The sequence below is a fragment of the Streptomyces sp. NPDC006552 genome, assembly GCF_040611655.1.
GTDB lineage: Bacteria > Actinomycetota > Actinomycetes > Streptomycetales > Streptomycetaceae > Streptomyces.
This window is the reverse complement of sequence record NZ_JBEXOS010000045.1, coordinates 1-55397: the sequence shown is the minus strand read 5'-3', so window position 1 is coordinate 55397 and position 55397 is coordinate 1. Positions and strand designations below refer to the sequence as shown.

Below are 55397 nucleotides of genomic sequence, written 5' to 3'. Positions count from 1 at the left end.
ACACGGACAGCGTCGTGCACTGGGAGCTGGCCGGCACCGCGCACGGCGACCGGTGGGCCTACGACCTCGGCGACCCCACCGTACGGAAGTCGGCGGGCGACGCCGCGCCCTCGGCCGACTGCGCCGCCGGATCGGCCCCCTTCAACGACGGGCCCGGGCACTGGGCGATGAACACGGCGCTGCGGCACCTGGCGGGCTGGGCCCGGGGCGGCGCACGGCCGCCGAGCGGTCAGCTCCTGAGCACCGTCCTGCGTGACCCGGCCACCGGCCTGGCCACCGGCGGGATCCGGCTGCCGGACGTCACGGTGCCCACCCGGACACTGACCGGCTTGCGGGACACCAGCGGCAGCGGCGTCTTCTGCGGCCTGTACGGCGCGACCGACCCGTGGAACGGCGACGCCGACGCCTGGGACCGGCACGACGCCGGCGATCCGTCCGACCCGTCCTTCCCCACCACCCCCGAGCCGGTGCTCAGCCGCCTCTACCCGACCCACGCCGACTACGTGAGCAAGGTGCGCGCGGCCGCACAGAGGTCCGTGGACGCCGGGTACCTGCTGGCGCAGGACGCGACGGCGATCGTCGCGGCCGCACAGGACTCGGAGATCGGCGGCTGAGTCCCTGGCCGCTCGCGGCCCCGCGCCGACGCCATCGCGGCGCGGGGCCGTGACCGACGGTGCCGGTCACGCGCCGGTCGGAGGTACGGAGCGGAACCGTTGTGGCACGAGCGCAGAGCGGCGTCAGCGGGATGGATACACTCCGCGTGACGACGCGGTGCCGACAGCGGTGCCGACAGCGGCCGAGCCGGCCGACCACGGGGGATGACTGACCATGAACGATATGCCTGGCGCCGCCCACTTCCGGCCACTGGGGGCGGGCGATCCGGAGGTCGTCGGCGGGTACCGGCTGGCGGCGGTGCTGGGCTCGGGCGGGATGGGAAAGGTGTTCCTCTCCTACACCCCGGGCGGCCGCCCTCTCGCGATCAAGGTGATCCGGCCCGAGTTCAGCGAGGACGCCGAGTTCCGCCGGCGGTTCCAGCGGGAGGTCCGCTCCGCGCAGCGGGTGCAGGGCCTGTACACCGCGCCGGTCATCGACCACGACACCGAGGCCGGCCGGCCCTGGCTGGCGACGGCGTACGTACCGGGTCCGTCGCTGGCCCACGCGGTCGCCGAATACGGCGCACTGCCGTTGCGCAGCGTGCTGCTGCTGACGGTCGGGGTCGCGGAGGCGCTCCACGTCATCCACGGCGCGGGCGTCGTCCACCGCGATCTGAAGCCGGCCAACGTGCTGCTCGCCGCGGACGGCCCCCGCGTGATCGACTTCGGCATCGCCCACGCCGCCGACACCACCGCGCTGACCGGCACGGGTGTCAGCGTGGGCACCCCGGCGTTCATGGCACCCGAACAGGCATCCGCCGGCACCGTCACCCCCGCCACCGATGTCTTCGCCCTCGGCCAGATCGTCGCCTTCGCGGCGCTCGGTTCCCCGGCCTACGGGACCGGCTCCTCGCACGCCGTGCTCTACCGGATCGTGCACGAGGACCCCGACCTCACGGGCGTACCGGGCGAACTGCTGCCGCTGGTGACGCGCTGCCTGACCCGCGACCCGGCGGCCCGGCCGAACCCGACGGAGATCATCGAGCTGTGCCAGGCGATCTCGCCCAGCGCGCTGCGCCAGGGCGAGGACTGGCTGCCGCAGGCCGTCGCCGGTTCGATCACCGAGCGGCTGCGGCTGCCCGAACCGGCGGCGCCGGCCGCCTACACCCCCACCACCCTCGACGGGGCCGGGGCACCGACGCAGACCGGGCCGGGCGCCTCCGGCACCGTACCGCCGCCCCCGGGGCACCCGACGCAGCCGCCGACGGTGCCCGGCACCTACCCGACACCCCCGTCCGCCGTCCCGGCCGCGCACCCGCGCTCGCCCCGGCCGGCGAGACGGACCGGACTGATCGTCGCCGCGGCGGTCGCCGCCGTCGTCGTCGCTGTCGCTGTGGTCGTGTCGCTGCTGCCGGACGGCTCGAACGACGACGCGTCCAAGTCGCCGGGCAGCACCAGCAGCGCCGGCCAGGGCGCGCAGAGCGGAGGGGGTGCGGGCGGGCAGTCACAGGACGGCGATCCGAAACCCGTCTCCTACGCGGGCGTCGACATTCCCGGCAACCACGCCGTCATGCTGGCGGACAGCCCGCCCCGGCCGGCCGAGGGCGACACGGACAGCGCGGACCTGTACTTCCAGCCCAAGACCCTCAACGTGGTGGAGAGCGACGAACTCCGCACCCGCAACGGCTCCTTGGTCCTGCTCGGCAACAAGCAGCAGGGCTCCCTGGACGCCTGCCGCTCGGAGACCCGCTACACCAGGGAGATCCGCCTCGACCGGCTGAGCGACGGCTCGCAGGTCTGTGTCGTCTCCGACGCGGGCCACATCGCAGTGGCGACCTACCGCGGCGCGTCGGGAACCGACGGCCCGAGCAGGTACATCAGCCTCGACCTCAAGATCTGGCGCAACGCACAGGAACCCAGGCAGGGGCGGTAGGGCTCCGGTCCCCGGCCGCCTCGGAACTCCTACCGCAGTGCCTGCGTGAGGCCGTCGCCGGAGCCGGAGTGCTCGCCCAGCACGTGACCGACGACCTGCTGCACGGGGTGCTGGGGGACGAGGTTGGTGGAGACGCCCTCGTCGTCCGCCGACGCGGGGCTCGCGGCCACGGCGGCGGCCGCGGCGGCCAGGAGCAGGACGAGGGTGCTCTTGGAGCGGGTGCGGTTGGTGTGCGGGTGCTGGGAATTCATCATGTTCTGGCAACGAACGTCCCGCCTGTCCGGATACGCCCTCGCCGGGACCGCGGGTCCACGAAGCACCGCGGGCGCCCCCGCGGTGCTCACCCGAAGAGCGGGAACCGACCGGCGTCGGCCCCGAGGAGGCGCCGTTCCGCCGCGCTCAGCGGTGACCGCCCGGTCGCGGCCGACGCGTACTCCTCATCGCTCCAGTGCACCGGTACCGGACGCCCGAGCAGACCGTCGAGCGTGCGCCGGACACAGGCCAGCCCGGCGGCACTTGGCCGGGGCGTGTCCGCGGGAAGGTGAGCGACCAGGTCCAGATGGTGGATCGTCGCCTCGACAGCGAGCGTCGCCATCAGATCAGCGGGGGAGAGCACATGCCCCTGCGTACGGACGAACCGCTCGGCGTCGCCGGCACCGCGCTCGGCAGCGGTGACGGTCGCCGCCGCGGTGACCAGATACAGCCGCCGCAACGGTTCGAACTCCGCGAACATGTTGGCGCCCACCCGGACCGACCGCCGCTCGTTCAGCGCGTCGTCCGTGCCCGACCGCCAGTCCTTCCAGTAGGTGACCGCGTCGACATCCGGCGGCCCGTCAGCGGGCGTATGCAGGGCCACGAGCCCTCGCTGCGCGTCGCTCACGCAGTGAAAGACGAGGTCCCGAACGACCCACCCGGCACAGCCACTCGGCAACCAGGACGCCTCCTCACCGAGCGAGCCGACCACCTGCCCGAAGGCCGCGTACGCCTCCTGCAAAGCCCCGAACGCGTCCGTCACGCCTGCCTGCATGCCCTCACTCCGTACTAGCTCCCCGAACCCGGCCCCACCGCCATCCGGACCCGCCTGTTCAGCAACGACCCCTGAGGGAGCGTAAACGGCAAGCCATGCTGACCCCGCCATTTGGACCCGCATAGCGTGGCCGCATGCCCGAGCGTCCAAGTCACCAGAAGGCGCCGGGGTTCAGCCCAGCCCCGACGCGGAGCCCTCGGCCGGGGTGGGACGGTCTCGGTGGGGCGGACGGGGTGCGGTCGGGGCGGGGGTGGGGGGCTCGGTCGGTGGGGTCAAGGTGGTCAGGAGACGCAGGGCGTCCGCCGTGGGGCTGGCCGGTGGTGCCGACAGCACCACCAGTTCCACGCCGGACTCGTCCGGCAGCGCGAAGTTCTCCTGGTGCAGTTCCAACAGGCCGACCAGCGGATGCTGATAGGCCTTGCGCCCGTGGGTGCGGGCCCGCACGTCCGCGCGGGCCCAGAGCCGGCGGAACCGCTCGCTGCCCATCGACAGCTCTCCGATCAGCGAGGCCAGGCCGGGGTCGTCCGGGAACTGGCCGGCGGCCAGGCGCAGATGCCCCACCACGTCGAGGGTGCAGGTCTCCCAGCCCGCGTACAGTCCGCGCTCGGCTTCTTCCAGGAAGATGTGCCGGGCGCTGTTGAGACCGGGCAACGGCCGGCCGTAGAGCAGCCCGGCCAGACGGTTCCCGGCCAGCACATCGAGGCGGTGGTTCACGAGCATCGCGGGCGCGTCGGCGACCAGGCTCAGCACGTGGACCAGCTCCGGCCGGACCCGCCCGCCCGGCACCTTCGCACGGCGGCGGCGCTGACGGGCGAGGCGGTGCAGGTGACCGCGTTCGGTCTCATCGAGCGCGAGGACGCGGGCGAGCGCGTCGAGGACCTGCTCCGAGGGCTGGGTCGCGCGTCCCTGTTCGAGGCGTACGTAGTAGTCGACGCTGACGCCCGACAGGTGCGCCACCTCCTCGCGGCGCAGCCCCGCGACCCGGCGGCGGGTGTCGACGGGAATGCCCGCCGCCACCGGGTCGACCCGGGAACGCCGGGTGCGCAGAAAGCCCGCGAGATCGTCCATGGCGCCCAGTATCGCGCCAACTCCCGCCCGCGAAGGTGGCCCTGCCGGTACCAGGAAGCCCGGTCCGACGGAACCGGCGCCCCTGAACACCGGCCGGCGCCGCACCCAGACTCGGAGCCACCCGATGCGCAGGCGTCGAAGGCGCCGTCACCTGGACGGCCGGTCCTGAGGAGTTCCCATGAAGACGCTCATCGTCCACGCCCACCCGGAGCCGCGGTCACTCAACGGCTCACTGAAGGACCTCGCCGTCACCACCCTGGAAAACGCCGGGCACGAGGTCCAGGTGAGCGATCTGTACGCGATGCGGTGGAAGGCGGCCGTCGACGCCGCGGACTACGGCCCCCACGCCTCGCGCCCGCTGAACGTCGTCCGTGACTCGGGCCGTGCCTTCGAAGCCGGGGCGCTCACCGCGGACGTCCTCGCCGAGCAGGAGAAGCTGCTGTGGGCGGACACGGTCATCCTTCAGTTCCCGCTGTGGTGGTACGCGATGCCCGCGATCCTCAAGGGCTGGGTGGACCGCGTGTTCACGTACCGCTTCGCCTACGGCGTCGGTGAGCACAGCGCCACCAAGTACGGGGAGCGCTTCGGCGAGGGCACGCTGGCCGGCACCCGGGCCCTGCTGTCGGTGACCACCGGCGGCCCCGAGTCGCACTACGCCGCCCGCGGGATCAACGGCCCCATCGACGACCTCCTCTTCCCGATCCAGCACGGCATCCTCTACTACCCGGGCATCGAGGTGCTGCCCCCGTTCGTGGCGTACGGCACCGACCGGATGACCGAAGCGCAGTACGGGGACGTCACCAAGGCATGGGAGCAGCGCCTGCGCACACTGGAGACGACCGAGCCCATCGCCTTCCGACGGCAGAACTCCGGTGACTACGAGATTCCCTCGCTGCACCTGAAGGAGGGACGCGAACCCGCGGGCCGGACCGGGTTCGGCCTGCATGTGCACGAGGCACGCGGCTGACCTCCGTACGGCCGAGGGGGGAACGGGGCCCGACGAACAGGCTGTCATCGGCAACCCCCGCACCACTACCCGCCCCCTTCTCCCGCTCGGGGTACGAGAGGCAGAGGCTGACTTCCTCTGCCCGCCCGCACCGCGGGTACGCAGAGATCACCCATATGCACCTACGCGGCTCTCTGCGAGCGGCCATGGCGTGAAATTCTGAACAGTGGTTCACTTCTTTCATGGCCTACCGCAAGACCCCCGCCGAGCTCAGCCGCCTGCGAGCCACCCGAGAGCGGCTGATCTCCTGTGCCACCACGGTGGTGGCCGACGTGGGCTGGGCGCAGGCATCCGTGAGTGCGGTCGCCGCCGCGGCGGGCATCGCCGCCGGCTCGGTGTACCAGCACTTCCCCTCCAAGGCGGCGCTCGCCGTGGAGGTGTTCCGGCGCGCGGCCGGACGCGAGGTGGAGGTCCTCGGCGCGGTGCTGCGCGGACCCGGTGACCCCGTCGAGCGGCTGACCCACGCCGTCGACGTCTTCGCCCGCCGCGCCCTGGAGAACCGCGGCCTCGCCTACGCCCTGCTCGCCGCCCCCGCCGACCCCGCGGTCGGCGCCGAGCGCCTCGACTTCCGCCGCCGCTACCGCGCCCTGTACGCCGAGGTGGTGCGCGAGGGCATGGCGGCCGGAGCCCTGCCGCCGCAGAACGCCGACATCACGGCCGCCGTCCTCACCGGCGCGATCGGCGAGGCCCTCGTCGACCCGCTCGGCACACCCGACGAAAACGCGGTCGAGGAACTCCTCGCCGATCTCACCGCCGCCGCTCTGCGCTGCGCGGGAGCCCCCACCGCCTGACCGCCCGGACCCTCGCAGGAGACATCCCATGCCGAGCCGACCCACCGCCGTCACCCACGAAGTCACCAACCAGCCGCCGCCGCTGACCGGACACGACGCCGCGGACGACCCGGTCCTGACCGAAGGCGTCCGCCGTGAGGGAGCCGCCTGGTCCCTCGACGACCTGCACCGCGTCGGCCGCCGCGCGGTCAGCGAAGAGGTGCAGCGCTGGGCCGACGAGGCCAACCGCCACGAACCCGTCCTGCGCACCCACGACCGCTACGGCCACCGCGTCGACGAGGTCGACTTCCACCCCGCGTACCACTCCCTCATGGAGGTGGCCGTCGGCGAGGGACTCGCCGGCTCCGCCTGGGCGGACCCGCGGCCGGGCGCGCACGTGGCGCGGGCCGCCGCCTTCATGGTGTGGAGCGGCACCGAGGCGGGACACGGCTGCCCGGTCTCCATGACGTACGCCGTCGTACCCGCCCTGCGCCATGCCCCCGACCTCGCCAAGACGTACGAGCCCTTGCTCACCAGCCGGGTCTACGACCCCGGGCTGCGCACCCCCACCGGCAAGCGGGGGCTGCTCGCGGGCATGGGGATGACGGAGAAGCAGGGCGGCACGGACGTCCGCGCCAACACCACGGCCGCCGTCGAACAGCCGGACGGGACCTGGCGGCTGCGCGGCCACAAGTGGTTCACCAGCGCGCCGATGAACGACCTCTTCCTCGTCCTCGCCCAGGCGCCCGGCGGCCTGTCCTGCTTCCTCGTCCCGCGGGTCCTGCCCGACGGCAGCCGCAACACCTTCCGCATCCAGCGCCTCAAGGACAAGCTCGGCAACCGTTCGAACGCCTCCAGCGAACCGGAGTTCGACGACACCGTCGCCTGGGCGGTGGGGCCCGAGGGCAAGGGCGTGCGCACCATCATCGAGATGGTCACCATGACGCGCCTGGACTGCGTCCTCGGCTCCGCCGCCGGGACGCGGGCCGCGCTCGCCCAGGCCGCCCACCACGCCCGCCACCGCTCGGTGTTCGGCGCGAAACTGATCGACCAGCCCCTCATGCGCAACGTCCTGGCCGACCTCGCCCTGGAGTCGGAGGCAGCCACCACCCTGGCGCTGCGCCTGGCCGGCGCCGCGGACCGGGCGCAGCGGGGAGACGGCGCCGAGCGCGCGTTCCTCCGGCTGGCCACCGCGGTCGGCAAGTACTGGGTGTGCAAGCGCCAGCCCGCCGCCGTCGCCGAAGCGCTGGAATGCCTGGGAGGCAACGGCTACGACGAGGCGTCGGGCCTGCCCCGGCTGTACCGGGACGCTCCGCTCAACGGCATCTGGGAGGGGTCGGGAAACGTCAACGCCCTCGACATGCTGCGTGCCCTCGCCCGCGAACCCGAGTCGCTGGAAGCCTTCCGCGCCGAGGTCGAGGCGGCGGCCGGCGCCGACGCGCGGCTGGACGCCGCCTGGCGTGCGCTCCAGGGCGAGCTGACCCTCACCGAGGACGCTCCGCTGCGCGCCCGCCGCGTCATCGAACGCGCGGCTCTGGTCCTCCAGGGCTCGCTCCTGGTGCGCCACGCGCCCCCGGCCGTGGCGGACGCCTTCTGCGCCGCGCGCCTGGCCCAGGACCGCGGCCTCGCCTTCGGCACACTGCCGCCGGGGGCGGATTTCGGGGGGCTGCTGGAGCGGCTGCCGGTCTGAGGGCCCGGACTCGCGGGCGCCGCCCTCCAACTGCCTGCCGGGCCCCGGGACGGCTCGCTACCGCCGTACGGTGCCGGGACGGCCACCCACGCGCAGGCGACCGGTCCCGGCCGGGGTTCAGCCGGTGATCTCGATCCGCCCGCCGCCCGACCTGGCCGTGCGCCTGGGTGTCGACGAGCCGGTACTGCGCGCGGCCGACCTGCTCGTCCACCCGGTGCTCACCCGCGACCGGCAGGCCATGGCCGACCTGGTCGGCAAACGCTCGGGCCCCTCGCACGCGCCCCCGCGGCGGCGCACGGCCCCTCTCCCTGAGCGTGCGGGCGCTCACCTACTGCCTGGAGCGCATCCGATCACTCACCGGCGCCGGAGTCGTAGGACGGCCACCCGCGCGGCACCGGACGCATCCCCTTCGGCCAAGTTCCGCACGGGCGCCGTCATGGTCGCCCGGCGGTGGCAGCACGGCCGCGACCTCGTCCTACTCGTTCGTGAGCGAGGGCATTGGGGCGTAGGAGGCAGAAGTGGAGGGGAGCGATTCCGGCCGGTACGCGTCGGCATATGCAGCAGAGCTTTGCCCAAGGCTTGGTCTTGGCGTTACGTTCTGCGCCATGTCGGTGACTCAGCAGCAACCGACGGGGGGTCAGTCGGCGGGGGAGCTGAACGCGCGGATCCGTGCCCTGATGATCCGTAGCGGCGGATTTCTCGACGACGAACAGCGACGGGAGTACGCCGAATTGCTCGAGGCGTGGGCGATCGCCGTGCGGCGCCGGTGACACGGGCGCAGTGCACACCGGCGGCGCGAGCTGTCCGGGCCACCATGGACCGTGGGCCCGCTGCGGGTCCAGGGAGTGCTCCCCGCCGCGGACGAGCGCATCTTTCCTGATAGGGCATCAGAATGGTGCGGTAGCGCGGCCGTTACGCTCCGCGCGCGTCGTTTCGTTCGCCTCGCACGAGGTACCCGTACACGGAGGAACTGTCCTGTGCCCGCTGGGGTCGCGCCGATGACGGCACGGCCCCAGCTCCCGTCCCCGTACCGGCGGGGCGCCTCCCGCGCCCGGCCGGTGAGGGGGCGCCTGCGCGTGGAGAGCGGACGGAGGGGGCTGCTCTCCACGCGCACCCGGCCCGTCGGGCGCGGCCCGGAGGTACGCCGCGCCTACTGGTACTGGGCGATCTGGATCAGGTTGCCGCAGGTGTCGTCCAGCACCGCCGTGGTGACCGGGCCCATGTCCGCCGGCTCCTGCGTGAAGCGCACGCCGAGACCGCGCAGCCGGGCGAACTCGGCCCGCACGTCGTCCACCGCGAACGAGGTCGCCGGAATGCCGTCGGCGACCAGCGCGTCCTTGTACGGCTTCACCGCGGGGTGGCCGGAGGGTTCGAGCAGCAGCTCGGTGCCGTCGGGGGCCTCGGGCGAGACCACGGTCAGCCACCGGTCCGTGCCCATGGGGACGTCGTGCTTCGTCACGAAGCCCAGGATGTCGGTGTAGAAGCGCGCCGCCTTCTCCTGGTCGTCGACGAAGACGCTGGTCAGATTGATCCTCATGGAGTGCTCCCGGGTGCCTCGGTCCTGAGCCACCGGCTCACGGCGGTCTCAAGCGGTTCGGTGTTCAGGTCGTGGAACTTGTACCGCCCCTCGCGGCGCGCCCGGACCAGATCGGCGGCCTCCAGCACGGCGAGGTGCTGGCTGATCGCCTGGCGGGACAGGCCCAGGCCGTGCTTGGTCGCCAGCCGCGCGCATATCTCGAACAGCGACTGGCCGCCGCGCTCCGCCAGCTCGTCGAGGATCCGCCGGCGCGTGGGGTCGGCCAGGGCCTTGAAGACATCGTCCGTCACCCCTCCAGCATAGGCAAGTAGCGACTTGCCTATCAAGCGGGCGGGCGCGGGTCCGACGTCGTCCCGGGCAGCTCCAGCGGGGGGGGGGGGTGACGGAGGCGGCCGCTGGGGCGCAACGCCCACCCGCGCGGTGGCGTTCGGCGACAGTGGCGAGGTCCGCGGCCAGTCGCCGTTCCCCCGGGTGCGGGGCGCGCAGGACGAGCTGGATGCCGTTCACCGGACACCTCCAGCGGTACGGCCCTGACCAGGGCCGGTCGCTTCGACGACGCGCGCGGTGGCGCCGCCCTCCGTGGGCCGTACGGTGCCCGGCCCGGAGGGCGCCGAAGCGATGGTGGTGGGCGCCGGGGAGACCTGCCCCGCGGCTTTCTCGACGAGAGCGACAGCGGCCGCGGCCGTCAGGCACCCCTTGGATCAGCCGAGACCACGGTGGGCGGCCCACAACGCTCCGGCACGGCCGGCGGCGTCCGAGACCAGGGCAGCCAGTGCGGGATCTTCGGGGACGGGGAACGATACGTAGCCGCCCCGACCACCGGCGACCGGTCGGCCGTAGGCCTTCACGGCGAGGTGCCCGTCCGGGAGGAGCCGGACGTTCAGGGTGGTCAGTGTGAAGGCTTCGCCGCGTCGGGTGTCCGTCCAGCGGAGCGCCTGCGGGATCGTGACATTGATCGCCAGAGCACTTACTTCCAGGTCGCGGCCCATGCACGGATGATCGCACGCGCCCCCGCCAGGGGCGGCGGCCGCCCGTTGTCGCGCCAGGCACTCCGGCCCCGGGTCGACACACAGCCTGACCGCCCCGGGTGGGGAGTTGTCCGGCTTCTCTGTTGATGGCCGGTGGCCCGTTTCGCGGACTCCGCCACCGGCCGGTTCAGCGCCCTTCTTGGTTCCTCACGCTTCCGAGGGCCGTGGCGCCGTGGCCCCGGGCGCTGGGCGGCTCAGCAGGTGACGACCTTGCCGTAGGAGCCGCGGCCCCAGTTCCACTCCCACTGCTCGCCCGGCTGGTACGTGAGACACGGTGAGTCGTTGCCCCAGTCGATGACGACCTTCAAGTGCATCGCCTCGCCGCAGTTGTTGGTGACCTTCACGTACTTCCTGTGCTTGATGACGTCCCGCCTGACGCAGGCCGGGGCCGTGCCCTGGACCGCTGCCGCGGTGACCGCCGGAGCCGATGCGGCGGCCGACGCGGTGGAGGTCGTCGCGAAGCCGACGCCGAGGAGGGTGGCGGCCGCGATGAGGCTGCCGGTGAGACGGGTGCGGTACTTCATGTCCGGTTTCCCTTCAGTAGGCCCGGGAGGCCGTGAGCTGCGTGTGGTCGCTCCGCAGACTCTGCCGACCTCTTCGGGCCCAGGGCCACCGACATGGCCGAAGACCATCCCTTCGGGGACACGACAGGGGCCGTTCACCTGGTTCCGCGGGGCGCGGGACCTATCCCGGCGGCGGTCCCCGTTCCCGTGCCGCACCGGATCATGGCCGCGGGCCGGAGGGGCCGCCTCCGTTCTCCAGGGGCGTCCGGCCGCGGCCGCGGTCCGCGACGACAACCCGCGCGGCGGCTCCGACTACGATCCCAGTGTCCGTTCGTACGGATCGTCCTGCCTGGTTTGAACAAGGAGAAGCGCTGTGCCCCTGGTGAGCGTCGTGATGCCCGTGTACAACTCCGCCGCCACGCTCGGTGCGGCGGTCCGGTCCGTGCTCACGCAGACCCACAGCGATCTGGAGCTGCTGGTCACCGACGACCAGTCCTCCGACGACTCCATGGAGCTGCTGAGGGAGTTCGCCCGCCAGGACGAGCGGGTCCGGCCCGAGTCCGCGCCCGAGCGCGGCGGCGCCGGGCGGGCACGCAACCTCGCCATCGAGCGGGCCAAGGGGGACTACGTGGCCTTTCTCGACAGTGACGACATGTGGCTGCCGGAGAAGACCGCGCGGCAACTCGCGTTCGCCGCGGAGGGCACTGCCCCGCTGACGTTCACGTCGTACTTCAAAATGGACGCCGACTACGCCGGAGAGAGCACCGACTTCGTCCCGAACGGACGCGTGATCCCCGCCCGCGCCCACGTGGACTACCGCGCGATGCTGGTCAAGGACTACATCGGCGCCCTGACCGCCATGTACGACCGCAACGTCCTCGGCACGCGGCTGATGCCGGAGATGCGCAAGCGCCAGGACTATGCCCTGTGGCTGTCGATCATGCGCGACGGCGCCGACGCCCGCGGTCTCGCCGAGCCCCTGGCGGTCTACCGGGCCCACCAGGCCGGATCGCTGTCCTCCAACAAGCTCTCGCTCGTCCCGTACAACTGGGAGCTGTACCGCGAGCACGAGGGCCTGTCGGTGCCCCGGTCGACCCGGGCGCTGGCCGGCGCCGTGTGGCAGTCGCTGCGCAACTCCCGTATCTAGTACGACGCGTGCGTCACACCGGTCGGACGGCGGCGCCGGGCCGCCGTCCGACCGGGGCACGGTGACAGGCCTGTGACAGAAACCGGGGCAACGGATGCGCGGGGTCGGGGGTCGTACGGGGTGAACATCGACCTACATGGGGGAAGACCACAATGAACGCACACCTGCGCAAGGGCACGATGGCGCTGGCCGCGATGGCGGCCGTGGCGGGCGCCGCCGCCGCGACGACCCCGGCGGCCGCCGCCGACGACCCGCAGTTCCTCGCACCGTCCGACCTGCCGCCGCACCCGCGTTCCGAGTGGTTCGCGGGCCCGGTCACCGCCGGTCAGCCGGACCCGCTGCCGATGTGCGTGGGCGACGCCCTGCCGTCGACGTCCATGCACCGCGTCTTCCGGACCGACTACGACACGGGGGCGCTCCAGGTGACCGTGGTCGAGCGCAGTGTCGAGCGCGCCAAGGACTTCGCGGCCCTGCTGCGCCGGCACATGTCCGACTGCCCGCACGAGTTGGTCACGCAGGACCCCGACGTGACCGCCACCGAGCGGTTCTACGGCCCGCTGGCGGTCGGCGACGGCGCCGACGTCTACGGGATCAACACCACGACCACCTGGGGCGCCACCGACATCAACCTGTTCTCCATCGGCCGTGACGGCAACATCGTCACCGTCGTGAAGTGGGGCGAGATGGGTGACTTCACCAACGCGCCGCTCGACGCCTTCAAGGCGACGACGGTCACCGCGGTGAACAAGCTGAGCTGACTGGCAGTTCGCAGCAAGGGCTTGGCTTGGAGGGCCGGGGGCGCGGTACGACGAGCGGCGCGCCCCGGCCCTCACCGCATCCCCGGCTCCAAAGAAGTGTCCACTGCGCCGCGTGCCCGCGACCTTGTGACCCCGGTCGCAGGGGACATCGCTGGGCCCACAGCCATCAGCAGCGACGACCGAACCAGCCCACCCCGTGCCCGCCTCTTCCGCCGGACGGCATGCCGCCCCGAACCTGCCGCGTCACGCTGGTCGGGCCGCCGCCTCAGCGGGTGCGGACGGCTGCCCCTGACTGCGCAGCCGCACGGTCAGCGCGCACGCGCCCCCGGCCAGAACGCCGAAGACGAGCGCCGCCGAGACTCCTGAGCCCATCGAGATGTAGTACAACAACGGCCCACCGGTGCTGAATTGATAAGAGAGCAAGGAGTGCCACAGCTCGTTCACCTCGACCCCGAGGGTGGTGACGGCGACGGCCCCGAGCGCGCAGGCAGGATAGGTCACGCGCTCCAGCCGGACGACCAGCAACCGCAGCCCCCACCAGACCACGGCGAGCAGGGCCACCTCGCCGGCCCGGTACGGCAGCCAGCGTCCCGGGGCGGACCCGGTGGGCATGCTCCAGGCGCCGAGCTGGATCCACTGACGCAGCAGGTCACCGGGGTCGGACAGGCGCCCGGCACCAGGCACTCCGGTCTGGATCTGACCGGCGACCCGGTCGTTCGAGAACACGATGACCGCGAAGGCGACGACCGCGGTCCCCACGGTGGCCGCGAGCCGCGCGGTGGCGGCCGTGGGCGCGGCCACGGGCGGCTCCGCGCCCGGCTCGCGCCGCAGCACCCTCATGACCGCGGTGGCCGCTCCCGCGGCCACCAGGGCGGCGGCCACCGGCAGTTCACGGCCTTGCGCCATGGCGCCCGCCAGCCGGGGCAGCAGGCGGAACCCCGCCGAGCCGCCCGAGGCGACCGTCCACGGCGCGGAGACGGTGACGGCGAGCATGGCCACGACGATGCCCCACCCCCACAGGGCGGCCGCGCAGAGCGCGGAGTGCCGGAAGCCGCGGCCCGACAGCCACCGCAGCAGAGGCAGCGCGCCACAGGGGAACAGCAGGACGAGTGCGGCGTAGCGCACGCGCATGGCGGTCTCCCGCAGCGCGGCGTAGTCCGTGCCGTAGCCGGCCGCGCCCGCCGGATCGGTGAACTGCGATGAGGACGGCAGATCGGTGGACCACGGACCTGTCATCGCTCTCAGCCGGTTCGCCTCATCCGGGCCGAAGAACGCTGTGGCACCCGGAAGAGCGAGTGCGTGGGCGGCGGAACCCGCGCACCACAAGAGCCCGGCCAACAACAGTGCTCCCAGCAGCGCCGGCCCCAGCGCACGCCGATACGTCATCGTCCGTCCCCACCCCTCGCCCGCGACTGCGGGCTCTTCCGCCGCTTTCGCGGTCCATGACAACAGCGACAGATGTACCAGACACCCGCCGACCCCGAGGACCACGCACTCCACCCGGCCCGGGGCCGTAGGCTCTCGGTGTCCCGTCACGCGGAAGGAGCCAGAAGAGACTGTGGTCGACGAGCGAGTTGTCCTTGTGACCGGCGGAGGTTCGGGCATCGGGGAGGCCACGGCCCGGCTGCTGCGTGAAGGGGGTCACTTCGTGGTGGCCGCCGGGCGGCGGAGCGAGCCGTTGCGGCGCCTGGAGCGGGAGATCGGCGTGCTCGCACACCCCTGCGACGTCGGCGAACCGGAGGCCGCCGACGCGCTCGTCGAGGCGGCGCTGGCCGCCTACGGACGCATCGACGGGGTCGTCCTCAACGCGGGCATCGGGCGCGGGGGCGCCGTCGGTGACCTGTCGCTCGACGACTGGGACGAGGTGATGCGCACCAACGTCACGGGCCCCCTGCTGCTCCTTCGCGCAGCCGTCCCGCACCTGCTGGAGTCGCGCGGTGCGGTGGTCGGCGTCGCCTCGGTCTCCGCGCTGCGCAACGGCACGAGCAACGTGCCGTACGCCACGTCCAAGGCGGCCCTGCTCCAGCTGTGCCGCTCCGTCGCCGTCGACTACGGGCGCCGGGGCGTGCGGTCCAACGTCGTCTGCCCTGGCTGGGTGCGGACCGAGATGGCCGACCGCCGCATGACGCGCTTCGCCGCGGACGCGGGTCTGGGCGAGGGAGACGCCGGGGCCGCCTACGAAGAAGCCACCAGGCTGCTGCCGCAGGGCAGGCCGGGCGAGCCGCGCGAGATCGCCGAGACCATCGGCTGGCTGCTCTCCCCGGCGGCCTCGTACGTGAACGGAGCGGTCCTCACCGTCGACGGCGGGGCGACGGCGCTCGACCCGGGAACCCTCGGCTTCGACTTCCACGTCACGCCCCGCGGCCACCAGATCTCCGACACCCCCTGACATCCACTGGCACCGCTGGGCGTCCCAGAGCGCCCAGCGCGCCGCCACGGGCCTACCGAACGCCATTCAGACGCGTTCCCGGTAACCGGCGGCGACCGCCACCGTGGCGAGCAGGGTCAGCGCGCCCACCAGGACCAGCGCCGACGACATGCCCGCGGCGAAGTCCCGCCCGGCGCCGGAGAGCACCGTCCCGGTGACCGCGACCCCGAGCGCCGCGCCCAGTTCGCGGGAGGCCGTGCCGAGGCCGGAGCCCAGGCCCGCCTGGTGGGCCGGCAGCGAGGTCAGGACGCCGATGGTCAGGGCCGGCATGCAGGTGCCCGTGCCGAAGGAGATGACCAGCAGCCACAGGACGTAGACGCCGTACGGGGTGTGCGGGCCCGCCGTCGAGGTGCCGAGCAGACCGGCACCGATCAGCGCCAGGCCGGCCGTGATCACCGGACGCGGCCGCGCCTGCCACCTGGCGGCGAGCTTCGGCGCGAGCGCCATGCCCACGGTCACCGGCATGATCGCGACACCGGTGAGTGCGGGGCCGTACCCCTTGACGCCTTGCAGGTACTGGGAGTTGACGAAGAAGAGGGAGAACAGGCCGAAGAAGCTCACGGCGAGGCCGAGCGTCGCCGCCCGCAGCCGCGCCGAGCGGAAGACCCGTGGGTCGAAGAGCGGCGCCCGCGAGCGCCGGGCATGCGCGGTGAACGCCGCAGCCAGCAGCGCTCCGAGCCCGAAGGCGACGAGGATACGGGCCGAGACCCAGCCGTACACCGGGCCCTCGATGATGCCGAAGAGGATCGCGACCAGGGCCGCCGTGACCAGAAGGGTGCCGAGCGGGTCCGGGCTGCCGCGGTCCACGCGTTCCGTGCGGGGGACGACGCGTGCCACCGCCCCGGCCAGCAGCGCCGCCAGCGGGACCATCGCCCAGAACAAGGCGCGCCAGGACAGGAACTCACCCGCGAGCCCCCCGCCCAGGTTGCCGAGCGCGCCGCCGAGGCCGAGCGCCAGGGTCCACGCGGTCATGGCCCGGGCGCGGCGCTTCGTCTCGCCGGCCAGGTGGACGAGGATCGACATGGTCGCCGGGGTGATCAGCGCGGCGCCGGTCCCGCAGACCGCGCGGCCCGCGATGAGCATCTCCGGCGTCGCGGCGAGTGCGCTGCTCGCCGCGCCCGCCGCGAAGAGTGCGAGCCCGGTCAGCAGCGCACCCTTGCGGCCGTGGCGGTCGGCCGCGGCGCCCGCCGGGATCAGCAGGCCCGCGAACGCGATGACGTATGCGTCGACCGTCCACATCAGCTGCGTCGCGGTCGGACGCAGGGCCGATGAACTCAGCTGCGGGATGAGGAGGTTGACCGCGGCGACCATGCTCTGCGCGACCATGACGCAGGCGCAGACCGTGAACAGGGTGAGGCGCCCCAGGCGGGGCGCGGCCGCCTCCCGGGCCGGGGGCGCGGACGTGATGTGGGCAGGCGAGGACATGGCTCCTCCAGGGAGCTTTTGGCGGTGGTGGGGGATGCCCGTCCAACGTAGGGTCGGCACTCGTCTGCTTTCCAGTGCAATGTGTGCAGGGGATGATTGTGTATGGCGCAATCCGGTACCGGAGCTGCGGCTTCGCCGTCCGTGACGGGCGGCCTCGACCTGAATCTCCTCGTCGCGCTCGACGTGCTGCTGGAGGAGCAGAGCGTGCGCGGCGCGGCCCGCCGCCTCCATCTGTCCGAACCCGCGATGAGCCGCACCCTCGGCCGGGCCCGCAGAGCACTCGGCGACCCGCTCCTGGTACGCGCCGGCCGGCAGATGGTGCCGACGCCGTACGCGCTGTCGCTCCGGGCCGAGGTCGGGGTCGTGGTGGAGCGGGCCCGGGCGCTGTTCGCGGCCCGCGGGGCGGAGGATCTGCGGTCCCTCACCCGGACGTTCACCGTCCACGGAAGTGATTCGCTCGCCGCGCTCCTAGGCCCGCCGTTACTCTCCCGGGCCGCGGCCGAGGCGCCGGGCATCCGGCTCCGCTTCCTCGGTGAGAGCCACCTGGACGCGCCGGTGCTGCGGGAGGGTACGGCCGACCTTGAGGTCGGTGTCATCGACGCGACCGCGCCCGAGGTGCGGATCGAACCGCTCTCCGTGGACCGGATGCTGGGCGCCGTACGCGCTGGACACCCGTTGCTGCACGGCGAGTTGACGGCGCGTCGGTTCGCCGAGGAGGCCGAGCACCTCACCGTCTCGCGGCGGGGGAAGCTGCACGGTCCGGTCGACGAGGCGCTCGCCGGACTCGGGCTGCGGCGCCGGGTGGTGGGCAGCGTCGGCTCGTTCCCCTCGTCGCTGTTCTTCCTGCGCGAGACGGACCTCGTCGGACTGGTCGGCTCCTGGTGTCTGCCGATGACCGACGCGCTCGGCCTCGTCACGTTCCCTGTCCCGCTGGATCTGCCGCCGCTGCCGATCGGCCTCGCCTGGCATCCGCGCCACGACGCGGATCCGGCCCACGCCTGGCTGCGCGGATGTGTGCGCGACCTCATGCGCGCGCAGGCGCCGGCCGGGGCCGGTCCGTCCGGCGCCCCGGACGCCGGGCCCGGCCGGGACGCCGACCTCTGAGGCTGCTCGACCCGGCGGCGGCCGGACGGAAGGATCCGGCATCATGGCGGAATGATCAAGAAGTCGAGCCGTGAGCTGAACGTCCTCGTCCTGCGCGACACCGACCGGATCACCGATGCCCTGCGGACCGCGCTGCGCTCGGCGTCCGACGCGGAGCGGCCCGGCCTGGAGAGGGCGGCCGCCCTCGTCGCCGAGGCGGCCGCGCGCGAGGACGCCGAACTGCGCGGGGAGTGGGTGCGTGCCCGCCTCGCGGCGGCGGGCCACGAGGGCCCCGCCGACTCGGTCCAGGCGATCAAGATCCTGCGCCGGAGCGAGCCCGGTCTGAGCCTCTACACGGCGGTCCGGCTCGCGAAGGACGCGGTGCAGGGGTCGGCGCGGAGCGCGACGGAGACACAGTGAGGGTTGCGGCGCCGCATGCCGGGGCGGGTCCGGTGGGGTAGTTCCGCGGGCTCTCGGCCGAGGTGCCGGGCCCGGCGGCGACCCCCCCGGACTCCCCTTCCGCACCGCGGATCTCACCCGGCAGCGGACGCCGCAGGACCACTCTCCGGACGGGTGCGCGGTCCTTGGCACTCCAATTGCCACCCGTTCCGTGTGTGTGCACCTTCTCGCAGACCGGCCGGATCGTCGACACCCCCGAAGGAGGTACCGGGCGCCTTCATCCCGTCGGCCGAGAACGACGGCTGACACCGGCCCTCCCCGGCCTTCGCTCACCTGCCCCGGCGGGCGTCCGCGCCCGCCGGCTCAGGTGCCGGCGACCGGTACGAGGGTCAGATACGCGATGCCGAGGACGTCGCGGTAGCCGTCCAGCCAGGACGTCCGCTGCCGGTCGACACGTGCGCGGGTCTCGGCGGCGAGCGGATGGTCCGGGTTCGTGGCGAGCCAGACCTCCGTGTCGTGGCGGTAGCCGGACTCGAACTCCTCCCACTCCGCACGCCCCGCCGACTCGGTCCAGACCGGCCGGAAGCCCGCCCCCACCGCGAGGTCGACGAGCGGCCCGAGCCGCAGATGGTCGTCGGCCCGCGCCCCGGGCCACATGGACGCGAGTTCCTCCACCGCCGGGGCGCGCTCCCAGAACCCCTCACCCAGGACGACGCGGCCGCCTGGCCGGACCAGGCGGCGCAGTTCACGCAGGACGACGCCGGGATCGTAGGGCTGGCCGGGGTCGCACAGCGCCTGGCCGGCCCCGAGGCAGAGCACGGCATCGACGGGCCCGCGCGCCGTGCCGAGGGCCGACTCCTCGGCGAACTCGACCCGCCCGGCCAGCCCGCGTTCCCGGGCGAGGTCGCGGCCCCTGGCCAGATCCTCGGCGTTGATGTCGAGGCCGACACCCGTCGCACCCGGCACGGCTTCCAGCACGCGGAGCAGCAGTTCGCCCCAGCCGCAGCCGATATCGAGGACGGTGGCGGGCGAGGCGGCGGCGAGCCGCGCCACGATGCGCGCGGCGCGGGCCTCGGAGAGCGGTCCGTGGAAGGCCAGGGCGCCGAGGCGCGGCGGAAGACCGGGAGCAGGTGCCATGGGCAGGGAGGCTAGTTCACGGCGGGCGGCGTGCCGAGTGGTTTGCCGGCGCGGCCCGACCCTGTGGCGCCGCAGATGCTCTCACGCCGCCCGCATACTTGCCGCATGGACACCTCACGGGCTGCCTGGCGCAACACGACCCACGACTGGGCCGGCACCGTCGACCTCGGCCACGTGGAGCACATCCGCCAGAACCCGGCCCACTATGCCCCGGGCGGCGTCCGGCACCTGATCCTGGAGGCCGTCGCGTACGCCGCCGACGAGGCCGAGTGCGGCGGCGGCGGCCACTGCCGCATCATCCTCCACCCGGACGGGTCCGTCGCCGTGGCCGACGACGGGCGGGGCACCGACACCCGGTTCGACGAGCACGGCCACCCCGTGCAGAAGCCGGTGGCGGCGACGAAGGACCTCCGCTTCTTCGACGCCCCCGCCCCGCCGCTCCTCCCCGACTCCCACCCCCGGCGGGGCATGTCCACCGTCACCGCCCTCAGCACGTGGCTCGTCCACACCAACCGCCGGCACAACGGATCGTGGCGCCGGCGCTACGAACACGGGGTGCCGGCCACCGGCCTGGAGCCGCTCGCGGAGGACGGCACGACCGGGACCACCGTGCACTTCCTCCCGGCTGCCGGGCCCCTGCGCGGGGCCCTCACCCTGCCCGCCGACGAACTGACCCGGCTCACCGCATCCTGGCCCCACCTCGCCGTCCGCATCGACGACCGCCGCACATCCTGACCGCCCCCCGGCCGCACGTCATATGTCGGGGCGCGTGCACGGCGGAGGAGCCCCGCCCTCGAATCCGCAGGTCCCCGCCGGGTCCTCGGGCGCCGCGGTGAGGGGTACGTGTCCGATCGCCCGGCCCCGGCGGTCCAGGAGGCGGCCCATACGCTTGGCGCTGTACAGCGTGATGCTGCGTTCGCTGATCCGCAGGCCGGGATGGCGGCGCAGGATGCGTTCCTCCAGGGCGGGGCAGTCGGCGTGGGACCGCAGCCAGACCGAGAGCAGCAGATTGTCCGGTCCCGTGACCGAGGAGCACAGCCGGGTCTCCGGGAGCGCCGCCAGGGAGCGCGCCACGGCATCCGCGCCGGGCCCCGGGGCCGCGACCCGGAAAGTCGCGATGACAGGCCACCCGGCGAGCTGCTGAGTGAGGTCGCACCGGAAGTAGACCTCACCGTTGCCGATCATCCGCCGCAGCCGCCGGCGGACCGTCGTGTCGCTCAGCCCGCAGTCGCGCGCCAGCTCCGCGTGGCCGCGCCGGCCGTCCGCACCGAGCGCGTGCAGCAGCCTGCGATCGCTCTCGAACGGGCCGGCCTTGGTCTGCGCCCGGCCGTGCCGGTCCCCGTCGGCCAGGTGGGCGCGCTGGCGCTCGTTCAGGGTGTGGACCAGCCAGCCGCTGCCTTCCCGGTGGACCTGGGTGCAGATACTGGACCGTACCGAACGCACCCCCGGCAGACCGCCGAGGCGCCGGGAGACGAAGTCGTCCAGAGCGGGCAGGTCACGGGCGGCCACCCCGAGGAACAACTGGTGCTCCCCGGTGGTGCGTTCGAGGCTGAAGACCGGTCCCCAGGACCCGATGCGCCGGGTCAGCGCTTCGAGGGAGTCCGGCGCGCAGGCGAGGTCGACGTAGCTGATCACCGAGGCGTGCTGCGCCGGGTAGGCGGTCATCCAGGCCATGCCGCTCTCGTGGAGGCGGCGCCAGCGGCGGGCCGCCGTGGTGGCGTCGATGCCGATGACCGAGCCGATCCGGGCCCAGGACGCGCGCGGTCGGAGTTGCAGCGACTCGATCAAGGCGAGGTCCAGTTCGTCCAGTTCGCCTGAGGCACTCATGGCTCCCGACGGGGTGGGACGGGGGCGGTGCGGCGGCGGGGGCACGAGGCCGGTGGGGGACACGGGGCTCATCCTGGCAGCCCCGGAAGGCGATTTGAAGATCGTCCCGCAGACAGACCGGCGCCCACCGACCGTCGCCGGACCGAACCGGCCCGGACGGTTTCCGGCGTTCGGCCCGCCCCGGCGCCGGATTCCTGCGATGCGGCCGCCGCGAGCGACGTGCGGTGCAGGGTGACCGCCAAGCCACACCGCACCCCGCACCACCTCACCGACCGGGAGGACTCTTGTGCACAGAACCACGCGGACCACGGTGGTCCTGCTGTTCGTCGCCTGGGCCGTCGACTATCTCGACCGCCAGGTCATCAATCTGGCCTTGCCGGAGATCGGCGAGACCTTCGCTCTGACCCACGGTGAGCGTGGCCTCGTCCTGTCCGCGTTCTTCGTCACCTACGCGCTGGCGCAGATCCCCGGCGGCCTCCTCGCCGGCCGGGCCGGCGGGGTCCGGATGATCTGCCTGGCGCTCGTCCTGTGGTCGGTGTTCACCGGTCTCACGGCGATCGCGTGGTCCTTTGCCGTCCTGCTGGCCTTCCGCGCCCTGTTCGGTGCGGCGCAGGGGCTGTTCCCCGCGGCGGCCATCGGCGCGCTCAGCCGGCGCAGCCGTCCCGAGGAGCGGCTGACGGCCAACGGATGGATCCAGAGCTCCAACGCGGTCGGCGCCCTCCTGGCGGCGGTGCTCGGCGCGATGCTGCTCGCGCGGTGGGACTGGCGAGTGATGTTCGCGACGGTGTCCCTGCTGGGCTTCCTGGTGGTGCTCGCGGTCCGCCGCTGGATGCCCGCCGCCCTGCCGGAGCAGCAGACCGGGCCACCCGTGAAACCGGCGAAGGGCGCGGCTGTCGCGCTGATGCGCTCGCCGGTGATCCTGGGGTTCGCGGTGATGTTCTTCGCCTACGACATCGTCATCTGGGGTCTGAACAGCTGGAGCGCGTCCTTCCTGATGGAAGAACGGGGCCTCGCCGTGGGGGACGCCGGCCTCGTGGCCCTCGGGCCGACACTCGTCGCCGCGGTCGCGGCCGTCGCCGGCGGCAAGCTGTCCGACCGCTTGGAGGGGCGCCCGCGCCGCATCGTCGTCCCCGCCATGGTGGCCGCGGCGGCCCTGCTCGTCCTGCTGCCGCTCACCGGGAACACGGCGCAGTTCGTGGTGGTCGGCACGCTCATCAGCGGTGTCGTGGGGCTGTGTTACATGCCCTGTTTCTCGGTACCGCTGCGCAGCCTCCCGCCGGGCCTGACGGGCGCCGCCTCCGCCGTCATCCTCCTCGGCGGCCAGCTCGCCGGGATCATCGTGCCGGTCGCCTTCGGACACCTCGTGGACGCCGCCTCGTACAAGGTCGCCTTCTGGGCGCTGGCCATCGGCCCGGCGCTGGCCGTCGCGGCGGTGCTCTGGGTGCCGCAGACCTCGCCCCCGTTCCTGGCACGGCTCCACCGCGTCCTCACCGGCCTGCACCCGGACACGCACACGAACCCCCACCCGCACACAGACAAGGAGGACGACCATGACGCGTCCGCAGCCCCGCACCGACCCTGACGCCGCGCCGGACGAGTTCGGTCCGACCCACGACCTGACGGAACGGCTGCCGCACTGGGAAGACGTCTACCGCGACCTGCACACCCACCCCGAACCGGCCTTCCAGGAACACCGCACCGCGGCCACCGTCGTCCGCGAACTGCGCCGCATCGGCGGCTGGGAGATCACCGAACGGGTCGGCGGCACCGGCGTGGTGGCCGTCCTGCGCGGCGGTGCCGGCCCCGTCGTCTGGCTCCGCGCGGACATGGACGGTCTGCCGGTCACCGAGCAGACCGGGCTGCCCTACGCATCCGTCGAACCGGGCCTCATGCACGCCTGCGGCCATGACGTGCACGTCGCCGCGCTGCTGGGGGTCTGCCAGCAGCTCGCCGCGCGGCCCACCGCCTGGCGCGGCACCGTGGTCGCCGTCTTCCAGCCGGCGGAGGAGGTGGGCCGCGGCGCCCGCGCGATGCTCGACGACGGCGTCCTCGACCGCTTCCCGCGCCCCGACGTGGTGCTCGGCCAGCACGTGGGACCGCTGCCCGCCGGCCTCGTGATCACCCGGCCGGGCGCCGTCATGGCGGCGGCCGACAGCGTGCGGGTCACCCTGCACGGCGCGGGCGCGCACGCCTCCACCCCGCACTTCGCCGTCGACCCGATCGTCATGGCCGCCGCGGTGGTGCTGCGGCTCCAGACGTTCTCCGCCCGGCAGGCCGCGCTGAACCCCGCCACCCTCCTGACGGTGGGGGCGGTGCACGCGGGCACGGTCCCGAACGTCATCCCGCACACCGCCGAACTGCTCTGCAGCCTGCGCACGTACGACGAACAAGCGCGCGCGGACGCCTTGGCCGGCATCCGGCGGATCATCCTCGCGGAGGCGGAGGCCCAGGGCGCCCGCCAGGCACCGGAGATCGAGACCTACGACTCCTTCCCCCTGCTCGTCAACGACCCGCCCGCCACCGACCGCCTCCTGTCCGGCCTGACGGACGCGGGCGTGCTGACCCACGCGCTCGCCATGCCGCTCGCGGCCAGCGAGGACTTCGGCACGTTCGCGACCGCGGCCGGCTGCCCGTCGGTCTTCTACCACTTCGGCGGCGCCGACCCCGCGGACTTCGACGCCGACGCGGTCGCGTCCCTGGAACGCGGCGCTCTCCCGCCCGGCACCGTCATGAACCACTCCCCGTACTACGCCCCGTCCGACCGGCACGCCGTCGCCGCCGGCGTGCGCCACCTGCTCACCGCCGCCGGAACATGGCTGACCGGCGACGACACCCCGGCCACGGCCTGACCGTCCCCTGCCGGACACCGCCAACGGCCGACCGCAGCACCCGCTCGCACCCCGTATCCCCGCCCCCGTGGCCGGTCGCGCCTCGACCGGCCGGCCACAGCCGGAAGGACAGCCATGAAGCGCTGTAAGACACCTCTCCTCACCGCCGCTCTCGCTCCGCGCGCCCCGACACCCCCGACTGCGCCTGGGAACCGCTGGGCTACCGGACGTCCAACGTCGCCTACCCGGACACCAACGCCCCGTACTGGCTCCTGCACTACACGGCGCAAAAGGGCCTCTCCATCCAGCTCAACGGCCGTTACGCCGACGCCCGTTACACCTCCCTCGCCACCTACGACGCGACGCGCGGCAGCGTCACCGGCCCCGACGGCGCCCCCTCCGCCCTGACCGACCACCAGATCCGTCCCGACCCCGGCAGCCGCAACCCGTACCAGCACCGCACCCGCCCGGGCGAGGCCTACACGGTCACGCCCACCGGCAAGCACCTGCTGATCCTGCGCACCATGGGGGCCACGGCGGGCTTCCGCCAGGCGATCCAGCGTGTCCCGGCGGGCAGCGACGCGGCGGGGACGGCCGCGGTGATGGGGGAGTACTTCCCCCGCGCGGCCTACTGCGACCTGGCCACGCTGGTCACCGACGCCCCGGACGCCTGCCGGGCGCCCTGAAGTTGCACGATCTGACGGAGGACGGCAGGTGGTCAGGGGCCCGTGGTGGTGGGACCGTGTGACGGTGCCACCGCCGGTTCCTGGGGCCTTCCGGTCCCCGCCGTCGTGGTGCGGGACGCAGGGGAGGGGATGTCAATGTTCCTCACGTCAGGGAACCGTTCGCCGCGCAGGGCCGGACCCGGTCGCCGTGTCGGCATGCTGGCGGCGAGCCTGGTGCTGGCGGCCGCCGCCATGTCCGGTCTGCCCGCCGCCGGTGCCGCAGCCGCCGTCCCGGGTGGGCCGACGCTCTACGTCGTCAACAGCGGTGACGGCAGCGTCTCGTCGGTCGACAGCAGCAGCAACACCACCACGTCCGGCATCAAGGTGGGCTCCACCCCCTACGGTGTGGCCGTCAACGCGTCCGGCACCCTCGCGTACGTCACGAACACGGACGACGGCACCGTCTCCGTGATCGACACGGCCACTTCGGAGGTGACCGCCACCATCCAGGCCGGGCCAATTCCCTACGCGGTGGCCGTCGCTCCGGACGACGCCCGGATCTACGTCACCCACCCCGGCGACGGGACCGTCTCCGTGATCAGCGCCGCCACCCGCGCCGTCACGGACACCATCACCGTCGGCGGGCGGCCCGTCGCCCTGGCGGTGAACCCCTCGGGATCGCAGATCTACGTCACCGACGACAGCGACGGCAACGCTCTGCGCGTGATCAGTACCGCGACCGGCACTGTCACCTCCATACCGCTGCCCGCCCACTCCTACGGGGTCGCCTTCAACCCCTCCGGCACCCTGGCCTACGCCACACTCGTCAACGGCGCCTCCCTCGCGGTGATCAACACCGCGACCGGCACGATGACATCGACCATCCCGGTCGGAGTCGCCCCGCACGCGGTGACCTTCTCCCCGGACGGGAGACTCAGCTACGTCACCAACAACGGCAGCGACACCGTCTCGGTGATCGACACCGCCACCGGCAGCGTCACCGCCACCGTCCCGGCCGGCGGCGGACCGGAGGGCGTGGCCTTCGATCCGGCCGGGAGCCGCGCCTACGTAACCGACGCAAGGGGCAACACGGTGAGGGTGATCTCCACCGCCACCAGCACGGTCGCCGCCACGTTCACCGTGGGCAGCCGGCCGAGCGGGATCGCCTTCGTCCCCGCGCCCGCGGCCGACCTGGGGGTGACCTTGGCGGCCAAGGGGGTCCCCGGGCTGCTCAACGGGCACATCGACTACACCGTCACCCTCACCAACCACGGCCCCGCCACCCTGAGTTCGGCCACCGTCACCGCCACGCTCCCCGCGCCGATGACCGCCACCAGCAGCGCCTGCACCACCACCAGCGGCCGCGTCGTCTGCACCGTAGGAACTCTCGCGCCCGGTGCCGGCACGACCCGTACGTTCCGGGTTCCCGTCGGCACACTCACCCTGGGGCTGCCCTACACCGTCACCGTGACGCGCAGTGCGGGCACCCCGGTCGACCCCCAGCCCGCGAACGACACCGCCACCCGCACATGCACCGTGGTGACCTCGTTGATCATCACCTGCGGCTGACGTCACCACCGCGTGAGCCCCCATGGCCGCCCTCCCGACCGTGGGGGTCACCCCGAACACTCCCGCCGTCGTCCGGACAGCCGACTGGACCATCGCCTGCCGCAACCGGGAAACGTTGCAGGAAGCGCGCCTCGCGGGTGCGCGCCGCGTCAGGACACCCGCGCCACCACCGCGTACATCCCGCTCGGCTCCGGCTGCACCGGCTCCCCGTGGAACCACTCGGGGGCCGTCACCAACCCGGGCTCGACGGCTTCCGTCCCCTCCAGGAAGCGAGCGACCTCCTTGCGGGAGCGCAGAGCCAGCGTCATGCCGCTCCTCGCGTACTGCTCCGTCGCCTGCTCGGCGATCTCCGGGAAGATGTCGCTGGCGGCGTGGGAGAACACCACATAGCTACCGGGTGGCAGCGCCGCGATCAGTGTGGCGACGATCCCGTACGGGTCGTCCTCGTCGGCGACGAAGTGCAGCAGCGCGATCAGCGAGAGCGCGATCGGACGGCTGAAGTCGAGGACGGTGCGGGCGTGTTCGAGGATCACCCCGGGCTCGCGTACGTCGGCCTGGATGTAGTCGGTCCTGCCGTCGGGGTTGCTGACCAGGAGGGCTTGCGCATGACGGAGCACGATGGGGTCGTTGTCGGCGTAGACGACCTTCGCGGCCGGCGCGATGCGCTGCACGATCTGGTGCAGATTGGGCTCCGTGGGTATACCGGTGCCGATGTCGAGGAACTGGTCGACGCCCAGCCGGGCGAGGTGCGCGACGGCCCGGTTCATGAAGGCGCGGTTCTGCAGCGCGCCGCTCCGCACCTCGGGCGGCAGTCTCTCCCCCACGGCCTCGTCGACGGGGTAGTTGTCCTTGCCGCCGAGCAGCCAGTCGTAGACCCGCGCGGGGTGCGCCTGGCTCGTGTCGATACGAGGGCGGGGGGAGGGTGTCGTCACGGAGGTCTCCAAGTCGCGGGGAGGAGAGGGCCGGCGGCGCGCTCGGACGAAGTCTGTTACGCCAACGTGATCTATGACACGGGTTGTTGAGCCCAGGGCGTGCCTCGCGGGAAGAGTGCCTCGCAGGTGGCGAAGGGCCCGGTCTCAGGTGCTGTTGCCCACGACGTCGCGGGCGGCGCGGCGGAAGTCCTTGATGGCCTGGTAGAGGACGTGCTCGCGTCGGACGGCCGCGGCGGTAGCAGCCGCTTTGCGGGTGGTGTCGCCCGCGCGCGCATCGCCGATCATCTGCCGCACGATGCGGGAGAGGTCCTGCGAGGCGTGTGTGACGCGCTCGGTGACGGCCGTGAACGAGGCCGGTCCTTCCAGGATGACGACCTCGGTGGCGCGGTGCACCTCGCGGGCCAGCGCGACGAAGGCGGCGGCCTTCTCGTCGACGTCGGCCGGCACGGGCTCGTCGCGGCCCAGCGCGTCGCGGACGGAGTCCAGGGCGATGTCGCGGTCGTGGAGGGCGCTCAAGTAGCGGGCGTACGCGTCGCGACGGTGCTGACGGCGCCACTGCTCGTGCTGTGCCCGCGCCTGGACTCGTCCGGTCGCGACCGCCGCACCCAGGGTGCCGAGCGAGCCGACCACGGTGCCGACCAGCGCGGCAAGTCCTGCGTCCATGCGGCAAGTCTGCCGCAGCCCGCGCGTGGGTGGCCCTGGGGCCCGCCCCGCCCCGCTCCAACCGGTTCAGACCTCTGCTCACCTCGGCCGTCGCGGCGCCCGCGTAACCGTGGCCGCGGAGACGAGCCGGGGTGTAGACGGGAGTGACCCGCACCTGACCGGCGACCATCGGAGTCACGCCCGCCGTGGAAGCAGGGGTACCGTCCGGGGTCTCTCACGACGTGAGGCGCCCTTGAGCGATGCGGGTGTCCACCCACGAGCCGTTGTCGGCGGAGTCGGATCCACGAACGGCGGTGACGAACTCGCGGTGCCAGCGCAGGAGTAGAGCACGGCCCTGCTCGCCCGCGACTCGGCTCCGACCCGCCGGGAACGGCTCGGGCGGATGGAGTGTGCCCAGGCGGTACAGGCGCTCCCGTACGTCCAGTCTCGGCGTCGTACCCGTATGACGCGCCCAGGCGGTGGCGAAGGCGGTGGCGGTGTCGTGGTCGGCGGCCACACCGGGGAGAGGGCGGCCGAGGCGGGCCAGATGGGCGGCGAGGGCATCGGCCTGACCGACGGTGAGCGGGGTGAGGTACGGGCGACGGGGCGGGGCGGTTGTTGCCGTACGGGGTCAGGGCGCTCCCAGAACGGGGCGGGCGGAGGCTGGCCTGTGGTACGCACACCGTCGGTCGCCACCAACTCCGGCCGTGGCGTACGCACTTCTTGCCGACTTTCGACGCCAGGGCGGCGGCTCAGGTGAACTGTCCGTCGTAGTACCGCTTCCGACGGGTGTCCAGGTGGCCCGCGGCCGGGGGCTACGGTCGCCGCGTCGGGACCGGCCGCAGCGCGGGCCAGCGCGCCAGCATCCGCTGGTGCATGGCGCGAGTCAGCCCGCTCACAGCGTCGAGATCGGCGTGGGCCGTGGTCAATTCGCTGACGACAGCCAGCCGGTGAAGGAGCCGCTGACGGGCTGTCGCGGTGCCCCACTTCCAGTCCTGGTCCGCAATCCTGGCCAGGTGGTCCTGGCTCGCGCGGTGGGCCCGCTCGACCAACGCGTCGCCGCGGAGCAGCCAGCCGGTACAGGCGTCCGTGAGCCCGTCCGGGATCTCGTCACCGGTGATGTCGCGCCACGCAGTGCGGTACGCCTGCTCGGCGCGTTCGAGCAGCGGCGCCGATGCCGAGGTGACACACCAGCAGGTCGGGAAACCGATGCGCAGGTAGGCGAGTTCCATCAAGCCGCTGCCCAGGGAGGCCTGCTCGAAGTCGATGAACCTGACCCCCGCGGCGGTGTGGAGGTCGTTCCCCGGACAGGGATCCCCGTGGAGAAGGGCGTGACCGGGCGCCTGGGCGAGCCGGTCCACGAGGGCCCCGAGTTCGTCGGAGACGCCAGGCGTGGCGGGAACTCCGAGCGCCTCGGTCAACCCGAGGAAGGAGTCGATGTCGGCCCGGACCGGCCCCTGCCATCGGGGGAGCACTCCCACATCCCCGGGCCGCCCGGTCGCATGCAGACGTGCCAGCGCGGCCGCGTAGTCGACGATCCAGTCGCGGGGCGGACGCCGGTGATCCACGTGCTCCAGGACCAGCATCCGCGCGCCCGGGTCGGTGGCGAGCAGCGCGGGCACCACCGTCGTCTCGGCTCGTGCGGCCACCCGTAGGGCAGCCACTTCGCGGTCGTACCGTTCGTCGGCATCGGGCCCGTCGACGGCCTGTTTCGCCACGGCCGTCCTCCCCGGCAGTTCCACGCGCCACACCCGCGAGCGAGGGCTGCTGTCCAGCCTGCGAACGCGCCGGGGTGATCCCAGCGCGGCCCGCAATTCCTCTCCGAACACCAGCCCTGTCTCCATCAGTTCATCCTTCCACGCCACCGACGGACACGGGCGCCCACGGGCATGCGTGCGGAGCGCTGCCCTACCGGGTCAGGGGACAGGGGGGTGCCCAATACTCCAGTCGCCGGACTATGATCCGATCATGGTTGAACGCAAGAAGTCCTTGCAGGAGCCCACCCTGCTCATCCTCACGGCCCTGGCGGATGCCCCTCGGCACGGGTACGCGCTGGGCCAGGAAGTCGTCACGATCTCCCAGGGCCGGGTGCGGCTGCGCACCGGCACCCTCTACGGCGCCCTGGAACGCCTCCAGGCCGAGGGGCTGGTCAGGGTGTTCGCCGAGGAGCACGTCGAGGGACGGCTCCGGCGCACCTACACGCTCACCTCGGAAGGGCGCCAGACGCTCACCGCGGAGGTCCGGCGCATCACCGCCACCGCCCGCGAGGCGACCCGCCGCCTCAAGCAGTCCACCGGCGATCCCGCCGTCGATCCCACCGGAGCCACCGCATGACCGTCACTCCGCACACCCAGGGCTCCCTGCCCGTGCTGGCCCTCTATCCGCGCCGCTACCGCACGGCCCACGGCCCCGAGATCCAGCAGATGTACCACGACGCGACCAGCGAAGCAGGCCGGGCAACCCGGCTCCGCGAGCAACTGGACATCGCCGCCCACGCACTGCGCATCCGGACGCGGACCGGTCCCGGCCACCCCGCCGGTCGCTTCCTCCTCACCGCCGCGCCCTACGCACTCTCCGCGGCCTGCGCGACAGCGGCCACCGACCTGACCGCGCCCGCCACACACGCGCTGCTCACCGGCGCCACGCCGGGCATGCCACACCCCGCGACAGCGGTACACGTACTCGTCCTGATGGCGGGGGCGGTGGCCTGCCTGGGCCGGTGGCCGCTCGCCCGGATGCTGGGCGTCGTGTCCCTGCTGCCGACGGTCTTCGGTGTCGGCACCTCGCCGTGGCTGATCCCCCTGCTGGTCACGGTGGCCGCTATGCCGGGGGCCGCGGTGCCGGCCCGCACGGAACGCCGGCTGGCAGCGGGCTTCGCCACCCTGACCTGGCTGCCCGCACTCGCCGCGGCACTCGCGGGGGCAGCCGATCCGTCCCTGGGAATGATCGGCCGACTCTGCCCCACACTCCTGCTGTTGGCCGTCCGTTCGGCGCGCCCGGACGCTCGACCTCGGCACGTGTTCGCGGTCCTGCTGGCGGGCGCGGCCTGGATCACGACACCCGCCGCTTCAACGATCGGCCTCGCCGTGGTCAGCGTCGCTCTGACTGTCGCCTGGGCAGCGGGCCGACTTGCCCGGATGGCGCGAACGAGGCGCCGCGCTACGGCGTAACCGCGACGAGAGAACCCACGCAGTACCGCCGTCCAGTTCACGCCTGGAAGGCCGGCGGGGCCTCTGCGCCGAAGACCCAGGGGGCCAGGACGACCAGCCAGCCGTCCGGGTCCTCGAAGAGGACAGTCCCGTGTTCGGCCCAGTAAGGGTTGGCGGCCGGTACTGGATCGTAGCCGTGGTCCGCGAGCCGGCGTGCTGCGACGGTGACGGCCTGGGGGCCGTGCAGATAGAGCACCAGCTGGTTCTCCGGATGCGGCTCAGGGATGGCGGGCTGAGCGCCGTGGTGCAGGAGTTCCATGTGGACCGGTGTGCCTGGCAGCCCCAGGACCATGCCGTCGTAGCCGTGGTGACCGCGCCACCGGGCGAGTACCGGCAGCCCGAGGACGTCGCGGTAGAAGTGCAGGACCTCGTCGTACTTGGCGGTGGGCCGGGCGAACCGGACCGCTCCTACGTCAAGATGGTTGGGCCAGGCATGTGTCATGGCGCGATGCTGGCAGGGACCGGTTCCGGCCCGTAAGCGGCCGCGGACCTACATCCGAAGACCGATGACGCGATCAGATACGTGTGCCGCTGGCGTCGCTGATGAGCAACACCCCCTCGCCTGCCGGTGTTGGTTCCGTGCCGGAAGCCGGAGTTCCCGCACGGAACCGGTCAGGCCGACGGTGGGGACTTGGCGGGTCCGCGCCGGATACGGTGGCGAGGATGGCTCTGGCGGGGCGGGCGGCTGAGGGTGATCTGGCGCATCAACTGCTGGAAGCAGGCGAGCGCGGCCAGCGCGGGCAGCGCGGCTGTTGCGGCGTCGAGCGGTCGGTGCGCGGCCTGTGCGACACACAGCACCATGGCGACGATCGAGAACAGCAGCACCACCGCCCAGGAGTGCGCGGCGCGACGCCGGTGGAGTCCGGCCCGCAGGACCGACAGGGACGCGACGATCCAGGGACCGTAGATCAGCAACGGCCAGGCGTTCACGGTGTAGGAAGTGGTGCGGTGCAGGGCCAGTTGGCGCAGCGGGTGGTAGCTGACCATACCGCCGAAGACACACACCACGGACACGGTGACGGCGGCGGCGATGGCGATGGCCCAACTGGTCAGCCGCAGCAGCCCGGCACCGGCGGACCGTTTCCGAGGGCGGGCCCGAGAGCGGTGCCGGTGGGTGGCAGGCGAGGGCTGCAGACGGTTGAGGTCCGCGGTGGCGATCTCAGCGGCCGTGGGGTCGGCGTCGTCAGGATCAGAACGCTCAAGGTCGTCCCCCTCGCCGGTGGCCGGATCGGCGGATCCCACGAGGGTGGGGGCGCCGTCTGTGGTGAAGTCCGGTACCTGGTGGGTGGTCTCGTGCTCGATGGCCTCGCTCAGCAGGTAGGCGAGTTCCTCCGTGGGGTCCCAGTGCGAGGGCAGGGCGTCCAGGCGCGGAAGGACTCCGTCCGGCTGGGGAGCGGAGCCGGATGGCGTCGGGCTCGCGGTGGAGGGGCCAGGAATAAAGGGCTGGGAACGGCGGTGGCGTCCCGACGTCTCATGCACGGCGGTGCTGCCGTCGGTCGTAGTGCCAGGAAATGCCGTAGCCGTGTGGTGGGTTGGACGTGGGGACGTAAGGCATCTCGGTATGTACAAGGTGGGTAGGAAGGTGCCGCACGGGTGCGGCGGAGTAAGGCAAGTGGATGGCTCGGTCCGGTCCGCGCAGGGGCACGGTCGCCGCCTCCACGCGCGGCGAGGCGCCCGTACGGCCCAGGCGCGCCCTCGCGCTGTCTGGTGTATCCGATACTGCGGTGGCCGGAGAATAATGTGGTGCTACACGGTTCATGTTGCACACAACCGTTCCTGCACTCGGAAAGATGTGCAGCAGACGAGTGACCGGTAGGTCGCATTGTGCGTTCGTCGGGCTGATGATTCATCGGTTCCGCGTCCTCTCAACTGTGCGAGGTGGGGGTGGACTTGACCCAGCGCCGCCGGCGCGAGCATTCGAAGCTGAGCGCCGGGCCGCCGGGCTGAGGCCGGATACGATTCCTGGCGGCATCGGGGCGTGGACGCTGGCATGATGATGTCCATGACCAAGTACCGAAAGGCCGATGCCGCGTAGACGGCCCGGCGCGCTGCGCGCTGAACAGTCCCCTCGTGTCGCGTGGAGCAAGCCGCCAGCCCGCATCCATGGCCTCTCCGACCGCACCAGCCTTGCGATCGATCGAATAGAGAGGCTTTCGGGCGACTACTACGTGTACCCCGGGGCGACCGACCGTGCTTTGCGGCGGTACCGAGCGTTTCTGCGAGCACCAGGGCGACGTCCCCTCTACCCGCAGGATGAGGAGTGCTCGTGTCGTGGCTGCTCCTTCGAGGATGTGCGGCATGCCCGCGACATCCTTGAGGAGGTCTTGTTGCAGTTGCCGCCTCGGCCCCGGCGGGAATTGCGTCTTCGCGTGCGTGCTCTGGACGCGAGCTACGTCAGGCGTACGCTGCCGGATCCGTTCGCCGCTCATCGGCAGTGGCGTGCCGGCTGTTGGTGGCGGCGCCGCTTGGCGGGCGGCCGGCAAGACGGGTGAGAGGCTCGACGACGCAGGACGACTTCGGGGTAGAGCCGAGGCGAAGCCGTAGGCGTTGCAGTTGCGATCACATCTCGGACCCGGTCCGTCCTGGTGAACGTCGGCCGGGCGCTCGCCGACCCCGCCCCACCCGAATGACGCCTCCGTCACCGAGAGTCATCCGGACGTGGGCGGCTCCCAGCCTTGGCAAGGCGAAGCGGATCCCGGTGCCGATGCACCAAGTCGCGAAGCACCCTCCAAGCACCTACGTTGTGTAACTGTCAAGTGACACGCCGCACACAGTGGAGGAATTCATGCGTTTGATATCCGCTTTGCTGATATCCGCAGCAACGGGCGCGGTCCTCGTCCCCGCGACCGGCACGGCCTACGCCGCCGACAAGGACTGCGCAGACTTCTCGTCCCAGGCCGAGGCGCAGGCCTGGTACAACTCTCACCCCGGCAACGTGGACCGTCTCGACCGGGACAACGACAGAAAGGCCTGCGAGGACCACACGGGCTACTCGTCCTCGTCGACCGACACGTCCTCGTCGACCGACTCGACTCCGGCGGCCACCACGGACCTCCCCAAGGGCGGCGTCCGGGCCGGTTCCGGCGGGCTGGCCGCCGACGGCACCGTCACCGGCCTCCCGATCGGTATCGCCGCCGCCGGCGCACTCGCCGCCGGGGGCGTCGTCGTGCTGCGCCGCCGCGCCCGGCACGACAGCTGAGTCCGAACGTACGAGACGTGATGTGCTGCTCCCGCATCACGACGTGGATGGGAGGCGCATGTCATGACCGGTTCGTCGCCTCCCAGCCATGACAAGGGGCTCGACCTCATTTTGATCGTGGCCGTCGCCGCATGCGTCCTGGTCGCGCTGTCCCCCGTGCTCGCCCGGGTAGTCGGCACCGGCCCGGCCCGCGGGCCCGACCGCGCCCCCAGCAGGCAGACGAGTCAGGCGCATCCCACAACGCCACGCCCACCGTCCCATGCCTCGGCACGCAGCCCCGCGGACCGCGGCTCCCGCGCACTGCCCGCGCCGCTCGCCCATGCGGCGGACCCGGCCCGGCTACGTATCCCCGCACTCCACCTCGACACCGCCATCGCATCCCTGTCCCTGGACTCCGAGGGCCGGCTGCCCGCTCCCGCCGGCTACACGGATGTCGGCTGGTGGCGCGAGGGGCCGTCGCCCGGCGAGGCGGGCCCGGCCGTCATCGCGGGGCACCTGGACACGGTGAGCGGCCCCGCGGTCTTCGCCGACCTGGCCGGACTCCGCCCCGGCGACCGCGTCGAGATCACCCGCGCCGATCGGAGCACATCGGTCTTCGAGGTGCGCGGAACAGCCGAATACCCCCAGGACGACTTCCCCACCGAGGCCGTCTACGGTTCCACACCCGACGCCGAGCTGCGTCTGATCACCTGCGGCGGCGCTTACGACCGCGCGGCGCGACGCTATCTCGACAACACGGTCGTGAGCGCGACCATGGTCACGCCGTGATCTCCGGGCCCTGCGCTTCTGACGGAGTGCGGCCTTCCGTTGCGCGGTACCGACTCGCCCAGCGGGTACGCGCCGAGCCGGACGCCATCCCGCGGGTGGCTTTCCGCCGTCGTTACGCCGCTTCGACCTCCTCACCCGCGAGGAACGGGCGTAGCAGCGCGAGCAGGGCGCCAGGCCGGTGCAGCGGAATGATGTGGCCGCAGTCTTCGATGACGTGCCCGGTGAGGTGGTCGGTGACCGGGCGGAGTTGGTCTTCCAGGGCGGTCCCGACCGGCCGGGCGCCCACGGCCAGCGTCGGCACCGACAGGCGGGCGCCGGCGACCGCCCGTTCGATCTGCCGGGCGCTCTCGGGCAGGGCCCGGTAGTACGAGAACGCGCGGCTCAACGCCTGGCGGCCCGTGTACGCGCGGACGAAAGCGTCCCGGATCGCGGGGCGCACTCCGTCGCCAAGGGTGCCTGCGCGTAGGAACCAGTCGATGTAAGCCGCTTCGTTGCCCGCGAGGACGGACTCGGCGAGTTCCGGTGCGGCGCTGTGGAAGCCGAACCACCACGGCGGCCCCTCGGCGAGAAATTTCTCGGCGCCCGGCAGCCTGCCCAGCAGGGACTCCATGACCACCAGACGCCGGACCGGACCGGGACGGCGCAAGGCGAGGAGGAACGCCGGTGCGGCGCCCGCGTCGATGCCCACCACCGCGGCCGAGGACTCGCCGAGAGCGGTGAGGAGGGCCGCGGCGTCGTCGGCCAGGGTGGCCGCGTCCTGGCCGGGCGCGGCCCGGTCGCTCGCGCCGAACCCTCGCAGGTCGGGCGCTATGACGCGGTACTGGTCGGACAGGTCGGCCATCACGTCCGTCCACACTTCCCAGGTGTGCGGGAATCCGTGCAGGAGCAGGACGGCTGGGCCTGTTCCGGCGACGGCTACGTTCAGTTCGGCACCGTTGACGGAGACGCGGCGCAGCTCGGGCATGAAGGCTCCAGGACGTGGTGCGGAAAGGTGACAAGGTCACGCTAGGGAACTAGCCTGGCCCGCCCAAGACGGCACTTTCCCTTCAGGTGGTGAGCTCCGGGTGACCACGTCCAGGCGCGACGGCGTAGCCGGACATCGGGCCGGGCTCCGCGGAGACCTGATGGACCCGTACTGCCCGACCCGCAAGCTGCTCGACCGCATCGGCACCAAGTGGACGTCGATGGCGGTCAAGACGCTGGCGGAGGAGGCCCCGGACGAACTCCGCTTCGCGGAACTGCGGCGCCGCATCCCGGGCATCTCGCAGAAGATGCTGTCCACCACCTTGCAGAGCCTGGTACGGGACGGCCTGGTCGCGCGGCGGGTAGAACCCACCGTGCCGCCCGCCGTCCATTACCGCCTCACCGAACTCGGCCTCTCGCTCGAAGGACCGCTCTCGGCCCTGCGGCTCTGGGCCGAGACGCACATGCCGGAGATCGACCGCAACAACCAGCTCGCGGACGGGCCGCCGGCCTGACGATCCGCACCTTCGCTCCCCGGACGACGCCGCCGCACCAGAGCGCTCGTCCCAAGGACCCGGCCCGTCCGCGCGGTCATGACGAGGGAGGTCCGGTAGGCGACGGCGTTGAGCAGGCGGCCTCCCATGCTGCCTCCCATGCTGCCTCGATCATCCGGAAGATCTCGTCCACCGCCGCTTCCGGGTCGGCCGCCTCACGGGCCACGGAGTAGGCATCGATCACGAACCTCGCGATCGTCCGGCTCGCCGTCGCCGTCGGGGCCAGATCCGGGTCGGCGGCGATGGCCGTCGCCACCGCCTCCGCGTGGCGCAGCCGCACCGACTCCTCGTACTTCCGCAGGGCGGGTGACGCGTCGATCATGCGCCAGACCGGGGCGGCGTCGTCGGCCGTGCAATGCCGCACCAGGGCCTGGATCTCGCGGTGCAGCGCCGGGATGAGGGGTTCGTGCGGCGCCCGGCCGGTGACGGCCCGGCTGAGGCGGTGCTCGAAATCCTCGTCCTGTTCGAACACCAGGGCCTCTTTGGAGGCGAAGTGGGAGAAGAGCGTGGTCACGGCTACGTCGGCCTCCGCGGCCACGTCACGGATGCCCACGGCGTCGTAGCCGCGCTCCAGGAAGAGTCTCAGGGCGGCGTCGGCGATCTTCTGACGAGTCGCGGCCTTCTTGCGTTCGCGGCGTCCGGGGGGCAGCACGGTCATGCGCTGACGCTATCAGCCGCGAATTCGTAACGGATACGAAAGGCTAACGGTTAGTGTTATGGTCCCCGGCATGAAGAAAGTGAGCTTCGCCGAGTTCGGCGGCCCGGACGTCCTGCACCTCATCGACGCCGAGGAGCCGCATGCGGGCCCCGGCCAGATACGTATCGCCGTACGGGCGGCAGGCGTGAACCCTGTCGACTGGCGGGTCCGTGAAGGACAAGTCCTGGGAGCCCATCCGATCGAACTGCCCGCGGGGGTCGGCCTTGACGCCTCCGGTGTGGTGGACGAGGTCGGGGCGGGAGTCGTAGGGGTCGAGGCCGGTGACCATGTGTTCGGCGAAGGCGCGAGTACGTATGCCGAGTTCGCCGTGTTGTCGGCCTGGGCGCGTATGCCCGAGGGGCTGACGTTCGAAGAGGCCGCCGGATATCCGTCCGTGGTGGAGACCGCCCTGCGCATCCTCAATGAGGTCGGTGTGGAGTCCGGGCAGACGCTGCTGGTCAGCGGTGCGGCCGGGGGAGTCGGATCGGCGGTGCTGCAGATCGCCCGCGACCGCGGCATCACCGTGATCGGCACGGCAGGCGCCGCGAACCAGGAGTACCTGCGCAGCCTCGGGGCGCTCGCCACCACGTACGGCGCGGGCTGGGTCGAACGGGTGCGGCGGCTCGGTCGTGTCGACGCCGCCCTCGACCTGGCCGGCTCGGGGGTGATCCACGAACTCGTCGAGCTGACCGGTGATCCACAGAAGGTGATCTCCATCGCCGATCTCGAAGCGCCGCGGCTCGGGGTCCGGTTCTCGGGCGTCGCCGGGAGCGTGCCCGACGCCCTCACCGAGGCCGCCGCGCTCATCTCGCAGGGGAAGCTCCATATCCCGGTCGAGAAGTCGTACGCGCTCGCCGACGCGGCCGCGGCACACATCGACAGCCAGGCGGGTCACACGCGGGGACGGCGTGTCGTGGTCGTCTGAGGCATGTGCCGCACTACGTATGGGCGGTTGGCCGAGTTGCCTCGGTGTGCGCGGACATGCGACCGGCACTGGGCGCGCCGGCCGCATGTCCGCGCATCCGGGCTCACCGGACGTGGCCCGACAAGGTGCCCGCGCCCCGGGCGGCCGGGCGGTCCGCGATCAAGCGCGCTGCACGGGTAGACCCCGCGCGAGTGCTGTTAGCGACCCCCAAGTAACCGTGGCACGAAACCCGCTCGACTCGTCTTCGCCGTAGGGAGATCTTTAGGCATGGAGTTCTTCTGCTACCACCGTGACCGGCCTGCCTCCCTGCCACTGCGCTACGAGCTGATTGAGGAGCACTGGTCCTACATGGACCAGTACGCAAAGGAGATGATTGCCCGGGGGCCCACGCTCGCCGACGACGGCGACACGCCCACCGGAAGCGTGCACATCGTCGATCTGCCCGATCCCGCCGCCGCCCGTGCGTTCGCCTGCGACGAGCCGAACTATCAGGCCGGCGTGTATCGGGACGTGTTGCTGCGGCGATGGCGCAACACGTTGGGGCGCACCATGTGGGACTTCCCCGGTGGCGGAACCGACGGCAACCGGTACCTGGTGATCGGACTCGGCGCGGGACAAGCCGCCGATCTCGCGGTGCCGCGCGATCAGAGCGGACTGATCGCCTACGGACCGCTGTTGTCCGACGACGGCACCGCCTGGCTGGGCACCGCGGCGCTGGTCCGAGCGCCCGACCCGAGCACGGCACGCGCCCTCCTCACCCCGGGTCGGTACGCCGACATCGAGGTGCACAACTGGCAGTTCGGCGGACGCCCGTCATAAGCGAACAGGTCCGCGGGTGTCGCCGGTTCTAGCGGGAGTACCGGGCTGGGGCCTACGCCAATGTGCCGGCGGAGCACTGTAGTTGAGTTCCACCTCGTTCACCCTGGCCATTGACGACCTGTGGGCGCTGCCCCGGGCTACGCGGCTCGCTCGCACAAGTCGCGAAGGAGTCCAACATGATCGGGACGGGACAAGCCCAACGGACTGTCCCGTAACTGCTGGCGTCTCCGACAGCAGACAGTCTGCGGCGGTCAGCAGAAGACGAGCTCGACTTCGTTCTCCAAGCAGTACTTCACGACGGCGACCAGTTGGCGCACATCGTCGACGCGTCGCTCGTTGACGGGGTCTCCATCCTCGTGTGGCTCGCATGCGATTGCCTCGAGCCTGGCCAGCATGGCCGCGCATTGAGCAGGCGTGAGAGACCCTTCGTCGTCTGGATGGGCGAGTAGCGGTGCCAGCGTGGTGGAGACGCTGCCCCACTTGCGGTCTCCACCGAATCCGTTCATCTCCGCCAGGGTGAAGCCCTCGGCCTCGGCCAACCACTCCCTGAACATGTTGAAGCCGGTGTAGGACCAGGAGACGTCCGGGCTGGTCACGTCATCGTCTCCAGGGGAGAGCATGAGCCCCATCCTGTTCCTCCTTGCATGCCTGGTGCCCAGGATCAGTCGAGAGGGATGGGTCGGCAACTGAAATGATCTGCCGCATGGCTGGCAGGCTTACGGCGTCAGAGTCCTCGTGGGTAGCCCCGTCACCGGGCTGAGTTCGCGGCAGCTCGGGAAGGTGGTGACGGTTCTGCGGCGCAAGGGTGCGGACGCGGCCCGAAGGGGCCGACCGTGGAGTCTGCCGCTGGAGGACCGGGCGCAGTTGTCCCTCGCTGGATAGACCACTCACCGCACTGCAGCCCACCATGCCCGAAGCCGGTCCGAGAGCCTTTACGGAACAGCCCTCAGTTCGGCAGGGTTTCGAGGAAGTCGGTCAGGAGGGTGTTGAACTCGGCCGGGGACTCCATGTTGGGGAAGTGGGCCGTGTTCTCCAGGGAGACGGCGCGGCCGTCAGGTACGGCGCGGACAAGTCGCTCCGCCATCGCGATGTGATCGCTCCCGTCCAGGGCCCCGTTGATCGCCAGGACAGGGACGCCGATCGACTCCGCACGCTGCCAGGTCTGCCGGACGGGCACGAGGTGGTCCGGTTCATCGGGCGTGTGCTTGGAGATCGTGTGGGACGCCATCGCTCGTAGGTGCCGCGCGATGCCCGCGTCGACGTCCGCGGGCGAGCGGTGCGGGCCCGCCGCGACGCGCACGTGTCCGTTGAGCCAGCCCTCGATGTCACCGGCGGCCAAGGCACCGTTCTGCTCCGCCAGAACCTCCAGGCTCCACGGGTCCTCGAAGTGGGGTTCGCTGGTTCCCACGCCGCTGACGACCAGGGCGCGGACGAGATCGGGGTGTTCGAGCGCGGTGTCGACCGCGGTGCCACCGCCCATCGAGATCCCGACGAGCACCGCCGGGCCGGCGTCGAGGTGTCGCAGCAGCGCCGCCAGATCGTCGGCCGGACGGAACGGCCGGGTCGCGTTCGCGGAGGCGCCGTGGCCGCGGGCGTCCGGTGCGATGACCCGGTAGCGCGGCGCGAACGCCGGGAGCTGTTCGGACCACATCGTGTGGTCGTAGAACCCGGCGTGGAGCAGCACCAGCGGCTGTCCGGTGCCGACGTCACGGTAGGCGAGGGAGCCGTCGGAGGTGGGGAAGGAATGCAGTTCGGCATGGTCAGCGAAAGCAATCATGACAACCAAGGTGTCATCTTCTGTCGAGGTTGGCAACAGAGGTGTCATTCTTGGGGGATGAAAGGCTCCGAAACCCCGCTGCCGCCCGACCAGCTCGCCGACCGACTGACGGAGGTGTTCGACCTGGTGGGGCCGTTGTACCGGCGGGTGTACCGCAAGGTGGAACAGGACGAGTCGATCGAGGGGCTGTCCGTCGGCGTTCGCGCCGTCCTCGACCTGCTGCGCCAGCACGGGCCCATGACCGTCCCTCAGCTGGGCCGTGCGCAGACGCTCAGTCGGCAGTTCGTGCAGCGCATGGTCAACGATGCCGCGGCGCAGCACCTGGTGGAGGCCGTTGCCAACCCGGCCCACCAGCGGTCCTCGCTGATCCGGCTGACCGCCGACGGCGTCGCGGCCATCACCGCCGTACATGCCCGCGAACACGCGGCCCTGCGGCAGGTGGGCGGCGACCTCACCGACGCCGACGTGGATGCGTGCGTGCACGTCCTGACCAGGATGCTCGCGCTCTTCGACGACGTGGATGTGCCCTGAGGGGGTGGCGCGGGGGCGGCGCGTTCGGGCTGTTGCGGCGGCGGGGGCGCCCGCCGGTGCCGTGGAGCACGCCTGCCGCCCCCACGCCGGGGACGAGCGGACGGTGACGGGCCTTCAGGGCGCTGCGCAGTCTCCCTGTCCGTGCGCCCGGCCGCAACCCGCTGCATCTGTAAACTCGCTGGTCATGCGCGTGCTCGTGGTGGAAGACGACCCTGATCTCGGTGTGACGATCGCCGCCGGACTCCGGGGCGCGGGTTTCGCGGCCGACCGGGCCGAGAGCCTCGCGGAGGCCGACCTCAAGGCGTCCGTGAACGCGTACGACTGCGTGATCGCCGACCGCGGCATGCCCGACGGCGACGCGCTCGCTCTCATCAAGCGCTGGCGCGGCGCAGGACGGCCGGTGCCCGTCCTGGTGCTGACCGCTCTGGGCACAGTCGACGACCGGGTGTCGGGGTTCGAACACGGCGCTGACGACTATCTGGTCAAACCGTTCGCCATGACCGAACTGACCATGCGAGTACGGGCATTGTGCCGCCGGGGCCAGCCGCCCCGGCTGCCGGAACTCGTCGTCGAGGATCTGACCCTGGATCTGCCGAGCCGGCGGGTGCGCCGGGCCGGGGTGCTGCTCACGCTCACGGCGAAGGAGTTCGCCGTGCTGGAGACCCTGATGGCACGGGCCGGACAGGTGCTCACCCGCAGCGAGCTGATCGAGAGCTGCTGGGACGAGATGAGCGACCCCATGTCGAACGTGGTCGACGTGGTGATCGGCCAACTGCGCCGGAAACTCGGCTCTCCCGACCTCATCACGTCCCTCCGGGGCGTCGGTTACCGTATCGGCGCACCGGCGTGAGGACCGACCGGCCCGCGGCCGCCAGGTTGCGCCGGATGCGGTGGCGGCTGACCTTGCTCTACGCCGCCGTCAGCGCTGTCTCCCTGATCGCGCTGGTGGTCGTCGCGGCCGCCATCGACTCCCGGTCCGCGTCCCGCAGCCGGGACGCGGAAGTGAGCGGGCGCGCGCAGGCGCTGTCCCGGGCGGTCTGGGTGGACGACCGCGGCGCGTTGCACCTCGAACCACTGGCGGAGGACGGCCTCGCGAGCCGTTCGGCCGTGACCGCGGTGTTGCAGCGCGCCGGCCCGGGTCCCGTCGACGTCCGCTGGGTACGGCCCTCGCGCACGGTGCTGCCGGGCGAGACCGGCCGCGCAAACCTCTGGACGTCCACGGTCCGCACCCAGCAGCCAGTGCTGGCGACCCTGACGGGCGCCGACGGCACAGAGCTGCGCTTTGCGACCGCCCCGGTCTGGGGCGCCGAGGACATCGAGGCGGTCGTCGTCACCGCGGCCGAGCTGACGCCGCACCAGCGCGACCACGCCGAACTGCTCCGCTGGCTGATCACGGGCTGCGCCGTCCTGACGCTCGCGGCGGCCGGAGCGGGCCACTACGTGTCCGGACGGAGCATGCGCCCGGCGCTGCGCGCTCTCGAACAACAGGAGCGGTTCCTGGCCGAGGCAGCACATGAACTGCGGACACCCCTCGCCGTCCTGCGGCTCGCTGTGGAGGGCGACACCACGGCGCGCGCCCGCGCCGAGCCGGGTGCTCCGGAGGCCGTGCGCCTCGTCGATCACCTGGATCGCCTGGTCGCGGGGTTGCTGAGCCGGGCTCGTATCCAGGCGGGCAGCCGTGAGCTGGAGCTCACACCCTTGCGGCTGGACCAGCTGGTCGAGCAGGTGGTCGACGAACACCCGGACGCCGGCGCGGGTATCGTCGTGCGAAGTGAGCCGACCATCGTGCGGGGCGACCCGGATCTCCTCGCGCAGGCCGTGCGCAACCTCGTGGAGAATGCCCTGCGGCACGGCAGGACCCCCGACGGGCCGTCACCCGTGGACGTACGGGTCGCGGCGGGCCGGATCTCGGTCCGGGACCACGGACCCGGCATCGCGGAGGAGGAGCGGGAGAAGGTCTTCGGCGACCGCGTGACCGCCGGTCACGGCGGGATCGGCGTCGGCCTCGCCATCGTGCGGTGGGTCGCCGAGCTCCACGGCGGGACCGCCGGGGCAGCCGCGGCCGACGGCGGCGGGGCTCTCGTCGCCCTCACCCTCCCCGAGCACGCCACGTCCTGAGCGCCTCATCGTCCCCTCATGAACAGATCGGCACAGTGCAGACGTGAACACCCACCTCAGGTGCCTGAACGCCACCGAACAGCCGCACCCGCGCAGCACACCGCCCCGCCGCGCCGCCCCGGGCGTCGTCGTGACGGTGCTGCTGCTGACGCTCACCGCGCTCGCCACGGCCTGCTCCGGCCCGCACCAAGCCGCGCGGGACCGCGCCCCGCGCACCCCCTCCGCGTCGGCCGGCACGGCCCCTCTCGCCCCTGAGCAGGGCGCCTTGCTCGGCCACTACTACGGTGCGGGCACCGTCGCCCGGACGGACGCGCGCATCGGACGCACACCGGCGGTCCACCTCACCTACTACGACTGGAGCGACGACTGGGCCCGCGCACCCGCCACGCGGACGGACTTCGCGCAGGGGCGCATCCCGCTGATCAACTGGGAGCCGTTCGGCATCGACTTCGACGACATCATCGGCGGCGAGCTGGACGACACGATCCGCCGGCGGGCCGACGGGGCGAAGGCGCTCGGCAGGCCCTTCTTCCTCGACTTCGCGGCCGAGATGAACGAGGAGGAAGGCTGGGGCGGACACGATCCCGACAAGTACATCACCGCGTACCGCCACATCCATGACGTCTTCGTGGACCGGGGCGCGACGAACGTCGTCTGGACGTGGTGCCCGAACGTCACCGACAGCCCCGACGCGCCGCCGGCGATGGACTACTACCCCGGCGACCGGTACGTCGACTGGACCGGTGTCGACGGGTACAACTGGGGCAGGTCCGATCCGGACTTCCCGTGGCAGAGCTTCGCCGACCTCTTCGCCGACATCTACGAGCAACTCGCCGCGAAGGGCAAGCCCGTCATCATCGGTGAGATGGGCTCCGACGAGGCCGGCGGCAGCAAGGTCTCCTGGATCGACGGTGTCGTCCCGGCTCTGAAGGCCAGGTTTCCGCTGATCAAGGCCGTGGTCTGGTTCGACGTCGACAAGGAACGCCACTGGCGGATCGACTCCTCACCGTCATCGCTCGCGGCCTACCGGCGCCTGGCACAGGACCCCTACCTGAATCCATGAGAGCAGCTGCGATCCAGTAGCCTTCCGGCGATTCGCACACCGACTGTGAGGACCCACGACGTTGACCGGCCTGTCCGCGTTTCCGCTGCCTTTCCACGCTTCCCGCTCCATACCGTTCGCGGCGCCCCGGACGCTGCGGGAACTGCAGATGATGCAGTGCAGCGCTCACCTCCGTGCGAAGCCGCGCTGGTTCGACAAGAAGGACGACGCCGAGATCGTCGGCCGGTGGTCCCGGGAAGCGATCGACCAGGGCCTCACCGAGGCGCAGGTGCGCTTCGTGCTCGCCGAACTCGCGTACTACGCCGCTCTGCGGGACGAACGGACCGGCATCGAGGTGTCCGGGGTCGACGGGGTGTGGCAGTCGGACACCCTGATCGACGAGGAGTTGCGATCCCGGCTGCGGGACGCGGTCCGCGTGCTGGAAGAGGTCCCCGACGCGGCGAAGGACTGGCACCCCGGATCCGGCGGTCAGGTGCTCGACCTCGTGCACCCCTCCCTCTTCTGCCTGGTGAACGAGGTGAGCGGGGCCCCCGAGCGAGCCTTCCACAACCCGACGGACCGGCACTCGGCGTATGAGTTCTCCACCAGATTCCAGTGGCTGCCGACGGACGCCGATGTCAGTGACGACGGCGAGGTCACCTTCCGTTCGTACGTCAACAATGTCCACCCCGAGCGGCACCGGGACCTGAACGCGGTCCTGCCGGAGCTGTTCGCGCGAATGCGCCCGCTGCTGGAGAACGTCCTCACCGATCTGCGCCATCCGCGGCCCCCGCGGATCAAGACCGACCCTTACGGGTGGTACGACTCGCACCCGGTCCATCCCACCAAGTCCGCCTTCGGTGACGACGCCGAGGCGTACAAGGAAGCCGTCCGGGCGTGGAGCAGCGACTACGACGACTGGTGGCAGAACCGGCGGCCGGTCGTCCCGGACGCCCCGGACTTCAGCCCGCCCGAGCCACCCGCCGACTTCGCCCGGGTCGATCTGCGCGGCAGCCGTCTCCAGGTCATCGTCAAGCTCGCCACGATCCAGCTCACCCCGCAGCGGCCCGCGTACGCCGGAGGTTCCTGGCACGTCGAAGGGATGCTGAACGAGAGGATCGTCTCCACCGGCATCTACTACTGGGACAGCGAGAACATCACCGAGAGCCGGCTGAGCTTCCGGACGGCACTCGACGACCCGGAGTACGAACAGAACGACGACGACGGACTGCGTGAGGTCTACGGCCTGGAGGACGAGGACGCCCTGAACCAGACACTGGGATCGGCGGTGACCCCGGCCGGCCGCTGCCTGGCGTTCCCCAACGTCCTGCAGCACCGCGTCAGCCCGTTCCGCCTGACCGACCCCGCCCGCCCGGGACACCGCAAGATTCTCGCGTTCTTCCTGGTCGACCCCGGCCGGACGATCGTCTCCACCTCCGACGTGCCGCCGCAGCAGCCGTGGGCGGACACCTCGACCATGACGCTCGACGAGGCCAGGCGCTACCGCGAACAGCTCATGCAGGAGCGCAAGTTCTTCGTCGACGAGCACAACGAGCAGCTCTACGAACGGGAGTTCTCGCTCTGCGAGCACTGAGGGAGCCGGCGGAGCACCCCGCCCAGCGGCGCGGCGGGCGCGCGGGGCGGGGGAGGTGGCCGGTCAGTCGTGGGTGTCCTGCTGCGAGGACACGGCGGCGAAGGAGCGGCGCCCCGGCTTGAGGTCGCCGAAGATCTTGGTGAGGGTGCCCGACCGGAACAGGACGATCTGGGTGATCACCTGGAGCAGGATCCACGACACCGCGTACAGGGCACCGTCCAGAGCGGGCACGGTGTCGACGGGCAGGGTGTACGCCATGATCAGCCGCAGCAGCGCGTCGCAGAGCAGGCCGACGCCCCACAGCACGGTCAGGGCGCGCCAGACGCGGCGGAAGGCGCCGTCCGACTCCCACAACCGCTCCAGTTTCGCCGCGCGGCCGGACAGGAGCGTGCGCAGGGCCTGGTAGGTGAAGGGGCGCGCGGTGAACAGGGTGATGAGCAGCCAGACGCCGGCCAGCGCGGTGAACAGGCTGTTGCGGGCGAGGGCGATACGCGGGTCCGAGGTGAGCAGCGAGGCCAGCGCGCTCACCACCAGCAGCGCGAGGGTGAAGACGCCGATGGCGTCCAGCTTGCGGTGGCGTACGGCGGAGTGGAGCGTGTGCAGCGCGGGCGCGGAACCGCTCAGCAGCAGGGCGGTGATCTCGCTCGCACCGGCCGCGCGGAGCACGTAGTAGAGCCCGACGGGCAACACGATGTCGCAGACGACCGTGATCACGAACCCCCAGCGCGAGGAGGGCTTTTCGGGCGCGGTGGGGGGTGTCGCCGCGGGTTCGGGACTGGGTGTGGGGGAGGTCATGAAGTGTGCTCCAGGGGGAGGGCCTTACGGCGTGCGCTGGACGGCCTGGGTACAGCGGTCGAACGCGTCCGCCAGTTCGCGGGCGCACCGGTCGAGGTCCATCGCCACACCGCACAGATGGTGGCGCAGGACGCTGTCGATCGCACCGCGCAGGGCCAGGGCCATGGTGAAACATTCGAAGTCCGCGAACTCCCCGGCTCCACGGCCCTGTTCGAGGAGCGCGACGAGCCGGTCCACCGACATGATGCTGCGTTCGGCGTTCTCCAGGCCGGTGATCTGCTGGTCCCGGACCATCCGGACGATCTCGGTGAGGGCCTGGGTATGGAGCGGATAGCGGGCGACGAAGTCGAAGTGGGAGGTGATGTACGCGCTGAGCTTTCCGCGATATGTGTTCTCCTTGTTCATATGCGCGGCCGCTACATTGTCGGCCCTCTCCATGATGGTGTGGACAACTTCCGCGAACAGCTCGGGTTTACCGGAGAAGTGGTACGAGATCATCCCGGTGCTGCTGAGTTGTGCCTGCTGTGAGATCCTCGTGAATGATGTCTTCGCATATCCGGACTCGGCGAGGGTTTCGATAGCCGCCTGAACTATCTGGGCTCGCCGTGCATTCTGCGTGAAGGTCCGGGTGTTCGTCTTGGCTGCCTTGGCCATCATGGCCTCAGATTAGCCGGATCATGATCGGGTTTTTCCTAGAGTTCAAGAGTTCGTAGCCGCACGGAGACACGTCCGTGTTCACCCTGCGGCTCCTTGCCTGTCAGTCCACCTGAACCCGCCGTGCCGTCGTGCGGATGGCGTCCACAAGGTCCATGGTGGCGATGGAGCCCGGGTGCGGCCCCGGGTCCGCGCCCGTGGAAATCGCCGCGGCGAACTCTTCGAGCAGCAAGGACAGTTGGTCGGCGGCACGCAGGGTGAGCCGTTCCTCGCGGTCCTGTTCCTCGATGACCAGCGTCGGCTGGTGGGAGGGCGGTGGGGTGAACGCGCGCGTCACGGTCAGCCGGGCCCGGTCGCCCCACAGCGTGTAGAGCGACGCGTAGGTGTGCTCGAAGCCGAACTCCAGCTCGGCCAGCACCCCCGACGGAGAGACGAGGAGTACCTGCCCCGACAGGTCGAGGCCGTCCGAGGCCCGGGTGCGCAGCGTCGCGCCGGCCACTTCGAGGCCCGGCCCGAGCAGCAGCGCGGCGGCCCGCAGCGGGTACACGCCGACATCGAGGAGCGCGCCGCCGCCCAGGCCGCCGTCGTAGCGGATGTCGTCGTCCGGCAGGGGCGGGATGCAGAACGCGGCATGGAAGGAAGCCGGCCGCCCCAGCCGGCCGTCGGCCACCAGCGCGCGGACCCTGTCGTGCTGCGGGTGGTGGAGGAACATGAAGTTCTCCCGCAGCGTCAGACTCCGCTCCGCCGCCAGCGCGCACAGCGAGCGTGCCTCGGCGGCGTCGGTGCCGAGCGGTTTCTCCACCAGTACGTGCTTGCCGGCGCGCAGCGCGCGCTCGGCCCACTCGTGGTGCAGGGCCGTCGGGGTCGACACGTACACGGCGTCGATGTCGGAGCGGGCGAGCAGCGCCTCGGCGTCCTCCTCGGCCGCGCACCCGAAGTGCTGCGCGAACAGGGCCGCCTTCTTCGCCGTGCGTCCGGCGACGGCCACCAGCTCCCACTGCGGCATCCGCGTCACCGTGGGCAGCACGCGCCGCCAGGCGATGGAGGACGTGCCGATCGCTCCCAGCCGCAGCGGCCCGGCCGCGGGCGCCGTCACAGCGACCTCAGCGCGGCGATCAGGGTGCGTGCCTGCACGTTCAGATGGTGGCTGTAGCGCAGCAGTTCGTCGACCTGGCGGGGTGACACCCAGGCGAACTCGTCCGACACCAAGGGGATGTCGTCCTCGACCTCGATGATGAGGTAGTGGCTCTGCGCGTTGAGGAAGCGCCCGCCCTCCTCCGACAGCAGGACGTCGTAGACGGCCGAGCCGCGCCGCTCGCGGACCTCGTCCAGGTACGGCGGCCACGCGGCCGGCGGCAGGTCCGCGTAGTTCTCGGGGGTGCACTGCACGGTCGGGCCGAGCTCCACGACGGAGAGGAAACCGGCTTCGGCGCGGGCGCGCAGCAGGACGTGCGGGACGCCGCCGATCCGCCGGACGAACAGCGCCGCCGTGCCCGTGCCGTGCGGTTCGAGGAGCGGTTGCGACCACGCCGCCACCTCCCGCCGCCCCGAGATGACGTCGACCGCCACGACGCTGAAGTGGTGGCCGTCCCGGTGGGACACGGCGTGCGGGTCGCGCCGCCAGTCCTTGGTCTGCGCGAGACCGATCGGCACCACGTGCACGTCGTGCTCGGCCCGCCGCCGGGTGATCCAGCTGCGGATCTCGGTGTCCGTGTGCAACGAGGCGGCCGGCCCGGTCGCGCCGGGCCGCCAGTCCGGCAGACACGACAGGACGGTGCGGGCGTCCATGTTCACGACGTTGTCCTGCCCCAGCAGCATGTTGACCTGACGGAGCGTCAGCCAGGCGAAGTCCTCACCGGCCTCCACCTCGGGGCCGACCCGCACGATCATGTTGCGGTTGCGCTTGCGCAGGAACCAGGAGCCCTGCTCCGACTGGAGCACGTCGGACACCACCGAACCCGGCGCGGGACGCCGGAAACAGTCCAGATACGTCACGGCCGAACCGCCGTGCACCCTGCGGTAGTTGCTCTTCGTCGCCTGGACCGTCGGCGACAGCTGCATCCCGTTCACGTTGCCCGGCTCCGACTTCGCCTGCATCAGCAGGTGCGGAATGCCGTCGAAATCCCGTACGGCGATGCCCAGGATCCCGATCTCGGGCTGGTCGATGATGGGCTGCTCCCACTCGGCCACCGGCCCGAAGTCCGAGCGGACCCGCAGCCCGTGCACGGCGAAGAAGCGGCCGCTCGCATGGCGCAGGTCACCGGTGCTCCGCTCGAACCGCCAGCCGTCGAGGTCCGCGAACGACACCCGCTCCACCTGCTGCGGCTGCGCACGGCGCCGCTCCTCCAGCCACGCGGCCAGCTCCACGTCGCTCAGCACACCGCCGTCGACGGTCGCCGCCGAAGCGGCCAGCGCCGCCCGTGTGCGGGCCTCCTCGCCGCGCGACGCAGGCGCGGTTGTCGGAGCCATGGCTCTGCCCTTCTCTCGATCCGGGAAGTGCGACCTCGCACCCGGCGCACCGCACCGGGCACCGCCCCGCACACCATGCCGGGGCAGACGCAGCCGACGGCCGCCCTCCCAGCGTGCCCGCTCGAAATCCAGCATTCGCTTAGAACTCCGCCTCTTGCGGCCGCAACTCCCGCTGGTTACGATCCGCGGCCGCATTCGGGCCCGCCTGCCGGAAACCGCTCGGTCCGGCCCCGACGCCAAGGCCGTCGTCGTGCCTAGAGATTCCCCTAGAGCGTTTCCTCCGACCGCCGGACGGCCCCGCCCCCCATGCGAATGTGTGAGCCGTCCCCGCCCTCTCGCCTCGGTATTTGGAGTGCCATCGATGAACGAGCCGGTGCCCACCGACATCCGCGATACCGCCGTGGGCCCTGAGCCCGTGGCCGTGGTCGGCCTCGCGTGCCGGCTCCCGGGCGCCGACGACCCGACCGCGTACTGGCACCTGCTCACCGAGGGCCGCAGCGCCGTCACCGACACCCCCGAGGACCGGCGCACGGGTGTCCCCGTCGACGGCTGGCCCACCCCGCACGGCGGCACCGCCCCCCTGCGCGGCGGATACGTGTCCGCTCCCGCCGACTTCGACCCGGCGTTCTTCGGCATCTCGCCCCGCGAGGCAGCCGCCATGGACCCGCAGGCCCGGCTCGCGCTCGAACTGGGCTGGGAAGCTTTGGAGAACGCCGGTATCCCCGTCAGCGCCGTCCCCCGCGCCACCGCCGTCCACCTCGGCGCGGACACGTGTGACTACGCCGATGTCGTCCGGGACGCCGGACAGGAGACGGGACACCACACCCTCACCGGCCTCAACCGCTCCCTCATCGCCAACCGGCTCTCCTACGCACTCGGGGTCAGCGGCCCCAGCATGACCGTCGACAGCGCGCAGTCCTCCTCCCTGACCGCGGTCCAGCTCGCCTGCGACAGCCTGCGCCTCGGCGACAGCGAACTCGCCCTCGCCGGCGGCGTCCACCTCAACCTCAGCCCCGAAAGCTCTCTGGCCGCCGCGCAGTTCGGGGCGCTCTCCCCGGACGGCGCCTGCCACACCTTCGACGCCCGCGCCAACGGCTACGTACGAGGAGAGGGCGGTGGACTCGTCGTACTGAAACTGCTCTCCCGCGCCCTCGCCGACGGCGACCACATCCACGCCGTCATCCGCGGCGGCGCCGTCAACAACGACGGCACCGGCACCAGCATCACCACCCCGGACCCGGACGCCCAGGCGGCCGTCCTGCGCGCCGCCTGCCGCCGCGCGGGCGTCGACCCCGCGGACATCGGCTACGTCGAACTGCACGGCACGGGAACCCGGATCGGCGACCCCGTCGAGGCCGCCGCCCTCGGCGCGGTCCTCGGCACCGCGCGGGGCCGGCGCGCACCGCTCGCCGTCGGCTCCGTGAAGACCAACATCGGCCACCTCGAAGGCGCGGCCGGTATCGCGGGCCTCCTCAAGACCGTGCTGTGCCTCACGCACCGCCGGCTGGTGCCCAGCCTCCACCACGACGAGCCACACCCCGCCATCTACCTGGACGGCCTCGGCCTGCGCGTACAGCGCGAGACCACCGCATGGACCCCGGCCACCCCCGGCTCCCCGCTGCGCGCCGGGGTTTCCTCCTTCGGCATGGGCGGCACCAACGCCCACCTCGTCCTCGAAGAAGCCCCGCCGACCGAGCCCGCCCCGCAACGGCAGCACCCCCGGCCCGCCGCCACCGTGCCCTGGCTGCTCTCCGCCGCCACGCCCGAGGCACTGCGCGCCCAGGCCGACCGCCTCGCCGCACACGTCCGCGACAGCGGCGCCGACCCCGTGGACACCGCCTGGTCGCTGCTCACCACCCGCAACCACCTGGCACACCGGGCCTTCGCCGTCGCCGCCGACACCACCGCCCTGCTCCACGGCATCACCACCGCGCCCCCGGCCGGACCGGTCGAAGGAGACATCCACCGTCCGGTCTTCGTCTTCCCCGGCCAGGGCAGCCAGTGGACCGGCATGGCCGCCGAACTCCTCGCCACCGCGCCCGTGTTCGCCGCCCGCCTCACCGAATGCGCCGACGCCCTCGCCCCGCACGTCGACTGGGACCTCGCGGCCGTCCTGCGCGGCGACCCGGACGCACCCCCGCTGGACCGCTCCGACGTCGTCCAGCCCGCCCTGTGGGCCGTCATGGTGGCCCTCGCCGCCCTGTGGCAGTCGCACGGGATCCAGCCCGCCGCCGTCGTCGGGCACTCCCAGGGCGAGATCGCCGCGGCCTGCGTCGCGGGCGCCCTCAGCCTGGAGGACGCCGCGCTGGTCGTCGCCCTGCGCAGCAAGGTCCTCGTCCCCCTCGAAGGCCGCAGCGGCATGGTCGCCCTCGCCCTCGCCCACGACGACGCCGTCCGCTTCGTCGCACGCTGGGGCGACCGCGTCACCGTCGCCGCCCTGAACGGACCGGCCTCCACCGTCGTCTCCGCCGACACAGAGACCGTCACCGACATCCTCGCCACCGCCGAACGCGAGGACGTACGCGCCCGTCGCGTCGGCATCGACTACGCCTCCCACTCGCCGCACGTCGAACCCGTCCGCGACGAGATGCTCCGCCTCCTGGCCCCCATCACGCCCCGCCGCCCCGACGTACCGTTCCTGTCCACCGTCACCGGCGACTGGCTCGACCACCCGGCCACCGACGCCCGCTACTGGTACGACAACCTCCGCGACCCCGTCCTTCTCGAACCGGCCGTCCGCGCCCTCACGCTCGCGGGCCACGGCGCCTTCGTCGAGGTCAGCCCGCACCCCGTACTGACCGCACCGGTGCAGGACACCGTCGAGACCACCGCGGGCCCCCGGCACGCCGTCGTCACCGGAACCCTGCGCCGCGGCCAGGGCGGAGCCACCCGCTTCCAGACCTCCCTGGCAACCCTGTGGAGCCGGGGCGCCGAAGCCGACTGGACGCCCGCCTTCACGGACCTCGCCCCGCGCCGCGTCCCGCTGCCCACCTACGCCTTCCAACGCCGCCGCTACTGGGTCGACGCCGCCGGCGGAACCCCCACGCCGCACCGGACCACGGCGACCACAACGCCCACCGAGCAGACCCCGGCCCTGCCCGGGACCGCAGGGCCCGCGCCCGGCCCCGACGACGTGCTCGACCTCGTCCGCGACTGCGCCGCCGCAGTCCTCGGCCACATCGGCCGCGACCAGATCGATCCGCAGCGGACCTTCAAAGAACTCGGCATCGACTCGGTCACCGCCGTGGAGCTGCGCGACCGGATCAACACCCTGTCGGGCACTCGCCTCCCGGCCACCGCCGTCTACGAGTACCCCACTCCCGCGCGTCTCGCCGCGCACCTGTCCGCCCCCACGGTCACCACCGACACCGAGCGCCCCGAACGCCGCGCCGCCGCGGACGAGCCGATCGCCATCGTGTCGATGGGCTGCCGCTACCCCGGCGGCGTACGCACACCGGAAGACCTCTGGCGCCTGGTCCGCGACGAGACCGACGCCGTCTCCGCCTTCCCCACCGACCGCGGCTGGGACCTGGACGCCCTCTACGACGCCGACCCCGACCGCACCGGCACCACGTACGTCCGTGAGGGCGGCTTCCTGCACGACGCGGGTGAGTTCGACGCCGCCTTCTTCGGTATCTCGCCGCGTGAGGCAACCGCGATGGACCCGCAGCAGCGGCTCCTTCTGGAGACCGCCTGGGAGACCGTCGAGAGGGCCGGCCTCGACCCCCGCCGCATGCCCGCCGGCACCACCGGCGTCTTCGTCGGCGCCACCGCGCCCGAGTACGGCCCGCGCCTGCACGAAGCCGGGGAATCCGTCGAGGGCCACGTCCTGACCGGCACGACGGCGAGCGTGGCATCAGGCCGGATCGCGTACGCCCTGGGTCTTGAGGGACCCGCGGTCACGGTCGATACGGCCTGTTCCTCGTCGCTGGTCGCGCTGCACCTCGCCGTGCGGGCCCTGCGCGCCGGAGACTGCTCACTGGCCCTGGCGGCGGGCGCCACCGTCATGTCCGGTCCGGGCATGTTCGTCGAGTTCGCCCGCCAGCGCGGACTGGCCGCCGACGGCCGCTGCAAGCCGTTCGCCTCCGACGCGGACGGCACCAACTGGGCCGAGGGCGTGGGTGTCCTGCTCCTGGAGCGGCTGTCGGACGCGCGGGCCAACGGTCACCAGGTCCTGGCCGTCGTCCGCGGCTCCGCCATCAACCAGGACGGCGCTTCCAACGGTCTCACCGCCCCCAACGGCCTTTCCCAACAGCGCGTCATCCGCACCGCGTTGGCGGATGCGGGCCTGTCGGCGGCGGAGGTGGACGCGGTCGAGGCGCACGGCACGGGTACGAAGCTGGGTGACCCGATCGAGGCGCAGGCGCTGCTGGCCACGTACGGTCAGGAGCGTGCTGCCGAGCGGCCGTTGTGGCTGGGGTCGGTGAAGTCGAACATCGGGCACACGCAAGCCGCGTCCGGCATGGCCGGGATCATCAAGATGGTGCAAGCCATGCGGCACGGCACGCTACCCAAGTCCCTCAAGGCGGAGGAACCGTCCCGGATCGTCGACTGGTCCACAGGTGCGGTCGAATTGCTGGCCGAGACCCAGGACTGGGCCGAATCGGACGGGCGCCCGCGCCGGGCCGGGGTGTCGTCCTTCGGGATCAGCGGAACCAACGCGCACGTCATCGTCGAGGCCCCCGGAGAGGTCGTCGCCGATGAACCCGCTCCTACCCGTGAGTCCGCGCCCGCCCTGCCCTTCCTCGTCTCGGCCCGGAGCGAGGAGGCAGTGACAGCCCAGGTCCGTCAGCTGACCACCTACCTGGAGTCCGCCCCGGCGGATCCGGTGGATGTGGCGTGGTCGTTGTGGCGGTCGCGGTCGGCGTTCGAGTGCCGGTCGGTGGTGGTTGCGGGGGAGTCGGTGGTGTCGGGGTCGGTGGTGGCCGGGGCGTCGTCCGCGGTGTTCGTGTTCCCGGGGCAGGGGGCGCAGTGGGTGGGGATGGCGGTGGAGCTTCTCGATTCGTCGCCGGTGTTCGCGGGGCGGTTCGCGGAGTGTGCTGCCGCGTTGGATGAGTTCGTCGACTGGTCGTTGGTGGATGTGGTGCGGGGGGTGGAGGGTGCGCCTGGGTTTGACCGGGTGGATGTGGTGCAGCCGGTGTTGTGGGCGGTGATGGTGTCGTTGGCCGCGTTGTGGGAGTCGTTCGGTGTGCGGCCGGCTGCGGTGGTGGGGCATTCGCAGGGTGAGATTGCTGCTGCGGTGGTGGCGGGTGCGTTGAGTGTGGTGGATGGTGCGCGGGTGGTGGCGC

At 72.1% G+C, this 55397-nt stretch carries 54 protein-coding genes and 2 pseudogenes (1 of these 56 running past the window's edge); 31 read left to right on the top strand and 25 right to left on the bottom strand.

Annotated elements, in window-relative coordinates; genetic code table 11:
- Both ABZY33_RS24260 and ABZY33_RS24255 read left to right on the top strand, forming a co-directional pair.
- Window positions 1-614, top strand: partial view of an alpha/beta hydrolase domain-containing protein gene (locus tag ABZY33_RS24260; RefSeq protein ID WP_356493748.1) — the end only. Its footprint begins 919 nt before the window's first position; 614 of the gene's 1533 nt are visible here — the last part of the coding sequence; the start codon falls outside the window, past its left edge; the stop codon is at window positions 612-614.
- Window positions 615-828: 214 nt separating this feature from the next.
- Window positions 829-2526 (top strand): serine/threonine-protein kinase, encoded by a 1698-nt coding sequence (locus ABZY33_RS24255; protein WP_356493747.1) that lies wholly within the window; start codon window positions 829-831, stop codon window positions 2524-2526.
- 29 nt (window positions 2527-2555) lie between these two features.
- Here the strand turns inward: ABZY33_RS24255 and ABZY33_RS24250 are convergent, their stop codons facing one another.
- The 3 genes from ABZY33_RS24250 to ABZY33_RS24240 all read right to left on the bottom strand — a co-directional run bounded on the left by ABZY33_RS24250 (window position 2556) and on the right by ABZY33_RS24240 (window position 4621).
- Window positions 2556-2780 (bottom strand): hypothetical protein, encoded by a 225-nt coding sequence (locus ABZY33_RS24250; RefSeq protein WP_356493746.1) that lies wholly within the window; start codon window positions 2778-2780, stop codon window positions 2556-2558.
- A gap of 86 nt (window positions 2781-2866) precedes the next feature.
- Entirely contained in the window at window positions 2867-3553 is a 687-nt protein-coding gene (locus ABZY33_RS24245; protein WP_356493745.1) for a maleylpyruvate isomerase N-terminal domain-containing protein, read from the bottom strand.
- A gap of 171 nt (window positions 3554-3724) precedes the next feature.
- Window positions 3725-4621 (bottom strand): helix-turn-helix transcriptional regulator, encoded by an 897-nt coding sequence (locus ABZY33_RS24240; protein WP_356493744.1) that lies wholly within the window; start codon window positions 4619-4621, stop codon window positions 3725-3727.
- 178 nt (window positions 4622-4799) lie between these two features.
- Between ABZY33_RS24240 and ABZY33_RS24235 the strand changes: the two genes are divergently transcribed.
- From ABZY33_RS24235 to ABZY33_RS24215, 5 genes and pseudogenes are all read left to right on the top strand, one after another.
- Window positions 4800-5588 (top strand): NAD(P)H-dependent oxidoreductase, encoded by a 789-nt coding sequence (locus ABZY33_RS24235; protein WP_356493743.1) that lies wholly within the window; start codon window positions 4800-4802, stop codon window positions 5586-5588.
- Between the two features lie 221 nt (window positions 5589-5809).
- The gene (locus ABZY33_RS24230) at window positions 5810-6418 is read left to right on the top strand and encodes a TetR family transcriptional regulator (RefSeq protein ID WP_356493742.1); all 609 of its coding nucleotides are present in this window, start codon (window positions 5810-5812) and stop codon (window positions 6416-6418) included.
- 28 nt (window positions 6419-6446) lie between these two features.
- Complete coding sequence (locus tag ABZY33_RS24225) at window positions 6447-8087, top strand: acyl-CoA dehydrogenase family protein (RefSeq protein ID WP_356493741.1); 1641 nt, start codon at window positions 6447-6449, stop codon at window positions 8085-8087.
- Between the two features lie 148 nt (window positions 8088-8235).
- Window positions 8236-8452, top strand: a pseudogene (locus ABZY33_RS24220) (PucR family transcriptional regulator); the annotation flags it as partial.
- Between the two features lie 240 nt (window positions 8453-8692).
- Window positions 8693-8857 carry a hypothetical protein gene (locus ABZY33_RS24215; RefSeq protein WP_356493740.1) on the top strand — a complete coding sequence of 55 codons (165 nt, stop codon included), beginning with the start codon at window positions 8693-8695 and terminating at the stop codon, window positions 8855-8857.
- Window positions 8858-9237: 380 nt separating this feature from the next.
- On the opposite strand, the gene ABZY33_RS24210 is transcribed toward ABZY33_RS24215, so the two are convergent.
- The 4 genes from ABZY33_RS24210 to ABZY33_RS24195 all read right to left on the bottom strand — a co-directional run bounded on the left by ABZY33_RS24210 (window position 9238) and on the right by ABZY33_RS24195 (window position 11176).
- Entirely contained in the window at window positions 9238-9624 is a 387-nt protein-coding gene (locus tag ABZY33_RS24210; RefSeq protein WP_356493739.1) for a VOC family protein, read from the bottom strand.
- Window positions 9621-9914, bottom strand: a complete 294-nt coding sequence (locus ABZY33_RS24205) for a metalloregulator ArsR/SmtB family transcription factor (protein ID WP_356493738.1) — start codon at window positions 9912-9914, stop codon at window positions 9621-9623. The genes ABZY33_RS24210 and ABZY33_RS24205 overlap by 4 nt, the downstream gene beginning before the upstream one ends.
- A gap of 411 nt (window positions 9915-10325) precedes the next feature.
- On the bottom strand, window positions 10326-10613 hold the full coding sequence (locus ABZY33_RS24200) for a hypothetical protein (protein ID WP_356493737.1): 288 nt from the start codon (window positions 10611-10613) through the stop codon (window positions 10326-10328).
- 233 nt (window positions 10614-10846) lie between these two features.
- Window positions 10847-11176, bottom strand: a complete 330-nt coding sequence (locus tag ABZY33_RS24195; RefSeq protein ID WP_356493736.1) for a hypothetical protein — start codon at window positions 11174-11176, stop codon at window positions 10847-10849.
- Window positions 11177-11528: 352 nt separating this feature from the next.
- Between ABZY33_RS24195 and ABZY33_RS24190 the strand changes: the two genes are divergently transcribed.
- Both ABZY33_RS24190 and ABZY33_RS24185 read left to right on the top strand, forming a co-directional pair.
- The gene (locus ABZY33_RS24190) at window positions 11529-12302 is read left to right on the top strand and encodes a glycosyltransferase family A protein (protein ID WP_356493735.1); all 774 of its coding nucleotides are present in this window, start codon (window positions 11529-11531) and stop codon (window positions 12300-12302) included.
- Between the two features lie 152 nt (window positions 12303-12454).
- The gene (locus ABZY33_RS24185) at window positions 12455-13060 is read left to right on the top strand and encodes a hypothetical protein (protein ID WP_356493734.1); all 606 of its coding nucleotides are present in this window, start codon (window positions 12455-12457) and stop codon (window positions 13058-13060) included.
- 243 nt (window positions 13061-13303) lie between these two features.
- On the opposite strand, the gene ABZY33_RS24180 is transcribed toward ABZY33_RS24185, so the two are convergent.
- Entirely contained in the window at window positions 13304-14296 is a 993-nt protein-coding gene (locus ABZY33_RS24180) for a hypothetical protein (RefSeq protein WP_356493733.1), read from the bottom strand.
- Between the two features lie 322 nt (window positions 14297-14618).
- Between ABZY33_RS24180 and ABZY33_RS24175 the strand changes: the two genes are divergently transcribed.
- Window positions 14619-15449 carry an SDR family oxidoreductase gene (locus ABZY33_RS24175; protein ID WP_356493732.1) on the top strand — a complete coding sequence of 277 codons (831 nt, stop codon included), beginning with the start codon at window positions 14619-14621 and terminating at the stop codon, window positions 15447-15449.
- 66 nt (window positions 15450-15515) lie between these two features.
- Here the strand turns inward: ABZY33_RS24175 and ABZY33_RS24170 are convergent, their stop codons facing one another.
- Entirely contained in the window at window positions 15516-16913 is a 1398-nt protein-coding gene (locus ABZY33_RS24170; protein WP_356493731.1) for an MFS transporter, read from the bottom strand.
- 102 nt (window positions 16914-17015) lie between these two features.
- On the opposite strand from ABZY33_RS24170, the gene ABZY33_RS24165 reads away from it, so the two are divergent.
- Both ABZY33_RS24165 and ABZY33_RS24160 read left to right on the top strand, forming a co-directional pair.
- A complete protein-coding gene (locus tag ABZY33_RS24165) occupies window positions 17016-18017 on the top strand; it encodes a LysR family transcriptional regulator (RefSeq protein ID WP_356493730.1) in 1002 nt (333 codons plus the stop codon).
- A 51-nt stretch (window positions 18018-18068) separates the two neighbouring features.
- On the top strand, window positions 18069-18416 hold the full coding sequence (locus ABZY33_RS24160) for a hypothetical protein (RefSeq protein ID WP_356493729.1): 348 nt from the start codon (window positions 18069-18071) through the stop codon (window positions 18414-18416).
- Between the two features lie 342 nt (window positions 18417-18758).
- Here ABZY33_RS24160 and ABZY33_RS24155 read toward each other — a convergent pair whose 3' ends face one another.
- Window positions 18759-19532, bottom strand: coding sequence for a class I SAM-dependent methyltransferase (locus ABZY33_RS24155; protein ID WP_356493728.1), 774 nt, complete (start codon window positions 19530-19532; stop codon window positions 18759-18761).
- Between the two features lie 105 nt (window positions 19533-19637).
- On the opposite strand from ABZY33_RS24155, the gene ABZY33_RS24150 reads away from it, so the two are divergent.
- A complete protein-coding gene (locus ABZY33_RS24150; protein WP_356493727.1) occupies window positions 19638-20267 on the top strand; it encodes an ATP-binding protein in 630 nt (209 codons plus the stop codon).
- An 18-nt stretch (window positions 20268-20285) separates the two neighbouring features.
- Here ABZY33_RS24150 and ABZY33_RS24145 read toward each other — a convergent pair whose 3' ends face one another.
- Window positions 20286-21359: an Lrp/AsnC family transcriptional regulator gene (locus ABZY33_RS24145; protein ID WP_356493726.1), complete on the bottom strand. Its 1074-nt coding sequence runs from the start codon at window positions 21357-21359 to the stop codon at window positions 20286-20288.
- 286 nt (window positions 21360-21645) lie between these two features.
- On the opposite strand from ABZY33_RS24145, the gene ABZY33_RS24140 reads away from it, so the two are divergent.
- The 4 genes from ABZY33_RS24140 to ABZY33_RS24125 all read left to right on the top strand — a co-directional run bounded on the left by ABZY33_RS24140 (window position 21646) and on the right by ABZY33_RS24125 (window position 26421).
- Window positions 21646-22941, top strand: coding sequence for an MFS transporter (locus ABZY33_RS24140; RefSeq protein ID WP_356493725.1), 1296 nt, complete (start codon window positions 21646-21648; stop codon window positions 22939-22941).
- On the top strand, window positions 22910-24208 hold the full coding sequence (locus ABZY33_RS24135; RefSeq protein ID WP_356493724.1) for an amidohydrolase: 1299 nt from the start codon (window positions 22910-22912) through the stop codon (window positions 24206-24208). The genes ABZY33_RS24140 and ABZY33_RS24135 overlap by 32 nt, the downstream gene beginning before the upstream one ends.
- A gap of 503 nt (window positions 24209-24711) precedes the next feature.
- The gene (locus ABZY33_RS24130; RefSeq protein ID WP_356493723.1) at window positions 24712-24873 is read left to right on the top strand and encodes a hypothetical protein; all 162 of its coding nucleotides are present in this window, start codon (window positions 24712-24714) and stop codon (window positions 24871-24873) included.
- A 195-nt stretch (window positions 24874-25068) separates the two neighbouring features.
- Window positions 25069-26421: a beta-propeller fold lactonase family protein gene (locus tag ABZY33_RS24125; RefSeq protein WP_356493722.1), complete on the top strand. Its 1353-nt coding sequence runs from the start codon at window positions 25069-25071 to the stop codon at window positions 26419-26421.
- A 149-nt stretch (window positions 26422-26570) separates the two neighbouring features.
- Here the strand turns inward: ABZY33_RS24125 and ABZY33_RS24120 are convergent, their stop codons facing one another.
- The 4 genes from ABZY33_RS24120 to ABZY33_RS24105 all read right to left on the bottom strand — a co-directional run bounded on the left by ABZY33_RS24120 (window position 26571) and on the right by ABZY33_RS24105 (window position 29839).
- Window positions 26571-27353 carry an SAM-dependent methyltransferase gene (locus ABZY33_RS24120; protein WP_356493721.1) on the bottom strand — a complete coding sequence of 261 codons (783 nt, stop codon included), beginning with the start codon at window positions 27351-27353 and terminating at the stop codon, window positions 26571-26573.
- Window positions 27354-27497: 144 nt separating this feature from the next.
- Window positions 27498-28016 carry a proline dehydrogenase gene (locus ABZY33_RS24115; RefSeq protein ID WP_356493720.1) on the bottom strand — a complete coding sequence of 173 codons (519 nt, stop codon included), beginning with the start codon at window positions 28014-28016 and terminating at the stop codon, window positions 27498-27500.
- 214 nt (window positions 28017-28230) lie between these two features.
- Complete coding sequence (locus tag ABZY33_RS24110) at window positions 28231-28512, bottom strand: hypothetical protein (RefSeq protein ID WP_356493719.1); 282 nt, start codon at window positions 28510-28512, stop codon at window positions 28231-28233.
- 298 nt (window positions 28513-28810) lie between these two features.
- Complete coding sequence (locus ABZY33_RS24105; RefSeq protein WP_356493718.1) at window positions 28811-29839, bottom strand: aminoglycoside phosphotransferase family protein; 1029 nt, start codon at window positions 29837-29839, stop codon at window positions 28811-28813.
- 124 nt (window positions 29840-29963) lie between these two features.
- Between ABZY33_RS24105 and ABZY33_RS24100 the strand changes: the two genes are divergently transcribed.
- Entirely contained in the window at window positions 29964-30329 is a 366-nt protein-coding gene (locus ABZY33_RS24100; protein WP_356493717.1) for a PadR family transcriptional regulator, read from the top strand.
- Window positions 30326-31165, top strand: coding sequence for a hypothetical protein (locus ABZY33_RS24095; RefSeq protein WP_356493716.1), 840 nt, complete (start codon window positions 30326-30328; stop codon window positions 31163-31165). Before ABZY33_RS24100 ends, ABZY33_RS24095 begins: the two co-directional genes overlap by 4 nt.
- A 37-nt stretch (window positions 31166-31202) precedes the next feature.
- Here ABZY33_RS24095 and ABZY33_RS24090 read toward each other — a convergent pair whose 3' ends face one another.
- Together ABZY33_RS24090 and ABZY33_RS24085 are read right to left on the bottom strand one after the other, a co-directional pair.
- Window positions 31203-31646, bottom strand: coding sequence for a VOC family protein (locus ABZY33_RS24090; protein WP_356493715.1), 444 nt, complete (start codon window positions 31644-31646; stop codon window positions 31203-31205).
- 170 nt (window positions 31647-31816) lie between these two features.
- Window positions 31817-32683 (bottom strand): DUF2637 domain-containing protein, encoded by an 867-nt coding sequence (locus tag ABZY33_RS24085; protein ID WP_356493714.1) that lies wholly within the window; start codon window positions 32681-32683, stop codon window positions 31817-31819.
- Between the two features lie 1306 nt (window positions 32684-33989).
- Here ABZY33_RS24085 and ABZY33_RS24080 point away from each other — a divergent pair.
- Both ABZY33_RS24080 and ABZY33_RS24075 read left to right on the top strand, forming a co-directional pair.
- Window positions 33990-34403 (top strand): excalibur calcium-binding domain-containing protein, encoded by a 414-nt coding sequence (locus tag ABZY33_RS24080; RefSeq protein WP_356493713.1) that lies wholly within the window; start codon window positions 33990-33992, stop codon window positions 34401-34403.
- Between the two features lie 63 nt (window positions 34404-34466).
- A complete protein-coding gene (locus ABZY33_RS24075; RefSeq protein WP_356493712.1) occupies window positions 34467-35171 on the top strand; it encodes a class F sortase in 705 nt (234 codons plus the stop codon).
- A 112-nt stretch (window positions 35172-35283) separates the two neighbouring features.
- Here the strand turns inward: ABZY33_RS24075 and ABZY33_RS24070 are convergent, their stop codons facing one another.
- Window positions 35284-36135 carry an alpha/beta fold hydrolase gene (locus ABZY33_RS24070; RefSeq protein ID WP_356493711.1) on the bottom strand — a complete coding sequence of 284 codons (852 nt, stop codon included), beginning with the start codon at window positions 36133-36135 and terminating at the stop codon, window positions 35284-35286.
- 160 nt (window positions 36136-36295) lie between these two features.
- On the opposite strand from ABZY33_RS24070, the gene ABZY33_RS24065 reads away from it, so the two are divergent.
- Entirely contained in the window at window positions 36296-36649 is a 354-nt protein-coding gene (locus ABZY33_RS24065) for a helix-turn-helix domain-containing protein (RefSeq protein ID WP_356493762.1), read from the top strand.
- A gap of 76 nt (window positions 36650-36725) precedes the next feature.
- Here the strand turns inward: ABZY33_RS24065 and ABZY33_RS24060 are convergent, their stop codons facing one another.
- Window positions 36726-37346: a helix-turn-helix domain-containing protein gene (locus ABZY33_RS24060; protein ID WP_356493710.1), complete on the bottom strand. Its 621-nt coding sequence runs from the start codon at window positions 37344-37346 to the stop codon at window positions 36726-36728.
- Between the two features lie 70 nt (window positions 37347-37416).
- Here ABZY33_RS24060 and ABZY33_RS24055 point away from each other — a divergent pair, with 70 nt between their 5' ends.
- The gene (locus tag ABZY33_RS24055) at window positions 37417-38310 is read left to right on the top strand and encodes an NADP-dependent oxidoreductase (RefSeq protein WP_356493709.1); all 894 of its coding nucleotides are present in this window, start codon (window positions 37417-37419) and stop codon (window positions 38308-38310) included.
- A gap of 267 nt (window positions 38311-38577) precedes the next feature.
- The gene (locus tag ABZY33_RS24050) at window positions 38578-39129 is read left to right on the top strand and encodes a YciI family protein (protein ID WP_356493708.1); all 552 of its coding nucleotides are present in this window, start codon (window positions 38578-38580) and stop codon (window positions 39127-39129) included.
- Between the two features lie 251 nt (window positions 39130-39380).
- On the opposite strand, the gene ABZY33_RS24045 is transcribed toward ABZY33_RS24050, so the two are convergent.
- Window positions 39381-39758, bottom strand: coding sequence for a hypothetical protein (locus ABZY33_RS24045; protein WP_356493707.1), 378 nt, complete (start codon window positions 39756-39758; stop codon window positions 39381-39383).
- Between the two features lie 74 nt (window positions 39759-39832).
- Here ABZY33_RS24045 and ABZY33_RS24040 point away from each other — a divergent pair.
- Window positions 39833-39996: pseudogene (locus tag ABZY33_RS24040) on the top strand (IS5/IS1182 family transposase); the annotation flags it as partial.
- Window positions 39997-40075: 79 nt separating this feature from the next.
- On the opposite strand, the gene ABZY33_RS24035 reads toward ABZY33_RS24040, so the two are convergent.
- Window positions 40076-40906, bottom strand: coding sequence for an alpha/beta hydrolase (locus ABZY33_RS24035; RefSeq protein WP_356493706.1), 831 nt, complete (start codon window positions 40904-40906; stop codon window positions 40076-40078).
- A 57-nt stretch (window positions 40907-40963) separates the two neighbouring features.
- Between ABZY33_RS24035 and ABZY33_RS24030 the strand changes: the two genes are divergently transcribed.
- The 5 genes from ABZY33_RS24030 to ABZY33_RS24010 all read left to right on the top strand — a co-directional run bounded on the left by ABZY33_RS24030 (window position 40964) and on the right by ABZY33_RS24010 (window position 46191).
- Window positions 40964-41437 (top strand): MarR family transcriptional regulator, encoded by a 474-nt coding sequence (locus ABZY33_RS24030; protein WP_356493705.1) that lies wholly within the window; start codon window positions 40964-40966, stop codon window positions 41435-41437.
- 184 nt (window positions 41438-41621) lie between these two features.
- A complete protein-coding gene (locus ABZY33_RS24025) occupies window positions 41622-42287 on the top strand; it encodes a response regulator transcription factor (RefSeq protein WP_356493704.1) in 666 nt (221 codons plus the stop codon).
- A complete protein-coding gene (locus ABZY33_RS24020; protein WP_356493703.1) occupies window positions 42284-43555 on the top strand; it encodes a HAMP domain-containing sensor histidine kinase in 1272 nt (423 codons plus the stop codon). Before ABZY33_RS24025 ends, ABZY33_RS24020 begins: the two co-directional genes overlap by 4 nt.
- 43 nt (window positions 43556-43598) lie before the next feature.
- Window positions 43599-44618, top strand: coding sequence for a glycosyl hydrolase (locus ABZY33_RS24015; protein ID WP_356493702.1), 1020 nt, complete (start codon window positions 43599-43601; stop codon window positions 44616-44618).
- A gap of 61 nt (window positions 44619-44679) precedes the next feature.
- A complete protein-coding gene (locus ABZY33_RS24010) occupies window positions 44680-46191 on the top strand; it encodes a DUF4246 domain-containing protein (RefSeq protein ID WP_356493701.1) in 1512 nt (503 codons plus the stop codon).
- A gap of 63 nt (window positions 46192-46254) precedes the next feature.
- On the opposite strand, the gene ABZY33_RS24005 is transcribed toward ABZY33_RS24010, so the two are convergent.
- The 4 genes from ABZY33_RS24005 to ABZY33_RS23990 all read right to left on the bottom strand — a co-directional run bounded on the left by ABZY33_RS24005 (window position 46255) and on the right by ABZY33_RS23990 (window position 50109).
- Complete coding sequence (locus ABZY33_RS24005) at window positions 46255-46986, bottom strand: VC0807 family protein (RefSeq protein ID WP_356493700.1); 732 nt, start codon at window positions 46984-46986, stop codon at window positions 46255-46257.
- A 24-nt stretch (window positions 46987-47010) separates the two neighbouring features.
- Window positions 47011-47640, bottom strand: a complete 630-nt coding sequence (locus ABZY33_RS24000; RefSeq protein ID WP_356493761.1) for a TetR/AcrR family transcriptional regulator — start codon at window positions 47638-47640, stop codon at window positions 47011-47013.
- A gap of 103 nt (window positions 47641-47743) precedes the next feature.
- Window positions 47744-48736 (bottom strand): Gfo/Idh/MocA family oxidoreductase, encoded by a 993-nt coding sequence (locus tag ABZY33_RS23995; RefSeq protein WP_356493699.1) that lies wholly within the window; start codon window positions 48734-48736, stop codon window positions 47744-47746.
- On the bottom strand, window positions 48733-50109 hold the full coding sequence (locus tag ABZY33_RS23990) for an NDP-hexose 2,3-dehydratase family protein (RefSeq protein ID WP_356493698.1): 1377 nt from the start codon (window positions 50107-50109) through the stop codon (window positions 48733-48735). Before ABZY33_RS23990 ends, ABZY33_RS23995 begins: the two co-directional genes overlap by 4 nt.
- Window positions 50110-50470: 361 nt before the next feature.
- Here ABZY33_RS23990 and ABZY33_RS23985 point away from each other — a divergent pair.
- Window positions 50471-55397 (top strand): beta-ketoacyl synthase N-terminal-like domain-containing protein (locus tag ABZY33_RS23985; protein WP_356493697.1); only part of this gene is annotated, 4927 nt, incomplete at its 3' end.

Excerpts from the sequence above, each read along its gene's own strand:
- ABZY33_RS24255 (WP_356493747.1), top strand. The coding sequence starts at position 829 with ATGAACGATATGCCTGGCGCCGCCCACTTCCGGCCACTGGGGGCGGGC.
- ABZY33_RS24250 (WP_356493746.1), bottom strand. The coding sequence starts at position 2,780 with ATGATGAATTCCCAGCACCCGCACACCAACCGCACCCGCTCCAAGAGC.
- ABZY33_RS24245 (WP_356493745.1), bottom strand. The coding sequence starts at position 3,553 with ATGCAGGCAGGCGTGACGGACGCGTTCGGGGCTTTGCAGGAGGCGTAC.
- ABZY33_RS24240 (WP_356493744.1), bottom strand. The coding sequence starts at position 4,621 with ATGGACGATCTCGCGGGCTTTCTGCGCACCCGGCGTTCCCGGGTCGAC.
- ABZY33_RS24235 (WP_356493743.1), top strand. The coding sequence starts at position 4,800 with ATGAAGACGCTCATCGTCCACGCCCACCCGGAGCCGCGGTCACTCAAC.
- ABZY33_RS24230 (WP_356493742.1), top strand. The coding sequence starts at position 5,810 with ATGGCCTACCGCAAGACCCCCGCCGAGCTCAGCCGCCTGCGAGCCACC.
- ABZY33_RS24225 (WP_356493741.1), top strand. The coding sequence starts at position 6,447 with ATGCCGAGCCGACCCACCGCCGTCACCCACGAAGTCACCAACCAGCCG.
- ABZY33_RS24215 (WP_356493740.1), top strand. The coding sequence starts at position 8,693 with ATGTCGGTGACTCAGCAGCAACCGACGGGGGGTCAGTCGGCGGGGGAG.
- ABZY33_RS24210 (WP_356493739.1), bottom strand. The coding sequence starts at position 9,624 with ATGAGGATCAATCTGACCAGCGTCTTCGTCGACGACCAGGAGAAGGCG.
- ABZY33_RS24200 (WP_356493737.1), bottom strand. The coding sequence starts at position 10,613 with ATGGGCCGCGACCTGGAAGTAAGTGCTCTGGCGATCAATGTCACGATC.
- ABZY33_RS24195 (WP_356493736.1), bottom strand. The coding sequence starts at position 11,176 with ATGAAGTACCGCACCCGTCTCACCGGCAGCCTCATCGCGGCCGCCACC.
- ABZY33_RS24185 (WP_356493734.1), top strand. The coding sequence starts at position 12,455 with ATGAACGCACACCTGCGCAAGGGCACGATGGCGCTGGCCGCGATGGCG.
- ABZY33_RS24180 (WP_356493733.1), bottom strand. The coding sequence starts at position 14,296 with ATGACAGGTCCGTGGTCCACCGATCTGCCGTCCTCATCGCAGTTCACC.
- ABZY33_RS24170 (WP_356493731.1), bottom strand. The coding sequence starts at position 16,913 with ATGTCCTCGCCTGCCCACATCACGTCCGCGCCCCCGGCCCGGGAGGCG.
- ABZY33_RS24165 (WP_356493730.1), top strand. The coding sequence starts at position 17,016 with ATGGCGCAATCCGGTACCGGAGCTGCGGCTTCGCCGTCCGTGACGGGC.
- ABZY33_RS24160 (WP_356493729.1), top strand. The coding sequence starts at position 18,069 with ATGATCAAGAAGTCGAGCCGTGAGCTGAACGTCCTCGTCCTGCGCGAC.
- ABZY33_RS24155 (WP_356493728.1), bottom strand. The coding sequence starts at position 19,532 with ATGGCACCTGCTCCCGGTCTTCCGCCGCGCCTCGGCGCCCTGGCCTTC.
- ABZY33_RS24150 (WP_356493727.1), top strand. The coding sequence starts at position 19,638 with ATGGACACCTCACGGGCTGCCTGGCGCAACACGACCCACGACTGGGCC.
- ABZY33_RS24145 (WP_356493726.1), bottom strand. The coding sequence starts at position 21,359 with ATGAGTGCCTCAGGCGAACTGGACGAACTGGACCTCGCCTTGATCGAG.
- ABZY33_RS24135 (WP_356493724.1), top strand. The coding sequence starts at position 22,910 with ATGACGCGTCCGCAGCCCCGCACCGACCCTGACGCCGCGCCGGACGAG.
- ABZY33_RS24130 (WP_356493723.1), top strand. The coding sequence starts at position 24,712 with ATGGGGGCCACGGCGGGCTTCCGCCAGGCGATCCAGCGTGTCCCGGCG.
- ABZY33_RS24125 (WP_356493722.1), top strand. The coding sequence starts at position 25,069 with ATGCTGGCGGCGAGCCTGGTGCTGGCGGCCGCCGCCATGTCCGGTCTG.
- ABZY33_RS24115 (WP_356493720.1), bottom strand. The coding sequence starts at position 28,016 with ATGGACGCAGGACTTGCCGCGCTGGTCGGCACCGTGGTCGGCTCGCTC.
- ABZY33_RS24105 (WP_356493718.1), bottom strand. The coding sequence starts at position 29,839 with ATGGAGACAGGGCTGGTGTTCGGAGAGGAATTGCGGGCCGCGCTGGGA.
- ABZY33_RS24100 (WP_356493717.1), top strand. The coding sequence starts at position 29,964 with ATGGTTGAACGCAAGAAGTCCTTGCAGGAGCCCACCCTGCTCATCCTC.
- ABZY33_RS24095 (WP_356493716.1), top strand. The coding sequence starts at position 30,326 with ATGACCGTCACTCCGCACACCCAGGGCTCCCTGCCCGTGCTGGCCCTC.
- ABZY33_RS24090 (WP_356493715.1), bottom strand. The coding sequence starts at position 31,646 with ATGACACATGCCTGGCCCAACCATCTTGACGTAGGAGCGGTCCGGTTC.
- ABZY33_RS24080 (WP_356493713.1), top strand. The coding sequence starts at position 33,990 with ATGCGTTTGATATCCGCTTTGCTGATATCCGCAGCAACGGGCGCGGTC.
- ABZY33_RS24075 (WP_356493712.1), top strand. The coding sequence starts at position 34,467 with ATGACCGGTTCGTCGCCTCCCAGCCATGACAAGGGGCTCGACCTCATT.
- ABZY33_RS24070 (WP_356493711.1), bottom strand. The coding sequence starts at position 36,135 with ATGCCCGAGCTGCGCCGCGTCTCCGTCAACGGTGCCGAACTGAACGTA.
- ABZY33_RS24065 (WP_356493762.1), top strand. The coding sequence starts at position 36,296 with ATGGACCCGTACTGCCCGACCCGCAAGCTGCTCGACCGCATCGGCACC.
- ABZY33_RS24060 (WP_356493710.1), bottom strand. The coding sequence starts at position 37,346 with ATGACCGTGCTGCCCCCCGGACGCCGCGAACGCAAGAAGGCCGCGACT.
- ABZY33_RS24055 (WP_356493709.1), top strand. The coding sequence starts at position 37,417 with ATGAAGAAAGTGAGCTTCGCCGAGTTCGGCGGCCCGGACGTCCTGCAC.
- ABZY33_RS24050 (WP_356493708.1), top strand. The coding sequence starts at position 38,578 with ATGGAGTTCTTCTGCTACCACCGTGACCGGCCTGCCTCCCTGCCACTG.
- ABZY33_RS24045 (WP_356493707.1), bottom strand. The coding sequence starts at position 39,758 with ATGGGGCTCATGCTCTCCCCTGGAGACGATGACGTGACCAGCCCGGAC.
- ABZY33_RS24035 (WP_356493706.1), bottom strand. The coding sequence starts at position 40,906 with ATGATTGCTTTCGCTGACCATGCCGAACTGCATTCCTTCCCCACCTCC.
- ABZY33_RS24030 (WP_356493705.1), top strand. The coding sequence starts at position 40,964 with ATGAAAGGCTCCGAAACCCCGCTGCCGCCCGACCAGCTCGCCGACCGA.
- ABZY33_RS24025 (WP_356493704.1), top strand. The coding sequence starts at position 41,622 with ATGCGCGTGCTCGTGGTGGAAGACGACCCTGATCTCGGTGTGACGATC.
- ABZY33_RS24005 (WP_356493700.1), bottom strand. The coding sequence starts at position 46,986 with ATGACCTCCCCCACACCCAGTCCCGAACCCGCGGCGACACCCCCCACC.
- ABZY33_RS24000 (WP_356493761.1), bottom strand. The coding sequence starts at position 47,640 with ATGGCCAAGGCAGCCAAGACGAACACCCGGACCTTCACGCAGAATGCA.
- ABZY33_RS23990 (WP_356493698.1), bottom strand. The coding sequence starts at position 50,109 with ATGGCTCCGACAACCGCGCCTGCGTCGCGCGGCGAGGAGGCCCGCACA.